Genomic DNA, 55,748 nt, shown 5'->3' on the forward strand with positions numbered 1-55,748 from the left:
CCGGTGCGTCGATCTCGTAGTGGCGCCGCCCGCTCTCGCCGGGCAGAATTTCGCGCACCACGAAACGGCCTTCCTCGCGTTCGAGCCCGAAGAAGCTGCCGTCGGTGGTGCCGTAGTACAGATAGGGCACGTTGGGCGACTGCTGGGTCAGCGCGTAGGCCATCAGCTCGAAAGCGGCCGGGTCGCGCAGCCAGTTGCGCGTGCGCTCGGCTTCGGCCCCGCTGGTGGGCACCGGCGGCACCAGCGCGTTGACCACGGTGTGCGACTCCCCCAGATGGGCCAGCGCGCCCACGTCCACCCGGTGCGCGGCCTGGCTGATCGCATTCTCGGCCAGCGTGTCGATGGACTGCGAACTGTTGGACGAGAGCAGCCAGGACACCAGCACCGCAGGGATCAGCGCCGACAGCACCAGTGCGGCAATCAGCGCCGGGCCGATCGAGAGGCGGCGGCGGCCGGCCGGCGTGGGGGTGTCGCGCTCGGCCATGGGTCAGGTCGCGGGCAGGGGGTCGACGGCGCACACCTCCAGCGGCTCGGGACACTGGGGCAGGGTGACGAAGTGGCGCGAGACGGGCTGCACCGCCCCGGTCACCGCGCGCAGCACCGGGATCGACAGCGTCACCGGGTGCGGGCCGACGGCGGCGCGCTGCATGGCCAGGGCGTTGACCACGGTTTCGCCCACCGGCAGCACCTGGGCCGCGCCGCCCAGCAGGCCGTCCAGCCGCATCATCGCCACCGGGCCGCTGTGGATGGCGATGCCGGCCTCGAAGCGCGGAAGCGCCAGGTCGGGGAACTGCTGCTGCACCCAGCCCTGCATCGCCGCGGCCGACTTGCGCAGGCCAAAGGCGGCCTTGACCGCGCGCAGGCCCTGGTGGGCGGTGGTGTTGGACGCCCGGTCGGTGAACACCGCCAGCAGACCGTCGCCGACGAAGTGGGCCGAGGTGGCGCCGAACAGGTGGACCGTGTCGCCGCCACCTTCGTAGTAGCGCTTGAGCGTCATGGCCAGCTGCTGCGGGTCCAGGGCGCGAGCCCACTCCCGGTCGTTGCGGATGTCGGCGAACAGCACGGTGGCCTGTGGGTGGAAGTCCTCGCGGTCGCCCTGGGCCTCGCCGGGCCACTGTTCGCTCAGCTCGTGGGCCAGCCGCAGTTCGTACTGCTCCTGCAGGGTCCAGGCCTGTTCGTCCAGGGCCTCGTTCACGGCCTCCTTCACCTGCAACTCCAGCGCCGCGGTGCGCATGGCCTTGCGGTTGAGCTGGGCAGCCACCGCGTCGACCAGTTCGCGCGGGTGCACGGGTTTGGTCAGGTAGTCGTCGGCGCCCAGTGTCATGCCCTGGCGCATGTTGCGCCGCTCCTGCAGCGAGGTCAGCAGGATGAACGGGGTCTGCTGCAGGGCCGCGTGTTCGCGCACCGCCTTGAGCAGGTCGAAGCCGTTGACACCCGGCATGTTGATGTCGCTGACGACCAGGTCCGGCCGGTACTGCCGGATGGTCATCCACGCCGACTGCCCGTTGTTGGATGTCAGCACCTCATGCCCCTGCAGGTGCAGGGCCGCCTCGATGAGACGCATTGTTCCTGCGTCGTCTTCCGCCACCACGATCAGAGCCATTGTTTTTCTTCGTTTTTCAGGCCGCCGAAGGCCCCTTGAAGGGCGATGGTATCGGTTGAACGGGCGGCGATGTGGCGCGAAGCACACGTCGCCGTGCCGCTTTCAACGGATGTCGGCGGAGAATTTCCAGTTTGTTTTCTGCCAGGCCAGCAACTCCTCGCCGAGCAGCCAGGCCGACTGCGGGAAACGCCGGGCCCATCCCTCGGGTGTCACCAGCCGGAACGCACCGGGCTTGTAGCCCAGCTTCAGGGTCTCGTGTTCGGGCATCCGGCGCGCGTGGCACAGGATGACCGCCAGCCGCAGGCACAGCAGCTGTTTGGCGAACAGTTCGTCCTGCAGGGGTTCCTCCAGCTTGCGCAGCTTGCCCCGCTGACCCAGCACCAGCTGGCTCATGCGGTGCAGTTCGGGGAACGAGAAGCCCGAGGCGTCCACGTTGTCCAGGATGTAGGCGCCGTGGTGATAGGAGCGGTCGTGCGAAATGTGGGTGCCGATCTCGTGCAGCCGCGCCGCCCAGGCCAGCTTCTGCGAGAAGCGCTCGTTGGCCTCGCCGGCGGCGACCTGGGCGAAGAGGGCGGTGGCCACCTCGCTCACCCGCTGCGCCTGCGCGGCGTCCACCGAAAAGCGCTCGCTGAGCCAGCGCACCGTGCGCTCGCGCACGTCGCCGCCCCCGGTGTCGCGGTCGATCAGGTCGTAGAGGGCGCCGTGGCGCAGCGCACCCTGGGCGGGAATCATCTCCTGGATACCGAACAGGTCGAACACGGCGCGCAGCACACTCACGCCGCCGCCGATCACCGGCCGGCGGTCGTCCTTCATGCCTTCCATGCGCAGCTGGTCGGCGCTCCCGGCCTTGATCAGGCGCTCGACCAGCCAGTCCAGGCCGTCGCGCGTGACCACGCCGGCCGGCCGGCCGTTGGCGGCCAGTACGTCGGCCACTGCGCCCACCGTGCCCGAGGAGCCGTAGGCGACCGACCACAGCGACGGCGGAAAGCTGTCCAGCGCCTGGTCGAGCACCGCCTTGGCCGCGATCTCGGCCGTGCGGAAGGCGTCGGCGGTGAACTGGCCCTTGGGAAAGTAGCGCGTGGACCAGGCCACGCTGCCCAGCCGGTACGACTCCATCTGGCTGGCGGTGTAACCCTGGCCGAGGATCAGCTCGGTGGAGCGGCCACCGATGTCCACCACCAGCCGCCGCTCGTCCGACTGCGGCAGCAGGTGGGAGACGCCCTGGTAGATCAGCCGCGCCTCCTCCTGGCCCGAGATCACTTCGATGCCGAAACCGAGGATGGCCTGCGCCTTTTGCAGGAAGTCGTCCCGGTTGCGCGCCTCGCGCAGGGTCTGGGTGGCCACCGCGCGCACCTGCTGTTTGCGAAAGCCGTGCAGGCGTTCGGCAAAGCGCGCCAGGCAGTCCCAGCCGCGCTGCATGGCCGCCGGGCTGAGCATCTTGTTGTCGTCCAGACCGCTGCCCTGGCGCACGGTTTCCTTGATGTACTCGATGCGCTCGATGTGGCCCGCCTGGAGGCGCCCGATCTCCAGGCGGAAGCTGTTGGAGCCAAGGTCGATGGCGGCGAGCAGGGTACCGTTTTGCATGGGGCGGGCGCTGACGAAAGTGGGCCGATTGTGACGCATGGGCCGCGCCGTCCGGCTTGAAGCCGTGGCCCGGGCTGCGTATGCTGCGCTCTTCGCACCCCCGTCTCATTTCCTTTCCGGACCCGCCCGCATGAACCCGCGCACCCGCTTCAAGACCTCTTCCGGCCGTCGCCAGTGGCTGGGCGCGGCGATGACCCTGGTCGCCGGTGGGCTGGTGAGACCCGTCCTGGGGCAGCCGGTGTCGGCCGCCGCCGAAGAAGCCAAGGCGCCGCCGCTGCCGGCGCTGGGCAGCATCCTCGCGGTGCCGCCGGTTGACCTCATTGGTGGCGGGCGTTTCGACCCCGGGCAGGCGCGCGGCAAGCCGCTGCTGGTGTACTGGTGGTCCAGCATCTGTCCCTTCTGCGCCTTGCAGAGCCCGGAGATGGACGCCTTCTGGAAGGCGCAGCAGGGGCGCGGCCTGCAGATGCTGGCCCTGTCGATCGACCGGAAGCCGGCCGATGCGGCGGAGTATCTTAAGAAGAAAGGCTACGGATTCCCGGCCGCCTGGGCCTCCCCGGCCTGGCGCCAGGCATTCCCCAAGCCCAAGGGCCTGCCGGTGACGCTGCTGGCGGGGGCGGACGGCCGCCTGCTGCTGGCCGAAAGAGGCCAGATGTTTGCGGAAGACGTGCAGGACATGGCCCGCCTTTTCTGACGGCTGTCATATGACATCGTCGTTTTGTCACAGAGCTGTCACGGTGGGTGCCTAGAGTCCCGGGTTGTGAACCTTTTCACCAACCCGTGAGGACCCGAATGATCTCCAAACGCTCCCTTCTGAAGACCGTCGCCGCAGCCGCTCTGGCCACCATGGCGATTGCCCCGGCCTTTGCTGCCGACATCACCGGCGCGGGCGCCACCTTCCCGTTCCCGGTCTATGCCAAGTGGGCCGAGGCCTACAAGAAGGAAACCGGCACCGGCCTGAACTACCAGTCCATCGGTTCCTCCGGCGGCATCAAGCAGATCCGCGCCAAGACCGTGACCTTCGGCGCCACCGACGCCCCGGTCAAGGGTGAAGAGCTGGACAAGGACGGCATGATCCAGTTCCCGGCCATCATTGGCGGCACCGTGCCCGTGATCAACCTGGAAGGCTTCCAGCCTGGCGAACTGCGCGTGACCGGCCCCGTGCTGGCCGAAATGTTCATGGGCAAGATCGTCAAGTGGAACGACCCCAAGCTGGTCGCCCTGAACCCCGGCAAGAAGCTGCCGGAAGAGAACATCACCGTGGTGCACCGCGCCGACGGTTCGGGCACCACCTTCAACTGGACCGACTACCTCAGCGCCGTGAGCAAGGAGTGGGCCGATTCCGTGGGCAAGGGTGCCGCCGTCAAGTGGCCGGCCGCTTCGTCCGTCGGTGGCAAGGGCAACGAAGGCGTGGCCGCCAACGTCAACCGCATCAAGGGCGCGCTGGGCTACGTGGAATACGCCTACGTGAAGAAGAACAAGATGAACTTCATGCAGCTGCAGAACGCCAACGGCAAGTACGTCAACCCCGACGACACCACCTTCGCCGCCGCCGCCGCCAGCGCCGACTGGTTCAGCGTGCCGGGCATGGGCATCTCCATGGTCAACGCCAAGGGCGACAACGCCTGGCCCGTGTCCACCGCCTCGTTCATCCTGATGTACAAGAACCCGGCCGACAAGGTCGCGTCGGCCGAAGCCCTGAAGTTCTTCGACTGGGCCTTCAGCAAGGGCAAGACCCTGGCCACCGAACTGGACTATGTGCCGCTGCCCGATGCCCTGACCGCCCAGATCCGCAGCAAGGTCTGGAACCAGGTCGCCAAGTAAGACCGGCACCCGTGGCCCGGGCTCTGGTGCACACTTTGCACCGGTTCCCGGGCCTTTCAACGGTATGAAAGCACCTGAAGGGGACCCCATCATGAGCGTGGGCATCACCATGACGTCGCCATCCGAGGCTGCAGCGCCAGCCAACTCCCGCATGCTGTCGATCGCGCGCAAGCAGCGGTTGCAGGATGCCCTTTTTCACCGCATCACCCAGCTGTTCTCGCTGCTGGTGCTGTTCGCCCTGCTGGGCATCATCGTCTCGCTGTTCATCAATGCGCTGCCCGTCCTGCAGAAGTTCGGCGCCCGGTTCATCTGGTACGTCGAGTGGGACATCATCAACGAAGAATTCGGTGCCGCGATCGCCATCGTCGGCACCCTGGCCAGCGCCGGCATTGCGCTGCTGATCGCGGTGCCCCTGGCCTTCGGCATTGCGCTGTTCCTGACCGAAACCTGCCCGCCCTGGCTGCGCCGCCCGCTGGGCACGTCCATCGAGCTGCTGGCCGCCGTGCCGTCCATCATCTACGGCATGTTCGGCCTGTTCGTGTTCGCACCGCTGTTCGCCGACTACTTCCAGGTGCCGGTGCAGAAGCTCATGAGCGGCATGCCCCTGATCGGTTTCCTGTTCGGCGGCTCCACCAACGGCATGGGCATCCTGGCCGCCGGCATCGTGCTGGCCTTCATGGTGCTGCCCTTCGTGGCCGCCGTGATGCGCGACGTGTTCGAGATCGTGCCGCCCATCCTGCGCGAGTCGGCCTACGGCCTGGGTTGCACGACCTGGGAAGTGGTGCGGCGCGTGGTGCTGCCGTACACCCAGAAGGGCGTGATCGGTGGCGTGATGCTGGGTCTGGGTCGTGCGCTGGGCGAGACCATGGCCGTCACCTTCGTGATCGGCAACGCCAACCGCATGCCCACCTCGCTGTTCTCGCCGGGCACCTCGATCGCCTCGACCCTGGCCAACGAATTCGGCGAAGCCGCCGACTTCCACATCTCGGCCCTGTTCGCGCTGGGCTTCCTGCTGTTTGTCATCACCTTCATCGTGCTGGCGCTGGCCAAGTGGATGATCGTGCGCGCCGAGAAGGCCAAGGGGCTGTGACATGAACGACTTCAACCAATCCCTCTATCAGCGCCGCAAGCTCTCCAACGCCGTCGGGTTGACCCTGTCCATGGGCTCCATGGTGCTGGGCCTGGCGGTGCTGCTGTGGATCCTGTACGTGCTGCTGTCCAACGGCCTGGCCGCGCTGGACCTGAACATGTTCACCCAGGACACGCCGGCGCCGGGTTCGGAAGGCGGCGGTCTGCGCAATGCCATCGTCGGCAGCCTGCTGATGGTGGGCGCCACCGTGCTGTTCGCCACGCCCATCGGCATCTTTGCCGGCGTCTACCTGGCCGAGTACGGCGACACCAGCAAGACGGCCGAGCTGACCCGCTTCGTCACCGACATCATGCTGTCGGCCCCCTCGATCGTGCTGGGCCTGTTCGTCTACGCCATCGCGGTGGCCACGGTCGGCGGTTTCTCCGGCTGGGCCGGCACGCTGGCGCTGTCGCTGATCGCGGTGCCGGTGATCGTGCGCACCACCGAGAACATGCTGCGACTGGTGCCGGGCAGCCTGCGCGAGGCGGCGTTCGCCCTGGGCGCACCGCGCTGGAAGGTGGCCTCCATGGTGACGCTGCGCGCCGCCAAGAGCGGCGTCATGACCGGCCTGCTGCTGGCCGTGGCCCGCATCAGCGGCGAGACCGCGCCGCTGCTGTTCACCGCGCTGAACAACCAGTTCTTCAACGCCGACATGAGCAAGCCCATGGCCAACCTGCCGGTCGTGATCTTCCAGTTCGCCATGAGCCCTTACGACAACTGGATCCGTCTGGCCTGGGGCGGCGCGCTGCTGATCACCCTGGCCGTGCTCATCCTGAACATCGTTGCCCGCGTCTTCTTCCGGAACAAGACTCCTGCCTGAGCCAGGCGCCACCCACACGGAAACCACCCACATGACCGCCACCGCCATCGCTCCCGCCGCCGTCGAACAGCGCAACGCGCTCGAGGTGCGCAATCTCAACTTCTTCTACGGCAAGTTCCAGGGTCTGAAGAACGTGACCATGAACATCGCCGAGAAGAAGGTCACTGCCTTCATCGGCCCGTCGGGCTGCGGCAAGTCCACGCTGCTGCGCACGCTCAACCGCATGTACAGCCTCTACCCCGGCCAGCGCGCCGAAGGCCAGATCAACTTCTACGGCGACAACATCCTCGACCCGAAGCAGGATCTGAACCTGCTGCGTGCGCGCATCGGCATGGTGTTCCAGAAGCCGACGCCGTTCCCGATGTCGATCTACGACAACATCGCCTTCGGTGTGCGCCTCTACGAAAGCCTCTCGAACAGCGAGATGGACGACCGCGTGGAGTGGGCCCTGAGCAAGGCCGCGCTGTGGAACGAGGTGAAGGACAAGCTGCACCAGAGCGGCCTGTCGCTCTCCGGCGGTCAGCAGCAGCGCCTGTGCATCGCCCGCAGCGTGGCGGTCAAGCCCTCGGTGCTGCTGCTGGACGAGCCGACCTCGGCGCTGGACCCGATCTCCACCGGCAAGGTGGAAGAGCTGGTGCACGAGCTCAAGAAGGACTACACGATTGCCATCGTCACGCACAACATGCAGCAGGCCGCACGCTGCAGCGACTTCACGGCCTACATGTACCTGGGCGAGCTGATCGAGTTCGGCTCCACCGAGCAGATCTTCTTCAAGCCCACGCGCACCGAGACCGAGGACTACATCACCGGCCGCTTCGGCTGATCAGGGAGACCACCATGGGTGACAAACACATTTCCAGCCAGTTCGACGCCGAGCTCAATTCCATTTCCACCCACGTGCTGGAGATGGGCGGGCTGGTCGAATCGCAGCTGCACCAGGCGGTCTACGCCCTGGTCCATCTGAGCCAGGAGACGGCCGAGCAGGTGATCGAGACCGAGAACCGGATCAACCAGATGGAGATGAACATCGACCACGAGATCATCTCCACCATCGGCCGCCGCCAGCCCACCGCGCGCGACCTGCGCTTCCTGATGGCCATCTCGCGCACCACCCAGAACCTGGAGCGCGCCGGCGACGAGATCGCCCGTGTGGCCCGCATGGTGAAGTCGATCATCGAAAGCGGCTCGCCGCGCTCGCTGCCGATTTCCGAGCTGCGCCTGGCCGCCGACCTGGCCGCCGGCATGCTGCGCAAGACGCTGGACTCGTTCGCGCGGCTGGACACCAACATGGCGCTGGCCATCATCAAGGAAGACGACGCCATCGACGGCGAGTACAACGGTTTCCTGCGCAAGCTCATCACTTACATGATGGAAGACCCGCGCACCATCTCGCCGAGCCTGGACCTGCTGTTCCTGGCCAAGTCACTGGAACGCGTGGGCGACCACGCCAAGAACATCGCCGAGCAGATCATCTTCGTGGTCAAGGGCGAGGATGTGCGCCACAGCTCGATGGACAAAGTGCAGTCGGTGGTCGGATGAAAAAACTTCCCCGCGTGCTGGTGGTCGAGGATGAGCCGGCGATTGCCGAGCTGATCGCGGTCAACCTGCGCCACAACGGTTTTGCACCCACGGTGGTGTTCGACGGTGAGTCGGCGCGCCGCGAGATCGACGCGGTTCTGCCGGACGTGATCCTGCTGGACTGGATGCTTCCCGGCGAGAGCGGCGCTGCCCTGGCCCGCACCTGGCGCCGCCAGGAGCGCACCAAGACCGTGCCCATCCTGATGCTGACCGCCCGCAGCGACGAGTCGGACAAGGTGCAAGGGCTGGACGCAGGCGCCGACGACTACATCACCAAGCCGTTTTCCACCCAGGAGCTGCTGGCGCGCATCCGCGCCGTGCTGCGCCGCCGTGCGCCCGAGATCGTCAACGACTCGGTGCAGGTGGGCGAGCTGGCGCTGGACGCGGCCACCTACCGCGTGAGCTTCCGCGAGGCCGAACTCAAGCTCGGACCGACCGAATTCAAGCTGCTGCACTACCTGATGAAGCACCCGGAGCGCGTGCACACGCGTGGTACCCTGCTCGACAAGATATGGGGTGACCATGTCTTCATCGAGGAGCGCACCGTGGACGTACACGTCAAGCGGTTGAGGGAATCCCTGGGCGACGCCGCCGGCATGGTGGAAACGGTGCGCGGCGCGGGCTACCGCCTCACGTCCCGCGTGGCTGTCGGGCAGGGAAGCGGCGACAGCGCAGCATGATCGGGCGGGCGTTTGGGCTGATGCTGCTGGTGGCAGCGGCTGGCGCGTGGGGCTGGACCAGAGGCTCGGTGACCTGGACGCTGGCGGGGGCGGGCCTGGGGGCCATGCTCTGGCTGGCCTGGGACAGCGTGCGCGCTGCGCAGCTGCTGCGCTGGCTGAGCCGGGCCGACGACATTCACATCCCCAGACTCTCCGGGCTCTGGGGTGAACTGCTGGAGCGCACGCGCAAGCGGTTCCGCGCCCTCGAACAGAAGGCCCATGGCAGCGACGAGCGGCTGGAGGATTTTCTGGCCGCGATCCAGGCCTCACCCAACGGCGTCGTGCTGCTCGACAGCATGGCGCGCATCGAGTGGTGCAACCTGACGGCGGCGCAGCACCTGGGCATCGATCCGCAGCGAGACATCGGGCAGTACGTGCGCAACCTCGTGCGGCATCCGAGCTTCAACGCCTACATGGACGCAGGTGACTTCGGTGCCGAGATCGAGGTCGACGGTCCCGGCCAGCGTCCGACACAACCCAGAAAAATCTCGCTGCAGATCCACGCCTATGGTGACCAGCGACAGTTGATGCTCACGCGCGATGTCACGGCGGTGCAGCTGGCCGATTCGATGCGCCGGGATTTTGTGGCCAACGTCTCGCATGAAATCCGCACGCCCCTGACGGTGCTCAGCGGCTTTGTGGAGACCATGCAGAGCCTGCCGCTGGAGGAGGCCGACCGCCAGCGCTTCCTCGGTCTCATGAGCCAGCAGGCCCAGCGCATGCAGACGCTGGTCAACGATCTGCTGACACTGTCCCGCCTGGAAGGCAGTCCCGTGCCGGGCACCGGGGAGTGGGTCGATGTCTCCGAGTTGCTGCGCCAGGCGGTGCTGGAGGCGCAGGGCTTGTCCGCCGTGATCGCCGATCCGGTGCATCGGATCGAGGTGGTGCCCGGGCCGGCGCTGGAGGTGGCAGGCAACCGCAGCGAACTGCTCAGCGCCATGTCCAATCTCCTGAGCAATGCGGTCCGCTACACGCCGCCGGGAGGGCGCATCCGGGCCGGCTGGCGCCTTGTCGATGACGGGGCGGGGGAGTTCTTCGTGGAAGACACGGGACCGGGGATCGAGGCGGAGCACCTGCCGCGCCTCACCGAACGCTTCTACCGCGTGGACCGCAGCCGCTCGCGCGAGACGGGGGGCACGGGTCTGGGGCTGGCCATCGTCAAACATGTGGCGCAGCGCCACGGTGGGCAGGTGGTGGTGCACAGCACGGTCGGGCGCGGCTCCACTTTCATCATCGCGCTGCCGGTCACGCGCGTGCGCGCCACCGGCAGCTAGCGAACCGGACCGCCCACCCGCTGGTAGATCAGCACCCGTTCGCGGTCATTGAGGCGCCGCACCGTGGCCTTGTAGGCCCATTCCGTCAGTGCCACCCGTTCGTCCAGCGTCGGCTGGGTGTCCGGGTTCACCACCATGATGCGGCACTCGCCTGCGGTCTCGTCACCGGTGCGGCGCAAGCTGAGGCCACCCTGAAACTGCAGCGACGCGATCTGCGTCTGACCAAGCCCGTCCACCAGCACGCAAGGGGAGCCTGGCGGCACCAGCGTGGCGATGCGGCGCGCCACCGGCCCATAGCTGCGGCCATAGTCCAGCAGCGGCAGCCACAGCGTCATGAGCAGCAACCAGCACAGGGTGGCGCCCGCGGCCGGCAGCACCAGGCTCTTCCAGATCGCCTGCCGATGCCGCCCCACGCGCCAGGCCACCAGCCAGCCCCAGGCAATGGTGGCCAGCAGCGCAGGCAGCAGGAGCAGCCACGAGAACTCGGGGTTGAACCCGGGGGCCAGCTTGGCCACGTTGGCGGCGGGTTTGGCTGGGACGCCGGTCTGCATGGCGAACCAGATGACCCAGATCACCAGAGCGCATCCGCTGAAAAACACCAGCGTGAACCAGTCGATCAGGGCGGACACGCTGCGCCGGAGCGTGGGCAGCGCGAAAGCGGCCAGGACAGCCATGGCCGGCAGGGCCAGCAGCAGCGAACGGTCGAAATCCGGGTTGATCGCGCTGTTGACAACACTCACCAGTGCGGCCCACAACGGAAGCGCCACATGTGGGCTGCGCAGCTGGTGGCGCCAGCGCCAGAGCGTCCAGAGCGCCAGAGGCCAGGCGGGCCAGGTGAACCACACCAGCAGCTTGCCCCAGCGCTTCCAGTCTGCCATGGAAGCGGGCAGCGACAGCGCCTGGGGCCAGTGGATCTGCTCAGTGATCGAAGCAAGCAATGCGGCCAGTGCCAGCAGTCCCATCACCCAGCTCAGCTCCTGCGGCGCTGCCGCACCCTGAGCCGACCGGCTGGTCCACACCAGCAACAGCAGACCGGTGCCCAGGGCCAGCGCAATCCAGGGCGCGCCGCTAAGCACCAGGCCCAGCGTGGCCGCACCCCACAGGGCCACGGCTTTCCATGGGTGGCGGGTGAGCGGCAGCGCCATGCGCGTGGCCGCCATGAGCACCGCACTGACCATGGCCAGCCGCGCCAGGTCCGGCGTGGTTTCATGCGACATCTGGGCCAGGCCCAGGCAGGCCACCAGCGCCAGCAGCGCCGCATCCGCCATCGCGCGCGCATAGTCGATCGGGTCCGCCTCGCCACCGAAGGCAAAGGCCACGGGTTGTGCGCTGGCCTGGCGCGCGAGGTGGTAGGTCGCGTACCAGGTGCAGACCAGGGTGAGCGCGAGCATCATGCCGAACGGCACCCGGACGGCGAGGTCGGGCGGCAGAAACGGCAAAAACCGGATGGCCAGTGCTCCCAGCCAGTAAGGAAGAGGGCCCACCATCTCGGCGGGCTGTCCCAGCACCTGGGGTTGCCACCAGCCGCTGCTGCCCCGGGCCATTTCCATCATGGCGCCGAAGGCGGCCACGTCCAGGTTTTTCCAGGGCTCCCGCCCCAGAAATCCGGGCAGCACATAGGCCAGACCCAGCAGCAGCAGGGCAAGCCTTGGCAGACGGCGCACAGCCGACTGGGTCACGATGGCGGGGGTGGCAAGACTCACGGCGGGGAATATACAGGGGTACGCGGGGCACGCAGGGCGAAAAAAAAAGCAGCCGGGAGATCGGCTGCTTTCTTTCCCGGGCGCAGGCCCGCAGGGTCGATCGGTCCGATTACTTCTTGCCGAAGCGATTGCGGAACTTCTCGACGCGGCCACCCATGTTGTCCACCGACTTCTGGGTACCGGTGTAGAAGGGGTGCGACTCGCTGGAGGTATCAAGTTTGTAGAGCGGCAGCTCGCGGCCGTCTTCCATCTTGATGGTTTCCTTGGTGTTCGCGCAGGAACGCGTCACGAACTTGAAGTTGTTCGACAGGTCCACGAAGCAGACTTCGCGGTAGTTGGGGTGAATGCCTTCTTTCATGGCGATTCCTTGGGTCAGGTGCGGCAGCCGCGGGAGAACCGTTCTCTCGTACTTGTCGCAAGTTGCAAAGCCTTGAATTATATGATGTTTGCTGCGGTATTAACCGCCGCGGCGCATCATGTCGAAGAACTCGGAGTTGTTCTTCGTCGCCTTCATGCTCTTGAGCACCATCTCCATGGCCTCAATCTCGTCCATGTTGTACATGAACTGGCGCAGGATGCGGGTCTTCTGCAGGATCTCGGGTGCCAGCAGCAGTTCTTCGCGGCGGGTGCCGCTGCGGTTGAGCTGGATCGAGGGGAAGACGCGCTTTTCGTACAGGCGGCGGTCGAGGTGGATTTCGCTGTTGCCGGTGCCCTTGAATTCTTCAAAGATCACCTCGTCCATGCGGCTGCCGGTGTCGACCAGTGCGGTGGCGATGATGGTCAGGGAACCGCCTTCTTCCACGTTGCGCGCGGCACCGAAGAAGCGCTTGGGTCGCTGCAGGGCGTTGGCGTCCACGCCGCCGGTCAGCACCTTGCCAGAGCTGGGCAGCACGTTGTTGTAGGCGCGGGCCAGGCGGGTGATGGAGTCCAGCAGGATCACCACGTCCTTCTTGAGTTCGACCAGGCGCTTGGCGCGCTCAATGACCATCTCGGCCACATGCACGTGGCGGGCGGCCGGCTCGTCGAAGGTGGAAGCGATCACGTCGCCGCGCACCGTGCGCTGCATTTCGGTCACTTCTTCCGGGCGCTCGTCCACCAGCAGCACCATCAGTTCCACCTCGGGGTGGTTGGCAGTGATGGCGTGGCAGATGTGCTGCATCATCACCGTCTTGCCGCTCTTGGGCGGTGCGACGATGAGTGCGCGCTGACCCTTGCCGATGGGCGAGATGATGTCGATGACGCGGCCGGTGATGTTTTCGTCGGTCTTGATGTCACGTTCCAGGCGCATCTGCTGCTTGGGGAACAGCGGCGTCAGGTTCTCGAACATCACCTTGTGCTTGTTCGCCTCGGGTGGCAGGCCGTTGATGGCATCCAGCTTGTTCAGCGCGAAGTAGCGCTCGCCGTCCTTGGGAATGCGGACCTCGCCCTCGATCATGTCGCCTGTGTGCAGGTTGAAGCGGCGGATCTGGCTGGGGGAGATGTAGATGTCGTCGGTGGACGCCGTGAAGCTGGTGTCCATGTTGCGCAGGAAGCCGAAGCCGTCGGGCAGCACTTCCAGCACGCCGTCCGCGTTCACCTGTTCGCCGGCCTTGGCGCGCTTCTTGATGATGGCGAACATCAGCTCCTGCTTGCGCATGCGGCCGGTGTTTTCGATCTCAAGCGCTTCGGCCTGCTTGAGGACTTCAGACACGTGCAGTGCCTTGAGTTCGTTAAGGTGCATGGAAATCGCTCCGGAAGGGAGTCTTGTCAGAACCGGGGAGGGGGCGCTGATGTCCGGATGGCGGACTGGCGCTGTCAGGAGGGGCTGGGCGTTGGTGGGCCAGCTGACGCGAGAATTATGACAGGAAAAAACCGGCCACCGGAGCCGACCCCAGGCCTTGCACCCGGAGCAGCGGTGGCCGGCGCCGGGCCGGTCAGGCCAGTTGCTGGTCGATGAATGCCGTCAGCTGGGCCTTGCTCATGGCGCCCACCTTGGTGGCAGCCAGCTGGCCGTCCTTGAACAGCATCAGCGTGGGGATGCCGCGGATGCCGAACTTGGCGGGGATGTCCCGGTTTTCGTCGACATTGACCTTGGCGATCTTGAGCTTGCCGTTGTAGGAGCCGGCCACTTCGTCCAGGATCGGCGCGATCATCTTGCAGGGGCCGCACCATTCGGCCCAGAAGTCGACCAGCACAGGGGCTTTGGCGTCGAGCACATCGGCCTGAAAGGTTGCATCGGAAACGTGGGTGATCAGCTCACTGGCCATGGTTCATCCTGAAGAACGTGGATCGGGGAAGTTAAAGTCGGAAACAGGGCAGCTGCAAGAGCGGGAGCCTGTGAACCGAGACATTGTGACAGAAACCCCCCACCGATGACGCCTGCGCCAGACCACCCCACAGCGCCTGGGCCCATGCCGGTCGCCCCTGACGGATGGCAGGCGGTGGTGCGCCGCATTGAGGCCGCGCTGGCTTCAGGCGGCGGCTCGCCGGATCGGTGGCTGGTGCTGCTGCCGTATGCCCAGCTGATCGATCCGGCCCGTCGGGCCTGGGCCGCGTCTCATCCCACCGGCTTTGCGCCCCGTTTCGAGACCACCCGCAACTGGGCGGCCGGGCTGGCGCCCTGGTGGCCCGCGCCCACCGATCTCAGCGGCGACATGGCGCGAGACAGTCTGGTGGCCGAGGCCCTGGTCGACCGCATGGCCAGGGGCCAGCGGGACCCGGCGCTGCGCGCCGAGCTGGTGTCGCGTCTGGTCGATGCGGCCCGCCAGCTGGTGCCGCTCGCAGCAGCTGTGCCGCCGGGGCAGCGGGCGGCCTGGGCCGAACGGCAACGCGCCGCCCTGACGCCCGGCCCGCAGTGGGAGGCGCTGGTGGCCTCCCTGGCCCTGGCCTGGGTGGGCAGTGCAGGGTTTGCCACCGACGTGCTCTGGTCGGACCGCGCGGCGCCCGGCCACGCGGCCGACCGGCTCTGGCTGCTGCAGGGTTTTCAGGACGACCCGCTGGGACAGGCGCTGGCCGCGCACTGGGTCGGGCGTTCCGAGGTGTTCTCGCTGGCAAAGCTGCTGGGCGTGTCTGAAAGCACCCACGACGGTGCGCTGTGCCTTCAGGCCTGCGCCGACCCGGAAGACGAGGCGCGCCGCGCCGCTGCAACGGTGATCGCCCGCGTCAACGAGAGGCGGGTGCCGCTGGCCCTGGTGGCCAACGACCGCCTGCTGGTCCGCCGCATCAGCGCCATGCTGCACGCGGTCGGTGTGCCGCTGCGCGACGACACCGGCTGGAAGCTCTCCACCACCCAGGCGGCCGCAAGGCTCATGAGCCTGCTGCGAGCCGCGGATCCCCGGGCCCGCACCGACGACGTGCTCGACCTGCTCAAGCAGGGCGGCATCTGGCCGGCCGGCGGCGTGGAAGCGCTGGAACAACTGGCGCGCGAGCATGGTCTCTCATCCTGGCGGGCGGTGCTTCGGCACGCGGCGCTGGCGCCCCTGGTGCCCGAGGGGCTCACGGCGATGCTCGAGTCTCTGCAGGCGGCGCGCCCGCTGGAGCGCTGGCTCGACGATCTGCGCTCCGCGCTGGAGGCGTGCGGGCTGTGGTCCATGCTCTGCAACGATCCGGCCGGGCAGCAGGTGCTGCAGGTGCTGCGTTTGAACGAAGGGGCCTCGTCCGAGCTGCGGCAGATCGGGCAGGCGCTGGCCGATGGCGCCCGGCCGGCGCCGCGCATGGGTCTCGCGGCGTTCTCTGCCTGGGTCCGGAACGTGCTGGAGAGCGTCAGCTTCCTCCCGCGCAGCGACGTCGAAGCGCCTGTGACAATCCTGCCGATGGCCCAGTTGCTGGGGCGCGGCTTCGCGGCGGTGGTGATGCCGGGCTGTGACGAGGTCACGCTCGATCCCAGCCCCGAGCTGCCCGGCCCCTGGACGGCCGCACAGCGGGTGGCGCTGGGGCTGCCGACGCGGGAGCAGCTGTCGGCCGCGACACAAGGCGCCTGGACCGCTGCGCTCTGTGCGCCCTCGGTCGACGTTCTTTGGCGTTGCCAGAAAGACGGCGAGCCGCTGTCGCCCAGCCCCTGGGTGCTGGCGCTGCCGGATGGTGAATCGGTCGCTGCCTCCGCAGGCAGCCACGACCTGCGCCGCCGCCTGGACCCCGCGCCGGTGCCGCCACCCCAGCCGTCGGCGTCGGCGCTGGTGCCGGCCCGGCTGTCGGCCAGCGCTTACCAGGACCTGCGCGACTGTCCCTACCGCTTCTTCGCGCTGCGGCAGCTGCGGGTGAGCGATGCGCCCGAGCTGGAGGCCGAGCCCGACCAGCGCGACTTGGGCAACTGGCTGCACGCGGTGCTCAAGGTTTTTCACGAGGAGCGCGGCGACCAGCGCCCGGGCCGCGAGGCCGATGCGCAGCGGCTGGACCAGATCGGGGACGAAGTGGCGGCCGCCATGGGCCTGCAGGGCGACGCCACCGAGGCGGGTTTTCTTCCGTACCAGGCGGTCTGGCCGGCGCTGCGCGAGGGCTATCTCGACTGGCTGGCCGGCCACGAGGCCCAGCCCGGCCGTCCCGGCCCCGTGTTCGAACGCGCCGAGGCCGAGCTGGCGGCAGAACTGCCGCCCTGGCGCCTCTGGGGCAAGCTCGACCGGATCGACCGCCAGGACAGCCCGGAGGGCCGGTTGCCGCTGGTCATCGACTACAAGACCGAAAGCCGGCAGAAGACCGAAGACCGGGTCAGGCATCCGTTCGAGGACACACAACTAGCGTTCTATGCCGCACTGCTGCCCGACGAGAACCTGCGTGCGGCCTACCTGAGCATCACCGACGGCCGATCGGCCAGCGGGAAAAAAGGCGCCACCCACCTGATCGAGCAGCCGCTGGTGCTGCAGGCGCGCGAACGCCTGCGCGAGGGCCTGGTGGCCGACCTCTCGCGCGTGGCGGCCGGGCACCCGATGCCCGCGCTCGGCGAAGGGCGCGTCTGCGAGCACTGCGACGCCCGGGGCCTGTGCCGCAAGGACTTCTGGAGTGGTGCATGAGCACGCAGGCCGCCTACCAGATCAATGGCCAGCCGGTGTCGGCCGAGGCCTTCTACGCCACCGCCTGCGACCCTGCGCGGTCGATCGCGGTCGAGGCCTGCGCGGGTGCGGGCAAGACCTGGATGCTGGTGGCGCGCATCGTGCGGGCACTGCTCGACGGCACGCCCGCGCAGGACATCCTGGCCATCACCTTCACCAAGAAGGCCGCTGGCGAGATGCGCGCACGGCTGGGCAGCGAGTTGCGCAGATGCGCGAGCCTCGATGAGGCCGGGCTGGTCCAGACCCTGCGCAGCTGGGGTTGTGGCGATGCCGAGGCCCGGCGCCGCGCGCCCGAACTCAAGACCTTGCACCAGCGGGTCACCGCCTCGGGTCGCCAGGTGCAGCTGCGCACCTTCCACAGCTGGTTCTCGGCGCTGTTGCGGGGCGCACCGCTGACGGTGCTGCAGGAGCTGGGGCTGCCGCTGTCCTACGAGCTGCTGGAAAACGACAAGAAGGCCATGCCCCTGCTGTGGCCGCGCTTCTACGCGGCGCTGGCGGCCGGCAACGAAGACCGGCAGGCGTTCTTCGACAGCGTGGCGCGCCACGGCCGCCACCAGACGATCAAGGCGCTGGAGGCGGCGCTGGCCAAGCGCGTCGAGCTGGGTCTGGCGGACGCCACCGGCCTGCTGGAGCGCTCGGTGGCGCATTTCAGCGAGGTGGTGCCGCGGCTGGCGGGCTTCGAACGGCCGGAGCAGGCCCTGGCGGGCGAGGCAGTCAGCGCGCGCTGGCTGGGCTGGGCCCGGGAACTGGGCGCGGAGAAGAACAAGACCCCCCAGAAGGCGGCCGATGCGGTGGTGGATGCACTCGCCGCCGGTGATGAGCCGGGTCGCGTGGGTGGGCGGCTGGCGGCGCTGCGCAAGGCCTTCTTCGTGGCGACCGAAGACCGCCTCAACACCAACCTGACCAAGTTCCCCGCGGCCCAGGCCGCCGAAGCCGAACTGCAGGAGCTGCTCAAGGCCCAGGCCCAGCACGAGGCCTGGCTGCACCAGCAGCGCATGACCCGCCTGGCGCGGGTGCTGCTGGCCTGTTACGCCGATCTCAAGCGCGAGCGCGGCTGGGTGGACATGAACGACCTCGAGTCCGCCGCCTGCCGCCTGCTCGGCGACGCCGAACTCTCGGGCTGGATGCAGCAGCGGCTGGACGCCCGCGTGCGCCACCTGCTCATCGACGAGTTCCAGGACACCAACCCGCTGCAGTGGAAGTCGCTGTACGGCTGGCTCAGCGCCTACGCCGGGGCCGGTTCGGGCGAGGCGCCCAGGGTGTTCCTGGTGGGCGACCCCAAGCAGTCGATCTACCGCTTCCGCCGCGCCGAGCCCCAGGTGTTCAAGGCCGCCCAGGCCTTCGTGGTGCAGGGGCTGGGTGGCGCGCTGCTCAGCTGCGACCACACGCGCCGCTGTTCGCAGGCGGTGGTGCAGACGCTCAACACGGCCATGGCCGCGGCGACGGCGGCGGGCGAATACGCCGGCTTCCGGCCCCACACCACGCACAGCCAGGAGGCCGGTTCGGTGGGCGCGCTGCCGGCCATCGAACGCCCCGCGAAAGAAGACGCGAGCAGCGACGAGGAGCCGGTCTGGCGCGACAGCCTGAACCAGCCGCGCGTGCTGCCCGACGAAGAGGGCAGTGCCGAGCGCGAGGCCGCCCAGGTGGCCGACTGGATCGCGCAGCAGGTGGCCTCAGGCCACGCGCCCGACGGTTTCATGGTGCTCGCGCGCAAGCGCAACCGGCTGCATCTCGTGCATGAGGCGCTGCGCGAACGCGGCATTGCGAGTGAGGCGCCCGGCGAGGCCGAACTGATCGAATCGCCCGCGGTGCAGGACATGGTCGCGCTGCTGGACGCGCTGGTGTCGCCGCGCCACCACCTGAGCCTGGCGCGGGCGCTCAAGTCGCCTCTGTTCGGCTGGGACGACGACCGGCTGGTGGCGCTGGCCACCGCGGTGCGCGCCGCAGGCGAGGGGCTTGAAGACAAACCCGGCTGGTGGGAGGTGCTGCCCAGCGTCGACCCCGCCACCGCCGGCACGCTCGCGCTCTACCAGGACTGGCTGCGCCGCCTGCCGCCGCACGATGCGCTCTCGGCCATCGTCGACCACGGCGACGTGCTGGCGCGCTTTGCCTGCGCGGTGCCCGCGAGCGAACGCGGCGCCACCCTGGCCGCGCTGCGGGATCTGCTGGCTCAGTCGCTGGCCCAGGACGGCGGACGCTTTCTCACGCCCTACCGCTTCGTGCGGGCGCTCAAGGCGGGCGGCATCGCCGCGGGCGGCGCCCACCAGCCGGGCGCCGTGCGGCTGCTCACCATCCACGGCGCCAAGGGCCTGGAGGCCGACACCGTGGTCCTGCTGGACACCGACAACCCGCCGCAAAAGCCCGAGAGCATGGGCGTGCTGGTGGATTGGCCGGCTGGCGAGGATGCACCGCGTCGCTTCGTGTTCCTGGCGAGCGAGAAGAAGCCGCCCAGCTGCGCGGTGGACCTGCTCGCCACCGAACAGCAGGCGCGTGCGCTGGAGGAACTCAATGCGCTGTACGTCGCGCTCACACGGGCCGAGACGAACCTGGTGATCTCCAGCTTCGTGCCGCACCAGCCGCCCGACCAGAGCTGGTGGCGGCGGCTGCAGCCGCTGGCGCAGCCGCTGCCGGCGCCGGTGGTGGCCACCCAGGCGGTCGCGGTGCATACGCCCATTGAACTGCCGGCGCTGCCGGCGCTGGACCCCAAGTGGCTCCGCATGGACATGCCCGACACGGACGTGGCAGAAGACGACGAACGTTCCCGCCTGGGCCAGGCCATGCACCGCCTGCTGCAGTGGCGGCCGACGCCGTTGGGGGACTTCACCTGGACCGACGAGCACCTGCGGGCGGTGGTGCGCGAATTCCAGCTGAGCCCCCAGGCCGGCGATGAGGCATTGGCGATGGCGCAGCGTGTGGTGGCGGGCGAGGCCGCCTGGGCCTGGTCGGCGCAAGACCTGCTGCACTGGGGCAATGAGGTCGAGCTCTGGCACGAGGGCGAACTGCTGCGGCTGGACCGGCTGGTGCGGCGGCGCGACAGCGGCGAATGGTGGGTGCTTGACTTCAAGAGCGCCGAGCGGCCGGAACTGCAGGCCGCGCTGCGCGAGCAGATGGCGCGCTACCGCCGGGCGCTGCAGGCGGCCCGTCCTGGCGAACCGGTGCGGCTGGCCTTCGTCAGCGCCACCGGACAACTGATTGAACTGGAAACCCCATGAATTCTGACGTCGCGATCATTGGCGGCGGACCGGCCGGTCTGATGGCCGCCGAGGTGCTGTCGGCGGCCGGCGTGCCGGTGAGCCTGTACGACGCCATGCCCTCGGTCGGCCGCAAGTTCCTGCTGGCCGGCAAGGGGGGCATGAACCTGACCCACTCCGAACCGGCCGACCGGTTCGCGGGCCGCTACGGCGAGCGGCGCCAGCAGATCGAGGCCCTGCTGGCCGACTTCGGCGCTGGCGATGTGCGCGCCTGGGCGTTGGGCCTGGGCATCGACACCTTCGTCGGCAGCTCGGGCCGCGTCTTCCCGACCGACATGAAGGCTGCGCCATTGCTGCGGGCCTGGCTGCAGCGCCTGCGCCACCCAGCCGGTGGCGGCCCCGGCGTGCGCTTTCACATGCGCCACCGCTGGCTGGGCTGGGCCGTCGATGGCCGGACGCTCAGGTTCGAAACCCCGTCGGGCGAACAGCAGGTGCAGGCCCGCGCCGTGGTGCTGGCGCTGGGCGGCGGCAGCTGGGCACGCCTGGGTTCCAACGGCGCCTGGGTGCCGCTGCTGGCGGCGCGCGGTGTGGCGGTGGCACCTCTGTTGCCCGCCAACTGCGGCTTTGACGTCGCTGGGGGTTGGACCGAACACTTCCGCAGCCGCTTTGCCGGGCAACCGTTCAAGAACGTCGCGATCCGCTTCGAAAGCGAGGCGGTGCCGGTGTTCGAGCGCCAGGGCGAATTCGTCGCCACACAGACCGGCGTCGAGGGCAGCCTGGTCTACGCGGCGTCCGCGCTGCTGCGCAACCAGATCGTCCGGGCGGGCGAGGCCACCCTGGAGCTGGATCTGCTGCCGGCTTGGACCGCGGAGCGGGTGCAGCGCGAGGTGGCCCATCCGCGCGGTTCGCGCTCCCTCTCCAGCCACCTCAAGAGCCGGCTGGGCCTGGACGGTATCAAGACCGCGGTGCTGTACGAACGGCTGGGCAAGGACGCGATGAACGACCCGGCGCAGCTGTCCCGGGCGATCAAGGCCTTGCCGCTGCCGCTGGTCGCGGCGCGGCCCATCGACGAGGCCATCAGCAGCGCCGGTGGCGTGCTGTTCGAGGCGCTGGACAGCGGCCTGATGTGCGAGCAGCTGCCTGGGGTGTTCTGCGCCGGCGAAATGCTGGACTGGGAGGCGCCCACCGGCGGCTACCTGCTGACCGCCTGCCTGGCCAGCGGCCACCGGGCCGGGCAGGGCGTGCTCGACTGGCTGCAACGGGCCAACTGAAACCCTTCTGTCATCACGGCGTCAAGGCGCCGACCTAAAGTGTCCGGCTTGTCATTCAGAACCTGAGTTCCCAACGACCATGAGCACACCCCACCCGAACCGCCGCCGCTTCTGCCAGCAGATCGCCGCTGGCCTGGCCTTGGCACCCGCACTGTCATCCGCCGCCACGTTTCCCGAACGCCCGATGCGCATCGTCGTGCCGTTCGCGCCGGGCGCCGGCACCGACGCCATGGGCCGTCTGGTGGCTGCGAAGCTGAGCGAGCTGTTCAAGGTGAACGTGGTGGTCGAGAACCGCACCGGCGCCTCGGGGGCCATCGGTGCGCAGGAGGTGGCCAAGTCCGCGCCCGATGGTCACACGCTGCTGCTGGCCGCCGCGCCGTTCACCACGGTGGCCGCCGCGCTGCCCACGGCGGGCTACGACCCGGTGGGCGGTTTCGTGCCAGTCGGCATGATCGCGCACGGCCCGCTGGTCTGGGTGGCCAACAAGGATCTGCCTGCGAGCTCCATGCCCGAACTGATCGCGCTGGCGAAACAGCAGCCGGGCGTGCTCAACTATGGCTCGGCCGGCGTGGGCGGCATCAACCACCTGGTGCTCGAATCGCTGGAGGCGCGCGCCGGCATCTACATCACCCACATCCCTTACCGTGGCATCGCGCCGGCCACGCTGGACACGATTTCCGGCCAGCTGCAGCTGCTGACCGGCACCATCCCCGCGCTCGCGCCCCACATCCGCGACGGCAAGCTCAAGGCACTGGCGGTCACCAGCCCGGAGCGCAGCCCCGCGCTGCCGAACGTACCGGGCATGAAGGAAGCCGGCATGGCCGACTTCAACGTGCTGAACTACTTCGCACTGGTCGCGCCGCGGGGCACGCCGGATGCGGTGGTGCAGCAGATCAACGCCGCGCTGGCCCAGGTGGTGCAGATGCCGGATGTGAAGGAGCGCCTCGCCAAGGACGCGCTGGAACCCGCGGTGGGAAGCCCCGCCCAGCTGGGCCAGTTCCTGCAGCGCGATCTGGACGGCTGGAAGGCCGTGGTGAAGAAGCAGGGGCTGAAGATCGACGCGTTCTGATCAGCCGCCGCCGGACATGAGCAAGGGCCGCCAATGCGGCCCTTTGTCTTGAAGGCCTCCGGTCAGGAGCATGCCCTATCATCCAGCCGGATGACAGGCCCCAAGACCCGAAGAGGACCTCTGTGAAGATTCTGCTGGCCGTCTGCAGCATGGCCCACCGCTCTGGCGCCGAGCTCTTTGTGCACGACGTGGCCACCGTTTTGCACCGGCGTGGTCACTCGGTGGTGGTCTATGCACCCATCATGGGCGACATGGTGGACGGGCTGCGCCAGCGCTGCATTGCCTGCGTGGTTGAGCTGAGCCAGGTGGCCGAGGCGCCCGACATCATCATCGGCAACACACGCGACGACACGGTGGCCTGCCTGGCGCACTTCCTGGACGTGCCGGCCATCTCCATCTGCCACGACCGCACGGCTTCCCACGGCCAACCGCCGTTGTTCTCCCGGGTGCGGCAGCATGTGGCGGTGGACGCCAATTGCGCCGAGCGCCTGTCGCTGGAGAGCGGCATTCCGGCCGCGGGGATTGCCATCGTGTCCAACGGGGTGGATCTGCAGCGGTTTCGACCGCGGCCTGCCTTGCCCGGGCGGCCCCGCAGGGCGGCCATCTTCAGCAACTACGCCACCGAGAGTCCGGACACGCGCGCCATCCGTTCGGCGTGCGAGTCGCTGGGACTGACGCTGGAGGTGATCGGGCAGGGCGTCGGCCGCCAGGCGACGGCGCCTGAGGACTTGCTGGGAGCGTTCGATCTGGTGTTTGCCAAAGCGCGCTGTGCCATGGAGGCCATGGCGGTCGGTTGCGCAGTCGTCCTGCTGAACGAAGGCATGGGTTTGGCGGGACTGGTCACGGCCGACAAGGTGCAGGAATGGCATCGCTGGAATTTCGGTCGCCGCCTGATGCAGGCGCCCATTGACAGCGATGCGATCCGGCGCGAAGTGCTCCGCTACGACGCAGCCGATGCGGCGCTTGTTAGTGACTACGTGCGAACCCATGTGTCGCTGGAGGCCAGCGCCGACGCGCTGGAAGCGCTGGCGCGCCAGGTGATCGAGGCCGAGCCCGGGCGCGCGGTGATCGACCCACGGGATGAACTGCGCGAGTTCGCCCGGCATGTGGCCGACAACCTGGTGCCCTTCGGCACGCCGCAGGTCGCGGTGCAGGTCGGCCTGTTGCTCGCGCGCATCCAGGACCTTGAGTCGCGTCTGATCGGCACCGCAACCAGCCTGGCGAACACCCAGGAAGACCTTCTGGCGTCCGGGGCCAGGGCAATGGAGCTCGAACAACAGGCACAGGCTCTGAGCGGGTTGAGCGATCGCGCAGCTTGGCTGGAACGGCAGGTGCAGGAGTTGCAGGACGCCAGGACGCAGGCCGATGCATTCGAACGCGAGGTGCAGGCCTTGAGGAGCAGCCATTCCTGGCGCCTGACCGCGCCCATGCGCTGGCTGGTTTCGCGCTTCAAGCACTGATCTTGGGCACGCCGCACTCTCCACACGACCACCCGATGCAATGACCGCCATGAAGCCCCTTCTCCTGGTTGCCCACCCCGGACATGAGCTGCGTGTTTTCCAATGGGTCCAGCAGGCCCGCCCTCAGGTCGTGGTGCTGACCAGCGGGGACGGCTCCATTGGTCAGCCCCGGCTGGAGGACAGCCGGCGCATGCTGAACCAATGGGGGCTGGACGTGCGCAGCGAGTGGCTGGCGCCTGTGTCCGATTCGGTGGTGTACCAGGCGCTGCTGGGGACGGGGAGTTCTCCATTCGGAGAATGGCTCGACGGGCTCACCCGGGCGGCACTGGAGGCCGGCATCGACACGGTGGTGGCGGACGAGGCAGAGGGCTACAACCCGTCGCACGACCTTTGCCGGGTGCTGGCCAACCGCCTGGTGTCGCGCTTGCGCGCGGCGGGCCGCGAGGTGCGCAACCTGGAAATCCCCCTGGTGGGTCATCCCTGTGACCCTGCGCGTGAAGACCAGATCGAGATCGAGGTGCGACTGACGGAGGCCGAGCTCCGCCAGAAGCTGGAGCAGGTGCTGGACTACGCCCGGCGCTGCAGCCCGGTGCTGCTGGCCGAGGTGCAGACCATGTTCGACACTTTCGGCACGCAGGCCTTCGCCCGCGAATGCCTCTACCCCGCGGCGCGCACGCCTTATGAAGAAGGGTTGTTGCCAGGTGAGATGCCCCACTTCGAGCGTGTGGGCGAAGAGCGGCAGGCTGCGGGCATCTACAAGGATGTGATCCGCGCACGGCATCTGCTGCGCATGGTGACTGCTGCGGGCCTCCCGGGCTAATCAAGACGACGATGGGAACTCGCACCTGCATCGCCGTTCTGGGGTTTGGTCGCTTTGGCCGGGTGCACGCCCTGCGCTTGCAGGCCCACCCGGCCTACGAAGTGGTGTGTGTGGTCGACCCCGACCCGCAGGCGCGGGCCGCTGCGCAGGCGCAGGGCTTCAATGCCATGGCCTCCCTTGACGCCTTGCCGAAGGCGGTGCAGGCCGCTGCGGTGGTCACACCCGCGGAAACCCACGCGGATCTGGCGGTGGCGCTGATGCACCGGGGCATCGACGTGCTGGTCGAGAAGCCGATGGCCGAAAGCGAGCAGGCCATTGACGCCATGCTGGACGCTGTCCGCGTGACGGGGCGCAAGCTCTTCATCGGCCACATCGAGCGCTTCAACCCGGCGCTGATCGACCTGCCGTGGGGTCAGGTTCCTGGTCACCTGGTGTTCCGGCGCCAGTCCCGCCTGCCCGGCACCGCCCGTTCGGTGGTGCTGGACCTGATGGTGCACGACCTCGATCTGGCGCCCCACCTCCTGCGCTGCGGACCCGATGAATTCCTTCACATTCTCGATGTGCAGTCTCTGGAGGACAGCATGCAGGTCGTGGCGCGGATGGGCGACACGCGTGTGGACTTTCATGTCCGCCACGGCGCGGACATCTCTCTTGCCAGCGTGTGTTGGGGCGACCAAGGAGCCTGGAATGAGCTGCTTCTGTCCAGCCGGTCCGATCTGGGGCAGTCCGATGCCCTGACCAGACAGTACACCGCCTTTCATCACGAGTTGCGCGGCCTGCCTTCGCTGCTGGCAGATGCACAGGACGGCGCCATCGCTGCCCGTCGGGCTCTCGCCATCGTGGCGAAGCTATGAAGGTGCCTTTTTTTCGCAGCCCCTGGCAGGAGCCAGAAGCCGCAGATCGCGCGATGGCGGTCTGGTCCCAGGTGCTGCGCAGCGGCTGCTACATCCAGGGGCCTGCTGTGTCGCGCTTTGAAGGAGCGCTGGCCCTGCGACTGGGCGCTCGGCAGGTGGTGGGGCTGAACTCCGGCACCGATGCCCTGGTGCTTGCGCTGCGCTTGCTCGACCTCGACCCTGGCGACGAGGTCGTGTTGCCCAGCTACACCTTTTTCGCCTGTTTCGAGGCTGTGGTGCGGGCTGGCGCCGTTCCGGTCTTGTGCGACTGCGCTCCCGACGATTTCCTTGCCGGTGCCGAGGAAGTGGCCGAGCGGCTGACGCCGCGCACACGGGCCGTTCTCGCTGTGCCGCTGTTCGGCGATGCCAGCGCACTGCCCGGGGTTTCGCAGCTGTGCCGGGACCGGGGGCTGCCGCTGGTCGAAGACGCTGCACAGGCGCTGGGCGCACGCGCCTGGACTCCGGACCGTGGCTGGGTCGCTGCCGCAGCCTGGGGAGACCTGAGCACCCTGAGCTTCTATCCCACCAAGACCTTGGGGGCAAGCGGTGACGCTGGCGCCCTGAGCAGTCCGCATGCGTGGCTGGTGGAGCGCGCGCAGGCGCTGCGCAATCACGGCTTGAGCAGCGCAGTTCATATCGATGTGGGCTACAACAGCCGTATGGACGCGCTGCAGGCGGAGCTGCTCCTGATGGGGCTGGATCAGCTGGATGGTTGGCTGGCCAGACGCCAAGAGATTGCGCGGTGCTACCTGAGCGGCTTGTCCGGGCTGCCGGGCATCACCCTGCCACACGACCGCGAGGGCCACGCCTGGAATTACTTTGTCCTGCGGTGTGAGCGCCGTGACCGTCTGCGGGAGAGCCTCGCCGCGGCGGGCGTCGAAACCAAGATCTATTACGAACGCCCCATCCATGCGCAGCCGGCCTGGCTGGCCCGGTATGGAGAGCGGACGCTGCCTCATGCCAGCGCGCTTGCCAGCCGGGCCCTGGCGTTGCCCATTTTTCCGGGCATGCAGGATGAGGAGATCACAAGGGTGGTAGCCGCTGTGCGGCGGGCTGTTGCCGCACAGCAGAAAGAAGAAGGTGACGAGCCTTGACCCCGGCACTGGCTCCACAGTTAGGGCTGCTTGGTTCCCCACCTGACCCGGTTGGCCGCTTCACCATGCGGGAAGGCCCGTCAGTTGCGATTGTAGGCGATGCCTGTGTCCTTTGCGGCGTGGGGTGACCTTTAGAATCTGTCGCCTATGTCCTATGTCGTCCTGGCCCGCAAATACCGTCCGCGCCGCTTCACCGAAATGGTGGGGCAGCAGCATGTGGTCCAAGCCCTCTCCAACGCCCTGACGACCCAGCGCCTGCACCACGCCTACCTGTTCACCGGTACGCGCGGCGTGGGCAAGACCACGGTCTCGCGCATTCTGGCCAAGTCGCTCAACTGCCTGGGCGCCGACGGGCAGGGCGGCATCACCGCCGAGCCCTGCGGTGTCTGTCAGGCCTGCACCGACATCGATGCCGGCCGTTTCGTCGACTACACCGAGCTGGACGCGGCCTCCAACCGCGGCGTGGATGAGGTGCAGTCGCTGCTGGAGCAGGCGGTCTACAAGCCGGTGCAGGGGCGCTTCAAGGTCTTCATGATCGACGAGGTGCACATGCTCACCGGGCACGCGTTCAACGCGATGCTCAAGACACTGGAAGAGCCGCCCGAATACCTCAAGTTCGTGCTGGCCACGACCGACCCGCAGAAGGTGCCGGTCACGGTGCTCTCGCGCTGCCTGCAGTTCAACCTGCGGCCGATGGCGCCCGAGACGGTGCTGGAACACCTGGGCCAGGTGCTGGCGGCCGAGAACGTGCCGGCCGAGCCGCAGGCCTTGCGCCTGCTCTCGCGCGCGGCGCGCGGTTCGATGCGCGATGCGCTGTCGCTCACCGACCAGGCCATCGCCTTCGGTGGCGGCCAGTTGCAGGAGGCCACGGTGCGCCAGATGCTGGGCGCGGTGGACCGTTCGCACGTGCTGCGGCTGATCGATGGCCTGGCGCGCGGTGATGGCGCGGCGGTGGTGGACACCGTCGATGCGCTGCGCGTCAACGGGCTGAACGCCGCTTCCACGCTGGAAGAAATGACCAGCCTGCTGCAGCGCATGGCCGTGCTGCAGGCCGTGCCCGAGCGGGCGGCGCTGGAGGCCTCGGACGACCCCGACCAGCCCGAGATCGTGCGGCTGGCGCAGGCCCTGCCGGCCGACGAGACGCAGCTGCTCTACAGCCTGTGCCTGCACGGCCGTGCCGAGCTGGGACTGGCGCCCGATGAGTACGCGGCGCTGACCATGGTGCTGCTGCGGCTGCTGGCCTTCAAGCCGGCCGGCGCCGCCAGCGCCTCGCCGGAAAAAAAAACACTGAAATCCGGGCCTGAGCCTGTCGCTGCACCCGCACCGATGCACAAGCCGCAGGCGGCGGTGGCCCCTGCGCCAGGTCCGGCGCCTCAGGTGCGGCCTCCACCGGCCTCCGCACCGGCTGTTGCAATGCCTGCGCCCCAGCCCGCGGCAGCGCCCATGGCGCGCGCGGCTCCCGAAGAACCCACGGACGTCGACGGACCGCCCTGGGTCGACGAACCCGGTGAAGAGTCGATGCCGGAGCCGCCGGAAGAGGGCGTGCAGACCAGCCGGCGCGTGGTGGAAATTCCGGTGCGCGAGGCCAGCCTGTCCCCGCGGGTGGAGCAGATGCGCGACCCCTCGGAGCCGGTGCGATTGCCGGAGCCGGTGATCACGCCCGAGGGCGACTTCTGGTTCGCCCTGGTGCAGCAGATGGTCAAGGCCGAGGTGGTCTCGGCACTGGTGCGTGAGCTGGCGCTGCAGTCGCAGCTGGTGGCGCGCGATGCCGACCAGTGGCTGCTGCGCGTGGAGCGTGAGTCGCTCAACCAGCCCAGCACGCGCGAACGTTTGTCGACGGCCCTGCAGTCGCAGGGTCATGCGGTGCGGCTGGCGGTGGAGATCGGCCCGGTGAGCGACTCGGCGTCCCTGCGCCTGGCGGCCGAGGCCAACCGGCGCCAGCGCGAGGCCGAGCGCATCATTCACGACGACCCTCTGGTGCAGGCCATGATGCGCGACTTTGGCGGCAGAATCGTGCCCGGATCGTTGCGGGCCACCGAGGCCTGAACGCACAGCTTTTATTCATTCCAAGAACCCCAACCCAAGGAACACCATGTTCAACAAAGGACAACTCGCCGGCCTGATGAAGCAGGCCCAGGCCATGCAGGAAAACCTCAAGAAGGCCCAGGACGAACTGGGCAACATCGAGGTCACGGGTGAGTCCGGTGCCGGTCTGGTCAAGGTGGTTATGACCTGCAAGCACGACGTGCGCCGCGTGACCATCGACCCTTCGCTGCTGGCCGACGACAAGGACATGCTCGAAGACCTGGTGGCCGCCGCCTTCAACGCCGCGGTGCGCAAGGCCGAAGAGACCTCGCAGGAGAAGATGGGCAAGCTCACCGCCGGCATGCCCGGGCTTCCGGGTGGCATGAAGTTCCCGTTCTGACCACGCACCCTCGCGTGGCCGATACCCACTCGCTGGAACTGCTGGTGCAGGCGCTGCGCTGCCTGCCTGGTGTGGGGGTGAAATCCGCCCAGCGCATGGCCTTCCATCTGCTGCAGCACGACCGCGAGGGCGCGCTGCGTCTGTCGCAGGCCTTGCAGCACGCCTGCAGTTCGGTGAAGCACTGCACGATGTGCCACACCTTCACCGAAAACGACATCTGCCCGACCTGCGACGACCCGCGACGCGACCGTGGCCTGCTCTGTGTGGTCGAGACGCCGGCCGACCAGGCGGCGATGGAGCGCACCGGCGCCTACAAGGGCCTGTACTTCGTGCTGATGGGCAAGCTCAGCCCGCTCGACGGTGTCGGTCCGCGCGAGATCGGTCTGCAGAAGCTGTTCGAGCGCATCGACGCGACCGAGCAGGGCGAGCGGGTGGTGCGCGAGGTGATCCTGGCGACCAACTTCACCGCAGAAGGTGAAACCACGGCCCATGTCATCGCGCAGGGTCTGAAGACCCGCGGTGTCAATGTCACGCGCCTGGCGCGCGGGGTGCCGGTGGGCAGCGAGCTCGAATACGTCGATCTGGGCACCATCGCCCACGCCCTGGTGGACCGGCGCTGAAGCGTCCGGCCTCCGTTTTTGTTTCAAGGTGTTTTCATGACCTATGCCGGACTGACCGTGGCCTACTGGACCGTGCTGGTCGTGGCCCTGCTGCCGCTCGGCTGCGCCTGGCTGGCCAAGTCGGGGGCGGTGTCCAAACCCCGCCGGGACGGCGGCTACGACAACCACCTGCCGCGCGAATGGCTGGCACGGCAGTCGGGTTGGCGCGCGCGGGCCAACGCGGCGCAGGCCAACTGCTTCGAGGCCATGCCGTTCTACATCGGCGCGGTGATCATTGCGCACCAGCATTCGGTCTTCCAGACGCGGCTGGATCTGCTGTGCTTTTTGTACGTGGTGCTCCGGCTGATGTACATCCTGTTCTACGTGGCCGACATGGCCACGCTGCGCAGCGCCGTGTGGGCGCTGGCGTTCGCAGCCAACATCGCGCTGCTCTTCATCTGATTGCGACGCCGGCGGCCGTTACATCGGCTTGCATTTGGCGTCGGTGGAAACCCGCTCGGGACTCGTCCCGATGCGCAGCGGGCGTCCGTGACCTACGCTCGGTTCCATCGAATCAGGGAACCGAAGGACGCGTGCATGTGGAATCGCCGTGAGTGGTTGCGGTCTTGGGCCTCGGCTTTGCCGATGGTGGCCGGGCTGCCTGCGGCGATGGCGCAGGGCAGCGCGAAGTTGCAGTCGCAGCCTTCGCGCGCGCCGTTCGGGCGTGTGGTGCTGGCGGTCGAGAACCGCGCGGCCTTCTGCTACCTGCCGCTGACGATTGCCGACCGCATGGGGTACTTCGCGGCCGAGGGGCTGGATGTCCAGGTGCGCGACCTCATGGAGCCTGGAACAGCCTTGCAGGCCCTGCTGTCCGGGTCGGCGCAGGTGCTCTCCGGTCCCTACAGCACCAGCGTCGCCTTGCGTGCGCGCGGCAAGTCCTATCCTTCGATCGTGCTGCAGGGGCGTGCGCCCCAACTGGTGCTCGGTGTGTCGCACAAGACACTCGCGGGCTTCCGAAACATCGAAGACCTGCGTGGGCGCAAGGTGCTGGTGCCGTCTCTGGGCAGTGGAGCGCACCGCATGGTGCTCATGTTGATGGCGGCCGGCCGTCTGGGCGCGGAAACCGTGGATTTCGTGCCCGTCGCCAGCCCGACGGCGGCGCTGGCGAATTTCCGGAACGGCCTGGTCGATGCGATCTGTTACACCGACCCGGTCATCACCCAGCTGGAGCAGGACAGTGCGCTGCGCCTGGTGGCGGACACACGCACTGTGCGCGGCAACGCCGATGTGTTCGGTGGACCGATGCCCGCAGGTTGTCTGAGCGTGGCAGCCGACTACCTGGGCACGCACCGCGACGAGTGCCAGGCGCTGGTCCATGGCCTGGTCCATGCGCTCAAGTGGCTGCAGACGGCGGGCCTGTCCGACATCAACAAGGTGGTGCCGGAGTCGTACTTCCAGGGTGACCGGGCGCTGTATCTGGCGGCGTTCAGCCGTGCTCGCGAAGCATGGTCGCCCGACGGGCTGATGCCCGATGCCGGGCCCGCGACCATGGCGCGGGTGATGTCCCGGTTCGACACCGCGTCACCGTTGCGCCAGGTGGACCTTTCGCAGACTTTCACGAACGACATGGCGCTCAAGGCCAAGGCTCGGTTCAAGGCCTGAGGCGCCGCGCCGGGGATGTTCAGCGTTTGGTGGTCTTGCGGCTGGAGCGCTCCTCCGACGCGACCCGGACGCTCTTCTGTTTGCCCTTGGTCACCTTGGCGGAACGAGCAGGCTTTTTCGCGCTGGCCTGCTTGCTGCGGGTGGCCTTGCCGGCCTTCGCCGAGCGGGCAGGGGCACGCTCGGCCACGCGGACGGATTTGGGCAGCATCAGCGTGAGGCGCTGGCCCGACTTGAGCTTCGCGTTCACGGACAGGCCGTTCCAGCCCGCCACGCTGACGGTGCTCACCCGGTAGCGCTGGGCCACACGGGCCAGCGTGTCGCCCTTGCGGGCGCGAACAACCGTGCGCCGGAGCACCACCTCGGGCGCCAGGCTGAGCTGGGCGTTGTCGGCCACGAACTCGCTCACGTCCCGATCCCGCGCGCCGTTGCGGTGGACCAGCAGGCTGGAACCGGCCCGGACCTTCATGCGCGGCGGGATGTTGTTCACGCTGCGCAACTCGGACTCGCGCATGCCCACGCGCTTGGCCACATCAGACACGCTCATGGTGGACGGCGCCACCCAGGCGGTCCAGCTGGCCAGCGGACCGTTGTAGGTCTTGAGCTTTTCCTCAAACACCTTGGCGTTGTCCCAGGGCAGCAGGATGTTCGGAGTGCCCGCGGCCATCACCAGCGGTTGCTTGATGGACGGGTTGAGCGTGCGGAAGTCGCGCTCGCTGATGCCCGCGAGACTCGTGATGAGCGAGACGTCCATGTCGCGCTCGATCGTGAGCGTGTCGAAGAAGGGGTGGTTGCCGATGGATGGCAGCACGGTGCCGAACACTTCGGGGCGCGCGACGATGTTCTCGACCGCCTGCAGCTTGGGCACGTACATGCGCGTTTCCAGCGGCATGTTCAGGTCGGTGTAGCCGGTGGGGCGGCCCTCGCGCTGGTTGCGGGTGATGGCCCGGTTGACGTTGCCCTGGCCCCAGTTGTAGGCGGCCAGCGCCAGGTGCCAGTCGCCGAACCGGGCATGCAGCTGTTCAAGGTAGTCGAGCGCCGCACGGGTCGAGGCCAGCACATCGCGGCGGTCGTCGCGGAACACGTTCTGCTTGAGGTCGAAGGACTGGCCGGTGGCGGGCATGAACTGCCACATGCCTGCGGCCCGGGCGCTGGACACCGCCTGGGGGTTGAACGCGCTCTCGATGAACGGCAGCAGCGCCAGCTCCATGGGCAGGTTGCGCCGCTCGATCTCCTCGACGATGTGGAACAGGTAGCGGCTCGAGCGCTCGGTCATGCGCTGGATGTAGTCGGGCCGCGAGGCGTACCACTGTTCGCGGTCGCGCACCAGCTCGCCGTCGAGGTCCTGCATCGCGAGACCGCGGCGGATGCGTTCCCAGATGTCCGCCGGTGCCGCCAGCATGGTGACGGGCGGTGGCGTGGCGGACGCGATGGAAATCTCGCTCAGCGGGGCATGGGGCGTCTGAACCCGCGGAAGCTGGGGAGCGGCGGCCTGGGACGGGGCGGTGGCGCCGGGAGACGGCGTCTGCGGCGGCTCGTGCGGTGGCAGTGGGGTGTTTGCACAGGCGGCCAGCAGCGCCGCGAATCCGAGGCTGCTCAGCACTTTCAAGGAACGTGCCGAACAACAGCGCGCGCGGACGGGCAACGAAGAGAGAAAGGTCATGGACTACTGAAACACGTTTTTCCAGGCACGCAGCGTGGTGAACACACCCAGCGCGTCGGAAGGGGTCTCTGGGGCATGGCGGCGGGCAGCTTCTGAGAGGGCCGGCGCACGCACGCGAAGGAAGGGGTTGATCTGCTTTTCCAGTCCGATGGAGCTGGGCAGCGTGGGAAGGTTCCGCTCGCGCAGCGACTGACAGTGTTGTTCGTGCGCCTGCAGATCGGCATTGTCCGGATCCACCGCCCGCGCAAACCGCAGATTGGACAGCGTGTACTCGTGGGTGCAGCACACCCGGGTGTCGTCCGGCAGGGCCGCCAGGCGGTCGAGCGAGGCCAGCATCTGCTGAGGTGTGCCTTCGAACAGGCGGCCACAGCCGGCAGAAAACAGCGTGTCACCGCAGAACAGCAGAGGCCGGCCGTCCACATCGGCGCAGTGGTAGGCGATGTGGCCTGCCGTGTGGCCCGGCACGTCCATCACCTCGAAGCGCAGGCCCAGCAGGTCGATGGTGTCGCCATCGCTCACACGCTCAAGGGGCTCGGGAACGACCTCGCGTGCGGGGCCGATCACCCGTGCGCCGGTGGCCTGCCTCAGTGCGTCCACACCCCCCGTGTGATCGCCGTGATGGTGGGTGACCAAGATGGCGTCGAGCGTGATGCCCTGCGAACCCAGCCATCTCAGCACACCCTCCGATTCCCCCGGGTCCACCACGAGCGCACGCCGGCCATAATGAAGTACCCAGATGTAGTTGTCATTGAAGGCGGGAAGCGGGATCAGGGTCATGGGGCTCGCACCTTGGGCAGGGCGTGTAGAGTACCGGGCGGGACCGGGTTGCGGCCCGAAGAGACCGTCGCTTGAACACCCAGAATGAATGACCGAATTATAAGTTTGACCGACTGGTTCCAGACCCCTCCGGGGCGCTACCTGCTCCAGTGGGAACAGGGTCAGTTCGACCGTTCGGTGGTGAACTTGTTCGGCTACAACGCGCTGCAGCTGGGGCTGCCGGAACTGCATGCTCTGGCGGCCAACCGGATGCCTCACCGATGGCTGGCCCTGCCAGAGGAAATGCTGAGCGCCGAGGACATTCCGACCGGACCGGCCAGCGACTCGGAACTCGCAGCCGAAGCCGCAGGGGAATCCTCCTCAGCGATCCCGCGCGTGGCGCTGGTGACCAACGCAGCGGCGCTTCCTTTTCCCGAAGCGAGTCTGGATCTGGTGGTGCTGCCCCACACCCTGGAGCTGAGCGCCGACCCGCACCATGTGCTGCGCGAGGTGGAGCGTGTGCTGGTGCCCGAAGGACGTGTGGTGGTGGCGGGTTTCAACCCCAACAGCTTCTGGGGGCTGCGCCAGAGCCGCGCGCGCCTGATGGGCCGCTTCGGCATCTCGGCGCTGGGTCTGTCGGAGCTGTACCTCCCCGAGGCCGGCGAGTTCATCGGGCCCGGGCGGTTGCGGGACTGGTTCCGCCTGCTGGGCCTCGAAGTCGAGTCGCACCACTTCGGGTGCTACCGGCCCGCAGTCCACAGCGACAAGTGGCTGCAGCGGTACGCCTGGATGGACCGCGCCGGTCCCCGCTGGTGGCCGATCTTCGGATCGGTCTATTTTTTTGTTGCGGTCAAGCGGGTGCGCGGCGTCCGCCTGCTGGGGCCCGCCTGGCGACCCCGGCGGGCCTCGGGCACCGCGCCCGTGACCATCGCAAACCGGCGCTGAGAGGCGCCTTTCTGGAGCATTGAATTTGAACCACGTGGTGATGTACACCGATGGGGCGTGCAAGGGCAACCCCGGTCCGGGCGGCTGGGGGGTCTACCTGAAATCGGGCGGGCACGAAAAGGAGTTGTGGGGTGGCGAGCGCGAGACCACCAACAACCGCATGGAGCTGACCGCGGTCATCGAAGGTCTGGCGGCTCTCAAGCGCCCCTGCACGGTGGCGCTCTATCTCGACAGCGAATACGTGCGCAAGGGCATTACCGAGTGGATACACGGCTGGAAGGCCAAGGGCTGGAAAACGGCCAGCCGGCAGCCGGTCAAGAACGCCGACCTCTGGCAGCGCCTGGACGCGCTGGTGCACCAGGGCACGCACAAGATCGAGTGGCACTGGGTCAAAGGACATGCCGGTGACCCGGGCAACGAGCGGGCCGATGCCCTGGCGAACCGGGGTGTGCCTGCCTGAGAGCCGCGTGATCCGATGAATCTCCGATGAACGGGCGACCGTTCGCCTGGGGCTTCGGGAACTTGCGCAGCGCAGCAGCGTCTGCGCTGATACATTGCGTTTCTTTCTCCGTCTCATTCGCAGCACGATTGCTGGTTGAGGGCTTCGCGGGCACGAAGAATACATGGCACAAAAACTCTACGTCTGGGTCGCGGTGGGCGGCATTGCGCTGGCGTCGGCCGGCGCCTGGTGGTTCCAAAACCGGCCCGTTTCAGGCGCACAGCAGGCCACGGCGGGCGGTGCCGCACCGGGCACACCCGCTCCCGCAGGTGCTGCCGGTGGGCGACCTGGCCAAGGCGGTGGGAGCATGCCGGGGGTCGAGGTCACCAAGGTCCAGACCCAACGGCTGCAGGACGATGCCCAGTCCGTCGGCACCCTGCGTTCGCGCCAGAGCGTGACCCTGCGGCCCGAGGTGGCCGGTCGCATCGTGCAGATCGCGGTGTCGGATGGTGCCCGGGTGCGCAAGGGCCAGTTGCTGGTGCAGATGGACGACACGTTGCAGAAGGCGGAACTGAGCCAGGCCCAGGCGCAGCTGTCGATTGCGCGCGCCAACCTCAAGCGCAACGAGGAGCTGGTGGCCCAGGCCTTCGTGGCCCAGCGGGTGCTCGATGAAAGCCGTGCCGCGCTGCAGGTGGCCGATGCCCAGGTGTCGCTGGCGCAGGCTCGGCTGGCGCGCATGCGCGTCGTGGCGCCCTTCGACGGCACGGTGGGCCTGATCAACATCAACCTCGGCGAATACGTCAAGGACGGTGCCGACCTGATCAACCTTGAAGACACCTCGCAGCTGACGGTGGACTTCCGCCTGCCCGAGCGCTACCAGAGCCTGGTGGCGGCGGGCCAGTCGGTGCAGGTTCAGCTGGATGCGCTGCCTGGCCAGAACTTTCAGGCCCGCATCCAGGCGGTCGACCCGCTGCTGGACGCCAACGGGCGCTCGGTGGCCGTGCGGGCGGTGCTGCCCTCGACCGCGGGCAAGGACCTGCGCCCGGGCATGTTCGCGCGGGTCAACACCGTGTTTTCGGTCAACGACGCGGCCCTGGTCGTGCCCGAGGAGGCCATCGTGCCGCAGGCGGGCAAGCAGTTCGTCATCAAGCTGCGCAAGGAAGGCGAGGGCGATGGCGCCAAGCTGGTCACCCAGCGCACCGAGGTCCGCATCGGCGTGCGCCGCGCCGGCCAGGTGGAAATCACCGACGGTGTGGCGGTGGGCGACACCGTGGTAGTCGCCGGGCAGCAGCGGCTGCAGCAGGACGGGACCGCCGTCCGTGTGGTGGACATGAGCCGGCCCGAAGCCGGCCAGCCAGGCGCTGGCAAGGGCGGGCCACCGGCCGGCGCTCCCGCCGCCAAGCCGGGTGATGCGCCTGCGGGCGGCAAACCGCCCGCCGCGGGCTGAGGCCGTTCCGCACCGCACAGGAACCAGACCATGCAACTGCCCGAGATTGCCATCCGCCGCCCGGTCTTCGCGAGCGTGCTGTCCCTGTTGATCCTGCTGGTGGGCCTGGTGGCCTTCCAGGGGCTCACGGTGCGCGAGTACCCCAAGATCGACGAACCGACGGTCACCGTCAGCACCACCTTCACCGGCGCTTCGAGCGAGGTGGTCGAGTCGCAGGTCAGCAAGCCGCTGGAAGATTCGATTGCCGGCATCGAAGGGGTGGACGTGATCACCTCCATCAGCCGCCAGGAGCGCAGCCAGATCACAGTGCGCTTCAAGCTCGAACGCGACCCCGACTCGGCTGCTGCCGATGTGCGCGACAAGGTCAGCCGGGTGAGGCAGCGCCTGCCGCAGGGCATCGACGAGCCGGTGATCGCGAAGGTGGAGGCCGATGCCTTTCCGGTGATCTGGCTGGCCCTGACCTCCGACACCCACAGCGCGCTGCAGCTGTCCGATCTGGCCAACCGCATCGCCAAGCCGGTGCTGCAGACCGCGCCGGGTGCTGCCGAGGTGCGGGTGTACGGCGAGCGCAAGTACTCCATGCGCATCTGGGCCGACCCCGACCGCCTCGCGGCCTATGGGCTCACGGTGCAGGACATCGAGGATGCGCTGCGGCGTTCCAACCTCGAAGTGCCGGCTGGTCGCATCGAGAGCAGTCAGCGCGAGTTCAACGTGACCGCCGCCACCGACCTGCAGACGCCGCAGCAGTTCCGCGACGTCACCATCCGCAACGTCAACGGCCTGCCGATCCGGCTGGGCGACGTGGCGCGGGTGGTGCAGGGCCCTCAGGACGAACGCAGCTCGGTGCGCCTGAACGGCCGCGACTCGGTGTCGCTGGGCGTGATCCGCCAGGCCACGGCCAACCCGCTGGAACTCTCGGCGGGAGTGCGCCAGTTGCTGGAGAAAGTCAAGGCCGACCTGCCGCCCGGCATCAACGTCGACATCGCCAACGACAATTCGGTCTTCATTGACCGCTCGATCAAGGCGGTCTACACCACCATCGCCGAAGCGGTGGTGCTGGTGGCACTGGTGATCTTCGTGTTCCTGCGAACGCTGCGCGCCTCCATCATTCCGCTGGTGACGATCCCTGTCAGCCTGGTCGGCTCCTTCGCGCTGATGGCGCTGTTCGGTTTTTCCATCAACACCCTGACGCTGCTGGCGCTGGTGCTGGCCATCGGTCTGGTGGTGGACGATGCCATCGTGGTGCTGGAGAACATCTACCGGCACATCGAGGAGGGAATGAAACCTTTCGACGCTGCCATCAGAGGGGCGCGCGAGATCGGCTTCGCGGTGGTGGCCATGACGCTGACGCTGGCGGCGGTGTACGCGCCGCTGGCCTTCACGCCCGGGCGCACCGGACGCCTGTTCGCCGAGTTTGCGCTTGCCCTGGCCGGCGCGGTGGTGGTTTCGGGCTTCGTGGCGCTGACGCTCTCGCCCATGATGAGCAGCAAGCTGCTGCGCCACAACCCCAACCCCGGCTGGTTCGACAGAGGCATGGAGCGCGTGCTGGTGGCCATCACCAACGGCTACAGCCGCATGCTGGCGGGTGCTCTGCGGGTGCGCTGGCTGGTGGTGGGCATCATGCTCGCCAGCGCGGTGGGCAGCTGGTGGCTGCTCAAGACCACCAAGCAGGAGCTGGCGCCGCTGGAGGACCGGGGCGTGATCCTGGTCAACATCAACGGCCCGGACGGCGCCACGCTGAACTACACGCGCCGTTACGCCGAAGCGGTCGAACGCATCGGACAGGACTACCCGGAGTTCGACCGCATCTTTGCCAACATCGGCAACCCGACCGTTGCCCAGGGTTCGGTGTTCCTGCGTGCCACACCCTGGGAAGAGCGGGAGCGCAGCACCCTGGAAATCGCGCGCGAGCTGCAGCCCAAGATCGGCGCGCTGCCGGGCATCAGCGCCTTCCCGATCACGCCGCCCTCGCTGGGCCAGGGCTTCCGCGAGCGGCCGATCAACTACGTCATCGTCACCAGCGACAGTTACGAAAACCTCTCGCGCACCGTGCGCCGCTTCCAGGACGAGATGGCGAAGTACCCCGGGTTCCAGCAGGTCGACACCGACCTGCGGCTGAACAAGCCGGAGATCCGCATGGACGTGGACCGCGAGCGCGCGGCCGACATGGGGGTGAGCGTGGACGCCATCGCCCGCACCGTGGAGACGCTGCTGGGCGGTCGCACCGTGACCCGCTACAAGCAGGGCGGCGAGCAATACGACGTGGTGGTGCAGACCGACCGCACGCAGCGCAGCGCGCCCGACGACATCGACCGCCTGTTCGTGCGTGGGCGGGGCGACGCCATGATTCCGCTGGCTTCACTGGTCAAGGTCAGCGAGGTGGTGGTGCCGCGCGAGCTCAACCACTTCGGTCAACGGCGCAGCGCCTCCATCACCGCCAACCTAGGTCCCGAGCTGGCGCTGGGCGATGCGCTGCAGATCATGAACACCATCGCGGCCGAGGTGCTGCCGCCGGGCTACACCACCGACCTCAACGGCCAGAGCCGGGAGTTCCGCAGCTCGTCGGGTTCGCTGGCCATCGTGTTCGCGCTGTCGCTGCTGTTCATCTTTCTGGTGCTGGCGGCCCAGTTCGAGAGCTTCGTCGACCCGTTCATCATCCTGCTGTCGGTGCCCTTGTCCATGCTCGGCGCGCTGCTGGCGTTGCGGCTTACGGGAGGCACACTCAACGTGTTCAGCCAGATTGGTCTGATCACCCTGGTGGGGCTGATCTCCAAGCACGGCATCCTGATCGTGGAGTTCGCCAACCAGCTGCGCGAGCAGGGCCAGTCCAAGCTGGAGGCCGTGACCGCAGCCGCCGCGCTGCGCCTGCGCCCCATCATGATGACCACTGGTGCCATGGTGCTCGGAGCCCTGCCGCTGGCGCTGGCCTCCGGCGCGGGCGCCGAGAGCCGCCAACAGATTGGCTGGGTCATCGTGGGCGGCATGTCGGTGGGCACGCTGCTGACCATCTTCGTGGTGCCGACCATGTACATGCTGCTGGCGCGCACCCGGCACGGCTCGCGCGTGCTGCCGCAGGAGACCGCCCAGGTTCCGTCGCATCCCGGTGACGTGCTGGTGGCCAAATGAGCTGGCTCGAACACCGGGTGCCGCCGCCCCTGGTGGGCCTGGTCACCGCGCTGCTGATGGTCTGGGCGGCCGGCGGTCCCGAGTGGCATGTGCCCACCGGGTCGAACGGACTGTCGTTGGCGCTGCTGGTGCTGGTCGGACTGTCGTTTGATCTCGCGGGGCTGCTGGCCTTCCGCGCGTCGCGCACCACGGTCAATCCGCTGCGCCCCGAGCGTGCCTCATCCTTGGTCACGCGCGGCGTCTACCGCATCACCCGCAACCCCATGTACGTCGGCATGGTGTTCCTGTTGCTGGCCTGGGGCGTCTACCTCGCGCACTGGCCGGCGCTGCTGTTGGGGCCGATGGCCTATGTCCTGTACCTCACCCGTTTCCAGATCGCGCCCGAAGAACGGGTGCTGCTGGGCCTGTTTGGCGAGGAGTACCGCACCTACATGGCGCGTGTGAGACGCTGGCTCTGAGTTGGCTCAGATCGCGCCATCGAACATCATCACGTCGACAGGATCGCCCACCGCCACGTTGCCCTGGTCGTGGTGCAGCACGATCAGGCCGTTGCCTTCGACCATCGAACGCAGCACGCCCGAGCCCTGGTTGCCGGTGGTGCGCACGCGCAGCGTGCCGTCCGCCTCGCGCGTGACGATGCCGCGCTGGTACTCGGTGCGGCCCGGCTTCTTGCGCAGCGCCTCGGCGCTGCGGGCCTGCAGCAGGACCGGCTCGCAGGCGGTGCAGCCCATCATGCGCTGCAGGGCCGGACGCACGAAGGCCAGGAAGGTGACCATCACGGCCACTGGGTTGCCAGGCAATCCGAAAAGCACCGACGACTTGCCCTCCTGGACGATCCGGCCCACGGCCATGGGCCGTCCGGGCCGCATCGCGATGCGCCAGAACGCCACGTCGCCCAGCTGCTTCATCATGGCCTTGGTGTGGTCGGCCTCGCCCATGCTCACGCCGCCGCTGGTGATGATGGCGTCGGCCTCGGTCGCAGCACGACGGAACGCTGCTTCGAGCGCGGCCGGCTCGTCCTTGACCACGCCCATGTCGAGGACCTCGATGCCCATGCGGGTGAGCAGGCCGAAGACGGTGTAGCGGTTGCTGTCGTAGACCGCGCCCTCGCGCGGCGCCTCGCCCAGGCTCAGGATCTCGTCGCCGGTTGAGAAGTACGCCACCTTCAGGCGCCGGAACACGGGGACGGTGGGCAGGCCCAGGCTGGCAATCAGGCCCAGCGCCGCCGGTCCCAGGGTCTGGCCGCGCGCCAGGGCGGGGCGGCCGGCCATCAGGTCTTCGCCAAGCAGGCGGCGGTTGTCGCCCTGGCGGACCACGTCGGCCGGCACGGTGACTGTCTCGCCCTCGACCTTCACGAACTCGATGGGCACCACGGTGTCGGTGCCGGCGGGCATGATGGCGCCGGTCATGATCTTCACGCAGTCGCCCGCACCCGCCTGGCCGCTCCAGGCCTGGCCTGCGTAGGCGGTGCCCAGGCAGCACAGCACCAGCGGCTGCCCCGGCTGCAACTGGCCGCCATCGAATGAGAAGCCGTCCATGGCCGAGTTGTCGTGCGGCGGCACACTGATCGGCGAAACCACATCCTCCGCCAGCACCCGCCCCAGGGCGCCGAACACGCCGCAAGCTTCTGTTTCGCTGACCGGTGTCACCAGTCGCGCCAGGAACTCGTTGACGTCTGCAGCCCTGAGGGCCTTCGGGTCGTAGCCCTGCAATTCGGCGGCAATCTGTTCAATCGTCTTCATCGGTCCATCACGGTTTTTCGAGTGCGTGCAGTTCATCCAGCGTGTTGGCATTGGCGAACGCCAGCGGGTCGTCGTCCGGGCGGTCGAACGGAACCACCACGGTGCGGTGCTGGCCGGTCCAGTGGTCGATCTTGCGGCCACCGCCGCGTGTGAAGTCGGCCAGGCTTTCGAGCAGGTCCACCTTCATCAGGCAGAACACCGGCTGGGACCGCCATTGCCCGTCGTCCTCGCGGGCGGCCGCCATGGCGATCTCTGTGTCGGGCGATTCAAAGGCTTGTGCCAGACGCCGTGCCAGGTCGAGCGGAAAGCGCGGCGAGTCGCAGGGCACGGTCAGCAGCCAGGGGGTTTCGCAGCGCTCCAGACCGGTGAGAAAGCCCGCCAGCGGTCCGGCGAAATTGTCGAGTGTGTCGGGCCACACCGGGGTGCCGAAGGCCTCGTAGGCCGAGAGGTTGCGGTTGGCGTTGACCATCAGGTCGCCGACCAGACCTCCTTCCTGCATCTGCAGCCGCATCAGCGCGTTCAGCGCCAGCGGCGTGCCGTGGAAGTTCTGCAGCCCCTTGTCAACGCCGCCCATGCGCGAGCCGCGCCCGCCGGCCAGGACCAGCCCGGTGATGTCTCCCGCTTGCATGGGTTCAGCCTCCGATGTAGCTCATTTCGATGCGGCGCCCGCCCGCGCCCTGGTCTGGCGGCATGGAGGCGCGCAGTTCCGAGTAGCGGTCGTCACGGCCCTGCCAGATGCCGGCGATGGCGCTGGCCAGTTCGGCGTCGCTGGCACCACCGCGCACCAGCGGCTTGAGATCATGTCCCTGGGTGGCGAACAGGCAGAGATAGAGCTTGCCTTCGGTGGAGAGTCGGGCGCGGTTGCAGTCGCGGCAGAAGGCCTGCGTCACGCTGCTGATCACGCCAATCTCGCCGCTGCCGTCGGCGTAGCCCCAGCGTTCGGCCGTTTCACCGGGCGCCGACGGGTCCAGCTGCACCAGCGGCAGTTCGCGGTGGATCAGCTGCACCACCTCGGCGCTGGGCATCACCTCGTCCATGCGCCAGCCGTTGGTGGCGCCCACGTCCATGTATTCGATGAAGCGCAGCACCGCACCGGTGCCCTTGAAGTGGCGCGCCATCGGCAGGATCTCGTGCTCGTTGGTGCCGCGTTTGACCACCATGTTGATCTTCACCGGGCCCAGTCCGGCCTCGCGCGCCGCCTCGATGCCGCGCAGCACATCGGCCACCGGGAAGTCGACATCGTTCATGGCGCGGAACACAGCGTCGTCCAGCCCGTCCAGGCTCACGGTGACGCGCCGCAGGCCAGCAGCTTTGAGGTCGCGCGCCTTGCGTTGCAGCAGCGAGCCGTTGGTGGTGAGCGTGATGTCCAGCGGCCGGCCTTCGGTGGTGCGCAGCGCGGCCAGCTGCTCGATCAGGATCTCGATGTTCTTGCGCAGCAGCGGCTCGCCACCGGTGAGGCGGACCTTCTGCACGCCATGGGCCACGAACTGGCGCGCAATGCGGGTGATTTCCTCGAAGCTGAGCAGGGCGCTGTGCGGCAGGTAGGGATAGTCCTTGTCGAAAATCGACTTGGGCATGCAGTAGCTGCAGCGGAAGTTGCAGCGGTCGGTGACGCTGATACGCAGGTCGCGCAGCGGCCGCCCGAGCGCATCGCCGAGCAGACCGGTGGCAGCAATCGGTGTGGTGGGAACGACCGCGGCGCGGGTCGTCATGCGTTGGTCGACCAGGGGAATCACGCGTTCGGACATGGCGAGATTATGGTCGACCCTGCATAGCCCAGCCTGGACACACGGGCTCTGGGCAGGGACAATGCCCGCGGGCACTCAGGCGCTGCTGCCTACCCGCACGAACACCTGGGCGTTGGCAGCCAGCCAGCGCTCGGACAGCTCGCTGTGTTGCTGGGTCGGGTGGAAGTCTCGGCGGAAATAGCGCTTCCATGGCGTGTAGCTGGTGCGCAGCAGCCCGTCGCGTCCGAGCAGGTGCCGGGCGGCGCTGCGCCAGGTGGACCAGCGCCACAGCGTGCCGTCGGCGCGCAGGTTGGAGACGGTCTGCCGAAGCGCGTCGCCGAGGAAGAACACGGTCACGCGGCGCATCCAGCGCAGCCGCCAGGCTTGACTGCCACCCAGGGCCTGGTAGATGTCGAAGGCTGTGGACTTGTGCTCGGCTTCCTCAGCGCTGTGCCACAACCACAGAGTTTTCAGCCGGGGTTCGCAGCCATCCAGCAACTCGGGGTGCGCGAGCATCCACTCGGCGAAGAGGGCTGTGAAATGTTCGTTGGCTGCCGTGATGGCCACACCGTGGCGCACATCGGCTCCGTCCATCCGTGCCAGCCGCCGACGCGCTCTGGGCTCCCAGTGGTTGGTCAGACCATGTTTCTCGATCTGGGCGTTGAACAAGGCGTGGATGCGTCGGTGCGTCGCCTCCTGGCCCACAAAGCCCTGGACCTCGTCGCGCAGCGGCGCCTGTTGTTCCGGTGGCAGGGCCTTGAAGCCGGCGCGCACCGAGTCGATGAAGAACTGCTCGCCGATCGGGAAGCTCATGGACAGGGCGTTGAACCAGGCGGTCAGGAATGCGTCACCGCCGCACCAGTGGCGTTCCACGGGCTGGTCCAGATCGATCAACAGGCGGCGTACGACAAGTTCGGTCATGACTTCAAGCCTTCAAGCGGTAGTTGGTACCGATTGGTACCAGATTCGTCATGGTCTTGCTTTCAGGCATGGGTGTCAAGCCGGCAAACCCTGTGGTCCCGCGGCCTAAGATGTCGGTCATGGCCTTGAACCAGACCGCACCAGAGACCTTCAACGGCAGCGAGCACCGGCGACGCCTTTTGCAGGCCATGGCCAGCATGGCCGCTACCAAGGGGCTGGCCGCGGTGACCATTGCCGACGTGGTGGGGGAGGCTGGCGTCTCCAAGCGTACGTTCTACGAGCACTTCGAGAGCAAGGACGCCTGTTTTCTGGAGCTGTACCAAGCGGTGAGCATGAACGCCCTGAAAACCCTGAGGGACTCGGTGTCGGCCGAGCGGCCCTGGCAGCAGCAACTGGAGCAAGCACTGCAGGCCTATCTCACGCACATGGCGGCCAGCCCCGAGCTGCTGCGCACGCTGTTCATCGAGATCCACCACCTGGGAGTGGCGGGCGAACGGGCTCGCAGGGACGTCATGGACGCGTTGGCCTCGTTCATGGTGGAGACCCTTGGCCGCGGGCCGGGGGAAAGCGCCATCGACGAAGGACTGGCTCTGGCCGCGGTGGGCGGCATCAACGAACTGATCCTGCAGGCCATCGAACAGGGGCGGGTGGCGGAACTGCCCGCCATGACGCCAGTGGCCAGCGAAGTGGTGCGTCGTCTGGCGCGTTCGCACTAGGCATGAACAGAAGCCTGCTCCGGGGCCGTGCGCTGTGGCGGTCGGAGCAGGCGTAGACGGCGTCAGACCATCGGCAGCAGCGGCACGATGAGCAGCGCCACGATGTTGATGATCTTGATCAGCGGGTTCACGGCCGGGCCGGCGGTGTCCTTGTAGGGGTCGCCCACGGTGTCACCGGTCACGGCCGCCTTGTGGGCTTCGCTGCCCTTGCCGCCGTGGTGGCCGTCCTCGATGTACTTCTTCGCGTTGTCCCAGGCACCACCGCCGGTGCACATGGAGATGGCGACGAAGAGACCGGTCACGATGGTGCCCATGAGCAGACCGCCGAGTGCCTTCGGACCCAGGAACACCCCCACCAGGATCGGCACCACCACCGGCAGCAGGCTGGGCACGATCATTTCCTTGATGGCCGCGCCCGTCAGCATGCCCACGGCCTTGCCGTATTCGGGCTTGGCCGTGCCTTCCATGATGCCCGGGATCTCCTTGAACTGGCGGCGCACCTCGACCACCACGGCACCGGCCGCGCGGCCCACGGCCTCCATTGCCATGGCGCCAAACAGGTAAGGGATCAGGCCACCGATGAACAGGCCGATGATCACCAGTGGATCGCTCAGGTCGAAGCTCACGCTCTGGCCATAGGTTTCGAGCTTGTGGGTGTAGTCGGCAAACAGCACCAGCGAGGCCAGGCCTGCCGAGCCGATGGCGTAGCCCTTGGTCACGGCCTTGGTGGTGTTGCCCACGGCATCCAGCGGATCGGTGATGTCGCGCACGCTGCTGGGCAGCTCGGCCATCTCGGCAATGCCGCCCGCGTTGTCGGTGATGGGGCCGTAGGCGTCCAGCGCAACCACGATACCGGCCATGCTGAGCATGGAGGTGGCGGCCACCGCAATGCCGTACAGGCCGGCCAGCGAGTAGGCGGCCATGATGGCCACGCAGACGAACAGCACCGGCCAGGCGGTGGAGCGCATCGACACACCCAAGCCCGCGATGATGTTGGTGCCGTGCCCGGTGGTGGACGCCTGGGCGATGTGGCGCACCGGCGAGTACTGGGTGCCGGTGTAGAACTCGGTGATCCACACCAGCGCAGCGGTCAGCACCAGGCCCACCACCGTGGCCCCGAACAGGCGCATCTGGCTGCCGGCGGCGGCAATGGCGTTGTCCGGAATGATGGCAGTGGTCACGAAATAGAAGGCGATCAGCGAGAGCACGCCAGCGATGGCCAGGCCTTTGTAGAGCGCGGGCATGACGTTCTTCATGCCTGGGCTGGCCTTGACGAAGAAGCAGCCGATGATGGACGCGATGATGGACACGCCGCCCAGCACCAGCGGGTACAGCACGGCCTGCATCGGTGCGGCCACGACCATCAGGGCGCCCAGCACCATGGTGGCGATCAGCGTGACCGCATAGGTCTCGAACAGGTCGGCCGCCATGCCGGCGCAGTCGCCGACGTTGTCGCCCACGTTGTCGGCGATCACGGCCGGGTTGCGGGGGTCGTCCTCGGGAATGCCGGCCTCCACCTTGCCCACCAGGTCGGCGCCGACGTCGGCACCCTTGGTGAAGATGCCGCCGCCCAGTCGCGCGAAGATCGAGATCAGCGACGAGCCGAAGGCAAAACCGATCAGCGGGTTGAGCAGCTTGGCCAGGTTCTTGTCGGGCGTGAGGTTGCCGTTGCCCACCAGGAACCAGAAGAAGCCCGCCACCCCCAGCAGGCCCAGACCCACCACCAGCATGCCGGTGATGGCCCCGCCGCGGAAGGCCACGTCCAGCGCCGGGCCGATGCCCTTGGTGGCGGCCTGTGCGGTGCGCACATTGGCCCGCACCGAGATGTTCATGCCGATGAAGCCGCAGGCGCCCGAGAGCACAGCGCCCAGCACGAAACCGATGGCCGTGGGGCCGTCAAGAAACACGCCGATCAGCACGGCCAGCACGACACCGACGATGCCGATGGTGGTGTATTGCTTGGCGAGGTAGGCGGCAGCGCCGGCCTGGATGGCACCGGCGATTTCCTGCATGCGGGCGTTGCCCGGGTCTTGGGAAAGAATCCAACTGCGGGACCAGAAACCATAGACCACGGCCACCAGCCCGCACACCAGCGCAAAGATCAGCGCAGTTTGTCCAACCATAGATTTCTCCTGCTCCGTAACGTTTGACTTGGAGGGGGCAACGCTGAGAGGACTACCCCCGCTGCGTTGCTTCCTCGCGTCCGTCACGCACCCGGGGCGGGTGGGGCAGGGCGATTGGCCAACGAAGTGAATGTAGCGGGAATTGCTTCAGACACGAACTGATATGGATCAGGAAGTCAGGTTGGAATCAGTAAAATCAGGGTTAATCACTAGCGTTTTCTTCAACTTTCCAAAGAACCCATGTCTCTCGACAACGTCACCCCTGGCGACAAGATCCCCGAAGCGTTCAACGTCATCATCGAGATCCCCATGAACGGCGATCCGATCAAGTACGAAGTGGACAAGGAATCGGGCGCGATCTTCGTGGACCGTTTCATGAACACCGCCATGCACTACCCGACCAACTATGGTTATGTGCCCAAGACCATCGCCGGCGACGGCGACCCGGTCGATGTGCTGGTGGTCACCCCCGTGCCGCTGATGCCTGGTGTCGTGGTGCCCTGCCGCGCCATCGGCATCCTGAAGATGACCGACGAAGCTGGTGAGGATGGCAAGGTGCTGGCCGTGCCGACGAACAAGATCCTGTCGCTCTACAGCCGCTGGACGAAGCCGGAAGACCTGAACCCGATGCGCCTGAAAGCCATCGAACACTTCTTCGAGCACTACAAGGATCTGGAGCAGGGCAAGTGGGTCAAGGTCGCGGGCTGGGAAGGTCCCGAGTCTGCGCACAAGGAAATCATGGACGGCATCGCTGCATACAACAAGGCGCAGGGCTGATCTTTCACCGCCACCTTCGAGGTGTCGGGCGCAAAAAAGCCTGCCAAGTGGCAGGCTTTTTTTGTGGGCGCAGCAGAGGGGGTCAGTTCTGCGCTGCGTCGATGTCGCCCCGGTACTCGATCTTGCCGCGCACCCGGGCGCGCGGATGAATGTCGATCAGCTCGTCGTAGCTGGCGTCGCCGATCAGCGTGGCCGAGCCGGTGATTTCCAGCGCCTTGCGGGCGATCACGGCGCCGATCACCTTGCCTTCGATGAACACATAGTCGGCCTCGAGCCGGGTGTTCTCGATCACGCCAGTGGCGCCCACATGCAGGGTGCCGCCGGTTTCGAAGGTGATGTTGCCTTTGAGCTGGCCGTCGACCTTGATGCCCTGGTCGCGCGTGGTGTGAAAGTTGCCGTCGAACACGGCGCCTTCGGCGATCAAGCTGGTGATGGCGGAAAGGCGCTCGGCCGGAACGAGGCGCGTGGACGCAGGGTTGTGGCTCATGAGATCAGGGCTCCTTGCTGTGCAACCAGTTTTCAGGGGTGAGGGTGAGTGTATCGGGAGATGTCAGCGCTTCAACGGCTGTTGTCGTTGCGTTGGCGGCGAATTCAAGCTGCGCGTTGGCGTGCAGATTCAGCGGCGTCCAGTCAGTTTCGGCAATGGACTCCGGAGGGTCCACAGCAGCCGGCAAGGGCGCGTACATCGCAGCCTCTGCTTCGATCATTCGTGGCTCGGCTGCTGCGGGCGTTGCCGGGAGCCAGCCTGCCAGGTAGCCCGCGGCGAACAGCAGTGCCAGTGCGGCCACCAGCCAGGGCAGGTACCGCAGGGCGAACCAGACGATCCAGCGCCAGACGATCCTGCGCCGTGCCACACGCCGGTCCCGGCGCCAGCTGGCCTGGAGCGCGGCCAGACGCACCGCCTCGGAGTCGGGGACCGACGACTGGCGGGGAGCTGGCGGTTGCTGGTGTTCGCTCCGCTGCCACTGCATGAGGCCGTCAGGTCACTTTCCGGGCGGGTGCCACGCGTTCGAGCGTGGCGTTCAGATCGGCGCCGTTGACCTGGATGCGCCCGTAGCGCACCAGTCCGTGAACGCTGGCGGAGTCGTGCAGGGACACTTCGCCCTGGCCCGAGTCGAGCACACCATCGGTGTGCCCCATGACGGAGATCTTGTGGGCGGTGATGTCCCCCTTGACGCGCCCGGTTTCGGTGACCACCACCGACACCTGGATGCCTTCGGCCTGCGTGAGGTTGCCATCAATCTGGCCCGCCACGCTGAACGGCCCCTTGAGCAGGGCGTTGCCCACAAAGTGCATGCCGTCGGCCAGCATGCTGCGGGCCGAGGCCACATCGGTCGCGTCGATCTCAGGCATGGTGCTGTCCTGAGCCTGCAGCATGGGAATCGGTTCTGCCATGGCCGGCGGCATGGCGCGGCCCACGTCCACCTCCAGCGCCTGCGGCAGGTCGGATGCAGGTTGCTGCTCCGGACTGGGCACGGCTGGGAAGCTGTTCTGGTCGTTCATCATGGTCTTGGATCCTGGGTGCTGTTCGAGGTGGCGTTCGGGAGGGATATAGCGGCGTGCTTTCATGATCGGCCTCCGGGTGCTCTCAAGGGCTGCTGGGACTGGACATCATGCAACACGGGCAGGGTGCTTCCCAACTTTAGCGTCTTGAACGGCCCGCGAAGATCCGCGCCCTCGTACAGCTGCAATCGTTTGGCCATCAGCGTGCCCGTGGACACACCGGTCTGGGCTACATAGGCCATGCCGTGGCATTCGAGCTGCGTGTCCTGCGCCGAACCTTCGGTCACGCCGAGCTGGCCAAACAGGTACAGGTCGCCCTGCACGCGCACCGTGCCCCGCACCACGCCACCCTTCCAGATGATGAGCCGACCGTTGACCCGAATCTGCCCGGAGATTTCTCCCTGGACCAGCAGACCGCCTTCGAACAGCAAGTCTCCCTCCAGCCGGCTCCCGGCAGCCACCCGGTTGACCACGTTCATGGCGATCGGGTCGATCGTCAGCGTGTCCTGTGGCAACTTTATTTCCACAGCAGCAGCCCCCAGGACACGGCCGACCCGGTCAGCGACAGCAAACCCAGAACCGCCACCCACAGCGCATGACGCTCCATCAGGCGGCGGACACGACCCGGCCGGGTCCTCGCGGTCCCGGGTGGTGTGGCATGGCTGAGCAGCGCCCATTCCTGCCAGAGCTGGCTCAGACGGCTTTCGCCGGTGGCCAGATTGATGTGCAGGCCTTCCGCTTGTGAACCACCGGGCTGGCGGCGCCGGCCGAGCAGGACAGTGAACGGCGCGCCCACAACGGTCTGGGTGAAGAAGGCGTCAGTCGGGTCCATGGTTCTCGATTGTAGGGAGAGCGTAACAAGTCGCTGAGAGAGTTTGCGCAGGTCGAGTGCCACGAAGCATTCGGTGAAACACGCCCGGGTACGGCGTGACTACGCCAGATTGTCGGGAGTGGTCGCTGGTGGCGCCCCCGCGGATGCACGAACCGGATTGCGCTCTGCCAGATGCGAGAGATAGCTGTCCACGCCGCTCTCCTCGCGCTCCAGGAAACGCGCCACCGCATCGGAAAATGCCGGGTGGGCCAGCCAGTGGGCGCTGCTGGTGCGCGTCGGCAGGAGCGCCCGGGCCATCTTGTGTTCGCCCTGGGCCCCGCCTTCGAATCGCTCGAATCCATGGTCAATGCACCAGTTCAGGGGCTGGTAGTAGCAGGCCTCGAAATGCAGGCAGTCCACCCGTTCCAGCGCGCCCCAGTAGCGGCCGTACGCCACCCGCTGTGATGCGTCGATGCCCACCAGGCTGCTCGCAATCGGACGTCCATCGCTTTCTGCGACGAACATCAGCCAGTTCTCGGGCATGTCCCGGGCCATGCGGGCAAAAAAATTAGGCTGCAGGTAGGGCGCATTGCCGTGCTCCAGGTAGGTGCGCTCGTAGCAGCTGTAGAAGAACCGCCAGTCTGCGGGGCTGATGTCCCGCCCCTGTGCATGGCGAAACTGCACGCCGGCGTCGGCGACCTTGCGCCGCTCCTGGCGGATCTTCTTGCGCTTGTCCTGCTGCAGGCTGGCCAGAAACTGATCGAAATCCAGATACTTCTGGTTGTGCCAGTGAAACTGGACCGTGTGGCGCAGCATCAGCCCGGCGTCGACGCAGGCCTGCTGATCGCGCGGCTGGGCAAACAACAGGTGCAGCGACGAGAGTTGCTGTTCCTGACAGTAACGGAGCAGCGCCTGCAGCAATGCGGCGCGCGATGCATCGTCGCGCGCCAGCAGCCGGGCGCCAGGCACAGGGGTGAAAGGCACCGCCACCAAAGCCTTGGGGTAGTAGGAGAGGCCATGCTGCTCGTAGGCGTTGGCCCATGCCCAGTCGAACACGTATTCGCCGTAGGAATGCTGCTTCAGGTACAGCGGGCAGGCCGCGACCATGTGGCCACCGTCCCACAAGGTCATGAAGGCCGGCCGCCACCCGGTGCGGCGGGTGGCACTGCCGCTGGCATCCAGCGCCGCCAGATACTCCAGCCGCATGAAGGGGCTGGGGTCGGCCTCCAGCGCCAGCAGGGCATTCCAACCGGCGAGCGGGATGTCCGCCGGCACGGTGAAAACCCGGGTGACATAATCTTCCACCCCCCCGCCGGGGCCAGGCGCTCCGGCGGTCGTTCCCTGTGTTGTTCCCCTTGGTTCCGATTCCATGACGCTCAAGATTTGTGTGGCCCAACTCAACTTCGTGGTGGGGGACATGACTGGCAACGCCAGGCGCATTGTGGAGGCGGCGCGCAGCGCCCATGCTGGCGGTGCGCAGTTGCTTGTGACACCTGAACTGGCGCTCTGTGGTTACGCGGCGGAAGACCTGTTCCTCCGGCCAGCCTTCATCGACGCCTGCGATGATGCGCTCAAAGTGATCGCCAGCGGCACGGCCGACCTCAAAGGCCTGCACATCGTGGTGGGACATCCGGCCCGCAAAGGCGACGAAGCAGGGATGCGCAACCGAAGCGTGTCGGTGGCCAGCCTGTACAACGCTGCGAGCGTGGTCTGCGAGGGGCGCATCACCCACACCTACGCCAAGCGCGAGCTGCCCAACTACCAGGTTTTTGACGAGCGTCGTTACTTTGTTCCAGGGAGTGACACCTGCGTATTCGATGTTCTGGACAGCACAGGGCAGTCTGCGAAAGTGGGCCTGCTGATCTGTGAGGACGCCTGGTTCGACGAGCCGGCAACCGATGCCCGAGCCGCCGGTGCCGAGGTGCTGGTGGTTATCAACGCCTCGCCGTTTCATGCCGGCAAGGGAGGCGAACGGGAGGCCACCATGCGCGATCGAGCCCGGGTGGTTGGTCTTCCTCTGGTGTATGCCCACCTGGTCGGCGGGCAGGACGAAATCGTGTTCGAGGGGCGCAGTTTTGTCCTGGGCTCCGACGGGACGCTGGTGGGCCGTGCCGTCAGCTTTGAAGAGACGCTGTTTGACATTGCCATGACCCGGGCCGGCGGTGGCTGGCAGATCGAGGCCGGCATGGACCGGCCGCACAGCCTGGAGGCCGATCTCTGGCACGCACTGGTGCTGGGGGTGCGCGACTACCTGGGCAAGAACGGCTTCCCCGGGGCGCTGCTGGGGTTGTCGGGCGGTATCGACTCAGCCCTGGTGCTGGCGATTGCGGTCGATGCGCTGGGCAAGGACCGGGTGCGGGCGGTGATGATGCCGTCCCACTACACCGCAGACATTTCCTGGATCGACGCGCGCGACATGGCGGCGCGCCTGGGGGTGCGCTACGACGAGATCGCCATCGCGCCAGAGTTCGAATCATTCCGGGCGTCGCTCAACCCCCTGTTCGAGGGGCGTCCCGAGGACACCACGGAGGAGAACCTGCAGGCGCGCATCCGCGGCACGTTGCTGATGGCGCTGTCCAACAAGTTCGGCTCCATCGTGCTGACCACCGGAAACAAGAGTGAGATGGCCACCGGGTATTGCACGCTCTACGGCGACATGGCCGGGGGTTTTGCGGTGATCAAAGACGTTGCCAAGACCATGGTGTTCCGCCTGGCGCGCTGGCGCAACGCGCACGATCCCTATGGCACCGGAACGAACCCGATTCCCGAGCGCATCATCACGCGGCCGCCCAGCGCCGAATTGCGGGCGGACCAGAAGGACCAGGACAGCCTGCCGGAGTACGAGGTCCTGGATGCCATCATCGAGCGCTACATGGAGAACGACCGCAGCCCGGACCAGATCGTGGCGGAAGGGTATCCGCAGGCCGATGTCGACAAGGTGGTTCGGCTGATCCGCATCAACGAGTACAAGCGGCGCCAGGCACCCATCGGCATTCGCGTCACGCACCGCAGTTTCGGCAAAGACTGGCGCTATCCGATCACCAGCCGGTACCGCGCCTGACACGCCCGAGTGCCCCATGGGGGCTGACACCCTTGGGCATAATTACCCGGCAACTTTGCCCGCCTGACTGGAGACCCCGACATGAAGCAGATCACCGCCGTCATCAAACCGTTCAAGCTGGAGGAGGTTCGGGAGGCGCTCGCCGAACAAGGCGTGACCGGTCTGACCGTGACGGAGGTCAAGGGTTTCGGTCGCCAGAAGGGTCACACCGAGCTCTACCGCGGCGCCGAATACGTGGTGGATTTCCTGCCCAAGGTCAAGCTGGAGGTGGTGGTGAAGTCGGACGACGTGGACCGTTGTGTCGATGCCATCGTGCGCGCCGCACGCACCGGCAAGATCGGTGACGGCAAGATCTTTGTGACGCCGGTTGAGCGCGTGGTGCGCATCCGTACTGGTGAAGAGGACGAAACTGCGGTCTAAACCCGGTCCAGCTGGTCGGCGGGCGTGACGCCCCCGGCCTGCACCAGCTCCGGCAGCAGCTGTTGCCAGTCGGATCCCACGCGGATCAACTCCATCTGCCAGGGCCCCATGAACTGCTGGTCGACACCGGTTTGCATGAAGCCCAGAAGACCGTCGTAGTAGCCATCGACATTGAGCAGGCCGACCGGCTTGTCGTGGTAGCCCAGCTGGCGCCAGGTCCATACCTCGAAGAACTCCTCGAACGTACCGATACCGCCAGGGAGGGCGAGGAAAGCATCGGCCCGCTCGGCCATCATGCGCTTGCGCTCGTGCATGGTATCGACCACATGCAGTTCGCTGCAGCCCTTGTGGGCCCATTCCCGCTCGACCAGTGCCTTGGGAATGATGCCGACCACCCGGCCGCCGGCCGCCAGTGTCGCGTCGGCCAGCAGCCCCATCAATCCGTTGTGTCCACCGCCATAGACCAGCTGGCCGCCGTGGCGGCCGATCCACTCGCCCACGGACCTCGCAACCTGCGCGTAGGCAGGATTGGCGCCCGGTCGAGAGCCACAGTAGACGCAGAGAGAGAACGCAGGTGATTTCATGAGATTCGATGGATGATGGCCGCAACCCAGGTGCCGGCACACAGCAACAGGCTGAGCAGCACCGCAGCACTGCCCATGTCTTTGGCACGCTTGGACAGTTCGTGCCATTCAGGTCCGATGCGGTCGATGGCCGACTCCACGCCGGTGTTGAGCAACTCGACGATCAGCACCAGCAGCACCGAGCCTGCCAGCAGAACGACCTCCACCCAACTGCGACCCAGCCAGAGGGACGACGGCAGCAGCAACGCTGCAGCAAGCATCTCCTGCCGCAGCGCCGTTTCCTGCCAGCCTGCGCGCAGCCCTGCCATGGAGTAGCCGAAGGCGTGCCACATCCGGCTGAGTCCGTGCCGGCGCTTTTGGGCGTCGGTGGGATCGGTAGGGGTATCGGACACGGTTTTCACAGGTGCCAGAATTTGCGCGGACGAGGGGGCAGGTCGGGCTTGAAATGCACCAGGCGTGTGCCAGCCAGCGCGTCATGGACAAACTGGCCCTGCGCGTGGAACCGGGAGAGCAGTGCCCAGACCAGCACCCATCCAACCACGATGACCGACAGTTCCCCCGCGGGCAGCCTGAAGACTCCTCCAGCGGCCAGCGGCGGCAGGAACCACAGCCAGCTCAGCAGATAGCGAACCAGAGCCCTCGTCTGGGTCAGGGCATGCCCCTTGGTGTCGACGACACGGATGTGCCAGGTCTTCATGGCCAGCGTCTGCCCCTTGGCCCAGAACCAGACGAAATAGATGCCGAACACGATGAACAGAAACGCCTGCTGCCAGTGGCGGTTGTCCAGGGCGTTTCGGGTCTGGGTGAGTGCGGAAAAAAAGTAGCCGGCGATGAACACCACGCCAAAGAGCAGTGTGCCCTCGTACAGCCAGCAGGCCATGCGGCGCATCAGCGGTGGTGCGATGAGAGAGGGCGGAGCGGCAGAGACAGGAGAGGCTTGCATTGTGGAGCGCGGGACAGCCGGCGATTGTCGCACCCCGCGACGGGTGCTTTGCGCAACGTTTCTGAACATCTTGGCGGGTCATACGCGAAGGTTCGTGTTGCAGTGCGATAATGCCAAGTTGCAATTCAAAAAAGCAAACGGGTCATGGTCCGGCGGGGTATGTGTCCGCTCATGTCCACTGGCCTCAAGTTCCGACACCGCTTCACGAGAGTAGGTGAAGGAGCACCCAAGGTATTTCGTCAGAGAAATTCTCGAAAGGTTGATCATGGAAATCTCCAAGGCCGAACTGGCCTCGGCCGCTGCTGCTG

The 55,748-nt window shown here is 67.3% G+C and carries 54 protein-coding genes and 1 other RNA gene (2 of these 55 cut by a window edge); 31 read left to right on the forward strand and 24 right to left on the reverse strand.

All coding sequences use genetic code 11. The features are described from left to right. The 3 genes from BC358_RS10140 to ppx form a co-directional block, all read right to left on the reverse strand. On the reverse strand, window positions 1-484 hold the start of the coding sequence (locus BC358_RS10140; RefSeq protein WP_079365725.1) for a hybrid sensor histidine kinase/response regulator. The gene continues 2,456 nt to the left of window position 1, outside the view; the window shows 484 of its 2,940 coding nt (coding positions 1-484); the start codon lies at window positions 482-484; its stop codon lies beyond the left edge, outside the window. A 3-nt stretch (window positions 485-487) separates the two neighbouring features. Then, window positions 488-1,603 carry a response regulator gene (locus BC358_RS10145; protein WP_079365726.1) on the reverse strand — a complete coding sequence of 372 codons (1,116 nt, stop codon included), beginning with the start codon at window positions 1,601-1,603 and terminating at the stop codon, window positions 488-490. Between the two features lie 102 nt (window positions 1,604-1,705). Beyond that, window positions 1,706-3,187: an exopolyphosphatase gene (gene ppx, locus BC358_RS10150; protein ID WP_079365727.1), complete on the reverse strand. Its 1,482-nt coding sequence runs from the start codon at window positions 3,185-3,187 to the stop codon at window positions 1,706-1,708. A gap of 130 nt (window positions 3,188-3,317) precedes the next feature. Here ppx and BC358_RS10155 point away from each other — a divergent pair, with 130 nt between their 5' ends. The 8 genes from BC358_RS10155 to phoR all read left to right on the forward strand — a co-directional run bounded on the left by BC358_RS10155 (window position 3,318) and on the right by phoR (window position 10,528). Then, entirely contained in the window at window positions 3,318-3,878 is a 561-nt protein-coding gene (locus BC358_RS10155) for a TlpA disulfide reductase family protein (RefSeq protein WP_256861463.1), read from the forward strand. 98 nt (window positions 3,879-3,976) lie between these two features. Then, a complete protein-coding gene (gene pstS, locus BC358_RS10160) occupies window positions 3,977-5,008 on the forward strand; it encodes a phosphate ABC transporter substrate-binding protein PstS (RefSeq protein WP_079365728.1) in 1,032 nt (343 codons plus the stop codon). Window positions 5,009-5,099: 91 nt separating this feature from the next. After that, entirely contained in the window at window positions 5,100-6,098 is a 999-nt protein-coding gene (gene pstC / locus BC358_RS10165; protein ID WP_079365729.1) for a phosphate ABC transporter permease subunit PstC, read from the forward strand. A gap of 1 nt (window position 6,099) precedes the next feature. After that, window positions 6,100-6,957, forward strand: a complete 858-nt coding sequence (gene pstA, locus BC358_RS10170) for a phosphate ABC transporter permease PstA (RefSeq protein ID WP_079365730.1) — start codon at window positions 6,100-6,102, stop codon at window positions 6,955-6,957. Between the two features lie 31 nt (window positions 6,958-6,988). Continuing rightward, window positions 6,989-7,780, forward strand: a complete 792-nt coding sequence (gene pstB, locus BC358_RS10175; protein WP_066151309.1) for a phosphate ABC transporter ATP-binding protein PstB — start codon at window positions 6,989-6,991, stop codon at window positions 7,778-7,780. A gap of 14 nt (window positions 7,781-7,794) precedes the next feature. Continuing rightward, entirely contained in the window at window positions 7,795-8,496 is a 702-nt protein-coding gene (phoU, locus tag BC358_RS10180; RefSeq protein WP_066151307.1) for a phosphate signaling complex protein PhoU, read from the forward strand. Further along, window positions 8,493-9,215: a phosphate regulon transcriptional regulator PhoB gene (gene phoB, locus BC358_RS10185; RefSeq protein WP_079365731.1), complete on the forward strand. Its 723-nt coding sequence runs from the start codon at window positions 8,493-8,495 to the stop codon at window positions 9,213-9,215. Before phoU ends, phoB begins: the two co-directional genes overlap by 4 nt. Next, window positions 9,212-10,528 carry a phosphate regulon sensor histidine kinase PhoR gene (gene phoR / locus BC358_RS10190; RefSeq protein WP_179130052.1) on the forward strand — a complete coding sequence of 439 codons (1,317 nt, stop codon included), beginning with the start codon at window positions 9,212-9,214 and terminating at the stop codon, window positions 10,526-10,528. The genes phoB and phoR overlap by 4 nt, the downstream gene beginning before the upstream one ends. Here phoR and BC358_RS10195 read toward each other — a convergent pair. The 4 genes from BC358_RS10195 to trxA all read right to left on the reverse strand — a co-directional run bounded on the left by BC358_RS10195 (window position 10,525) and on the right by trxA (window position 14,477). Beyond that, a complete protein-coding gene (locus tag BC358_RS10195; protein ID WP_079365732.1) occupies window positions 10,525-12,231 on the reverse strand; it encodes a hypothetical protein in 1,707 nt (568 codons plus the stop codon). The genes phoR and BC358_RS10195 overlap by 4 nt on opposite strands. Window positions 12,232-12,340: 109 nt before the next feature. After that, window positions 12,341-12,589 (reverse strand): type B 50S ribosomal protein L31, encoded by a 249-nt coding sequence (locus tag BC358_RS10200; RefSeq protein ID WP_066151302.1) that lies wholly within the window; start codon window positions 12,587-12,589, stop codon window positions 12,341-12,343. A 99-nt stretch (window positions 12,590-12,688) separates the two neighbouring features. Next, entirely contained in the window at window positions 12,689-13,951 is a 1,263-nt protein-coding gene (gene rho, locus BC358_RS10205) for a transcription termination factor Rho (RefSeq protein ID WP_066151301.1), read from the reverse strand. Window positions 13,952-14,144: 193 nt separating this feature from the next. Further along, window positions 14,145-14,477: a thioredoxin TrxA gene (gene trxA, locus BC358_RS10210; protein WP_066151299.1), complete on the reverse strand. Its 333-nt coding sequence runs from the start codon at window positions 14,475-14,477 to the stop codon at window positions 14,145-14,147. A gap of 144 nt (window positions 14,478-14,621) precedes the next feature. Between trxA and BC358_RS10215 the strand changes: the two genes are divergently transcribed. The 8 genes from BC358_RS10215 (at window position 14,622) to BC358_RS10250 (ending at window position 27,053) form a co-directional block, all read left to right on the forward strand. Then, window positions 14,622-17,216, forward strand: a complete 2,595-nt coding sequence (locus BC358_RS10215; protein WP_079365733.1) for a PD-(D/E)XK nuclease family protein — start codon at window positions 14,622-14,624, stop codon at window positions 17,214-17,216. Beyond that, window positions 17,213-20,467 carry an exodeoxyribonuclease V subunit beta gene (locus BC358_RS10220; RefSeq protein ID WP_079365734.1) on the forward strand — a complete coding sequence of 1,085 codons (3,255 nt, stop codon included), beginning with the start codon at window positions 17,213-17,215 and terminating at the stop codon, window positions 20,465-20,467. Before BC358_RS10215 ends, BC358_RS10220 begins: the two co-directional genes overlap by 4 nt. After that, complete coding sequence (locus tag BC358_RS10225; protein ID WP_066151293.1) at window positions 20,464-21,717, forward strand: TIGR03862 family flavoprotein; 1,254 nt, start codon at window positions 20,464-20,466, stop codon at window positions 21,715-21,717. Before BC358_RS10220 ends, BC358_RS10225 begins: the two co-directional genes overlap by 4 nt. A gap of 79 nt (window positions 21,718-21,796) precedes the next feature. Beyond that, the gene (locus BC358_RS10230) at window positions 21,797-22,786 is read left to right on the forward strand and encodes a tripartite tricarboxylate transporter substrate binding protein (RefSeq protein WP_066151292.1); all 990 of its coding nucleotides are present in this window, start codon (window positions 21,797-21,799) and stop codon (window positions 22,784-22,786) included. Between the two features lie 122 nt (window positions 22,787-22,908). After that, window positions 22,909-24,246 (forward strand): glycosyltransferase, encoded by a 1,338-nt coding sequence (locus tag BC358_RS10235; protein WP_066151290.1) that lies wholly within the window; start codon window positions 22,909-22,911, stop codon window positions 24,244-24,246. Between the two features lie 49 nt (window positions 24,247-24,295). Next, window positions 24,296-25,066, forward strand: a complete 771-nt coding sequence (locus tag BC358_RS10240; protein WP_079365735.1) for a hypothetical protein — start codon at window positions 24,296-24,298, stop codon at window positions 25,064-25,066. A gap of 11 nt (window positions 25,067-25,077) precedes the next feature. After that, window positions 25,078-25,920, forward strand: a complete 843-nt coding sequence (locus BC358_RS10245) for a Gfo/Idh/MocA family protein (protein WP_079365736.1) — start codon at window positions 25,078-25,080, stop codon at window positions 25,918-25,920. After that, window positions 25,917-27,053 carry a DegT/DnrJ/EryC1/StrS aminotransferase family protein gene (locus BC358_RS10250; RefSeq protein ID WP_079365737.1) on the forward strand — a complete coding sequence of 379 codons (1,137 nt, stop codon included), beginning with the start codon at window positions 25,917-25,919 and terminating at the stop codon, window positions 27,051-27,053. The genes BC358_RS10245 and BC358_RS10250 overlap by 4 nt, the downstream gene beginning before the upstream one ends. On the opposite strand, the gene ffs is transcribed toward BC358_RS10250, so the two are convergent. Then, window positions 27,039-27,135: signal recognition particle sRNA small type (gene ffs, locus BC358_RS10255), an RNA gene on the reverse strand. The two genes, BC358_RS10250 and ffs, sit on opposite strands and share 15 nt — an antisense overlap. A gap of 65 nt (window positions 27,136-27,200) precedes the next feature. Here ffs and dnaX point away from each other — a divergent pair. The 5 genes from dnaX (at window position 27,201) to BC358_RS10280 (ending at window position 31,739) form a co-directional block, all read left to right on the forward strand. Next, window positions 27,201-29,099: a DNA polymerase III subunit gamma/tau gene (gene dnaX, locus BC358_RS10260; protein WP_079365738.1), complete on the forward strand. Its 1,899-nt coding sequence runs from the start codon at window positions 27,201-27,203 to the stop codon at window positions 29,097-29,099. A gap of 46 nt (window positions 29,100-29,145) precedes the next feature. Beyond that, window positions 29,146-29,478, forward strand: a complete 333-nt coding sequence (locus BC358_RS10265; protein ID WP_079365739.1) for a YbaB/EbfC family nucleoid-associated protein — start codon at window positions 29,146-29,148, stop codon at window positions 29,476-29,478. Between the two features lie 14 nt (window positions 29,479-29,492). Then, window positions 29,493-30,098: a recombination mediator RecR gene (gene recR, locus BC358_RS10270; RefSeq protein WP_079365740.1), complete on the forward strand. Its 606-nt coding sequence runs from the start codon at window positions 29,493-29,495 to the stop codon at window positions 30,096-30,098. A gap of 36 nt (window positions 30,099-30,134) precedes the next feature. Continuing rightward, window positions 30,135-30,539, forward strand: coding sequence for an MAPEG family protein (locus BC358_RS10275; protein ID WP_079365741.1), 405 nt, complete (start codon window positions 30,135-30,137; stop codon window positions 30,537-30,539). 135 nt (window positions 30,540-30,674) lie between these two features. After that, window positions 30,675-31,739, forward strand: coding sequence for an ABC transporter substrate-binding protein (locus BC358_RS10280; RefSeq protein WP_079365742.1), 1,065 nt, complete (start codon window positions 30,675-30,677; stop codon window positions 31,737-31,739). A gap of 19 nt (window positions 31,740-31,758) precedes the next feature. On the opposite strand, the gene BC358_RS10285 is transcribed toward BC358_RS10280, so the two are convergent. Both BC358_RS10285 and gloB read right to left on the reverse strand, forming a co-directional pair. Further along, window positions 31,759-33,345: a transglycosylase SLT domain-containing protein gene (locus BC358_RS10285; protein WP_079365743.1), complete on the reverse strand. Its 1,587-nt coding sequence runs from the start codon at window positions 33,343-33,345 to the stop codon at window positions 31,759-31,761. Window positions 33,346-33,402: 57 nt separating this feature from the next. Next, entirely contained in the window at window positions 33,403-34,176 is a 774-nt protein-coding gene (gene gloB, locus BC358_RS10290) for a hydroxyacylglutathione hydrolase (RefSeq protein ID WP_079365744.1), read from the reverse strand. Window positions 34,177-34,260: 84 nt separating this feature from the next. On the opposite strand from gloB, the gene BC358_RS10295 reads away from it, so the two are divergent. From BC358_RS10295 to BC358_RS10315, 5 genes are all read left to right on the forward strand, one after another. Beyond that, the gene (locus BC358_RS10295) at window positions 34,261-35,100 is read left to right on the forward strand and encodes a class I SAM-dependent methyltransferase (RefSeq protein WP_079365745.1); all 840 of its coding nucleotides are present in this window, start codon (window positions 34,261-34,263) and stop codon (window positions 35,098-35,100) included. Window positions 35,101-35,125: 25 nt separating this feature from the next. Continuing rightward, window positions 35,126-35,560 (forward strand): ribonuclease HI, encoded by a 435-nt coding sequence (gene rnhA, locus BC358_RS10300; protein WP_079365746.1) that lies wholly within the window; start codon window positions 35,126-35,128, stop codon window positions 35,558-35,560. A 163-nt stretch (window positions 35,561-35,723) separates the two neighbouring features. Next, entirely contained in the window at window positions 35,724-36,986 is a 1,263-nt protein-coding gene (locus BC358_RS10305) for an efflux RND transporter periplasmic adaptor subunit (RefSeq protein WP_079365747.1), read from the forward strand. A gap of 30 nt (window positions 36,987-37,016) precedes the next feature. Beyond that, window positions 37,017-40,112, forward strand: a complete 3,096-nt coding sequence (locus BC358_RS10310) for an efflux RND transporter permease subunit (RefSeq protein ID WP_066151262.1) — start codon at window positions 37,017-37,019, stop codon at window positions 40,110-40,112. After that, window positions 40,109-40,570, forward strand: a complete 462-nt coding sequence (locus BC358_RS10315) for an isoprenylcysteine carboxylmethyltransferase family protein (RefSeq protein WP_079365748.1) — start codon at window positions 40,109-40,111, stop codon at window positions 40,568-40,570. Before BC358_RS10310 ends, BC358_RS10315 begins: the two co-directional genes overlap by 4 nt. Before the next feature lie 6 nt (window positions 40,571-40,576). Here the strand turns inward: BC358_RS10315 and glp are convergent, their stop codons facing one another. From glp to BC358_RS10335, 4 genes are all read right to left on the reverse strand, one after another. After that, a complete protein-coding gene (glp, locus tag BC358_RS10320; protein ID WP_079365749.1) occupies window positions 40,577-41,854 on the reverse strand; it encodes a gephyrin-like molybdotransferase Glp in 1,278 nt (425 codons plus the stop codon). Between the two features lie 7 nt (window positions 41,855-41,861). Further along, complete coding sequence (gene mobA, locus BC358_RS10325; protein WP_079365750.1) at window positions 41,862-42,482, reverse strand: molybdenum cofactor guanylyltransferase MobA; 621 nt, start codon at window positions 42,480-42,482, stop codon at window positions 41,862-41,864. A gap of 4 nt (window positions 42,483-42,486) precedes the next feature. Then, window positions 42,487-43,602 (reverse strand): GTP 3',8-cyclase MoaA, encoded by a 1,116-nt coding sequence (gene moaA, locus BC358_RS10330; protein ID WP_079365751.1) that lies wholly within the window; start codon window positions 43,600-43,602, stop codon window positions 42,487-42,489. A 75-nt stretch (window positions 43,603-43,677) separates the two neighbouring features. After that, window positions 43,678-44,502 carry a metal-dependent hydrolase gene (locus BC358_RS10335; RefSeq protein ID WP_066151249.1) on the reverse strand — a complete coding sequence of 275 codons (825 nt, stop codon included), beginning with the start codon at window positions 44,500-44,502 and terminating at the stop codon, window positions 43,678-43,680. Window positions 44,503-44,621: 119 nt separating this feature from the next. On the opposite strand from BC358_RS10335, the gene BC358_RS10340 reads away from it, so the two are divergent. Then, on the forward strand, window positions 44,622-45,218 hold the full coding sequence (locus tag BC358_RS10340; protein WP_127806108.1) for a TetR/AcrR family transcriptional regulator: 597 nt from the start codon (window positions 44,622-44,624) through the stop codon (window positions 45,216-45,218). A gap of 62 nt (window positions 45,219-45,280) precedes the next feature. Here BC358_RS10340 and BC358_RS10345 read toward each other — a convergent pair whose 3' ends face one another. After that, on the reverse strand, window positions 45,281-47,341 hold the full coding sequence (locus BC358_RS10345) for a sodium-translocating pyrophosphatase (RefSeq protein ID WP_079365753.1): 2,061 nt from the start codon (window positions 47,339-47,341) through the stop codon (window positions 45,281-45,283). Between the two features lie 240 nt (window positions 47,342-47,581). Between BC358_RS10345 and ppa the strand changes: the two genes are divergently transcribed. After that, entirely contained in the window at window positions 47,582-48,118 is a 537-nt protein-coding gene (ppa, locus tag BC358_RS10350) for an inorganic diphosphatase (RefSeq protein ID WP_066151241.1), read from the forward strand. A gap of 82 nt (window positions 48,119-48,200) precedes the next feature. Here the strand turns inward: ppa and BC358_RS10355 are convergent, their stop codons facing one another. The 6 genes from BC358_RS10355 to BC358_RS10380 form a co-directional block, all read right to left on the reverse strand. After that, window positions 48,201-48,605 (reverse strand): polymer-forming cytoskeletal protein, encoded by a 405-nt coding sequence (locus BC358_RS10355; protein ID WP_066151238.1) that lies wholly within the window; start codon window positions 48,603-48,605, stop codon window positions 48,201-48,203. Window positions 48,606-48,609: 4 nt separating this feature from the next. Further along, the gene (locus tag BC358_RS10360) at window positions 48,610-49,089 is read right to left on the reverse strand and encodes a hypothetical protein (RefSeq protein WP_079365754.1); all 480 of its coding nucleotides are present in this window, start codon (window positions 49,087-49,089) and stop codon (window positions 48,610-48,612) included. A gap of 7 nt (window positions 49,090-49,096) precedes the next feature. Further along, complete coding sequence (locus BC358_RS10365; protein ID WP_079365755.1) at window positions 49,097-49,687, reverse strand: polymer-forming cytoskeletal protein; 591 nt, start codon at window positions 49,685-49,687, stop codon at window positions 49,097-49,099. Next, the gene (locus BC358_RS10370) at window positions 49,684-50,136 is read right to left on the reverse strand and encodes a polymer-forming cytoskeletal protein (RefSeq protein ID WP_241559558.1); all 453 of its coding nucleotides are present in this window, start codon (window positions 50,134-50,136) and stop codon (window positions 49,684-49,686) included. The genes BC358_RS10365 and BC358_RS10370 overlap by 4 nt, the downstream gene beginning before the upstream one ends. 2 nt (window positions 50,137-50,138) lie before the next feature. After that, window positions 50,139-50,453: a hypothetical protein gene (locus BC358_RS10375; RefSeq protein WP_079365756.1), complete on the reverse strand. Its 315-nt coding sequence runs from the start codon at window positions 50,451-50,453 to the stop codon at window positions 50,139-50,141. A gap of 99 nt (window positions 50,454-50,552) precedes the next feature. Then, window positions 50,553-51,737 (reverse strand): GNAT family N-acetyltransferase, encoded by a 1,185-nt coding sequence (locus BC358_RS10380; RefSeq protein WP_256861465.1) that lies wholly within the window; start codon window positions 51,735-51,737, stop codon window positions 50,553-50,555. A 64-nt stretch (window positions 51,738-51,801) separates the two neighbouring features. Between BC358_RS10380 and BC358_RS10385 the strand changes: the two genes are divergently transcribed. Both BC358_RS10385 and BC358_RS10390 read left to right on the forward strand, forming a co-directional pair. Further along, a complete protein-coding gene (locus BC358_RS10385; RefSeq protein WP_079365758.1) occupies window positions 51,802-53,493 on the forward strand; it encodes an NAD+ synthase in 1,692 nt (563 codons plus the stop codon). Window positions 53,494-53,574: 81 nt separating this feature from the next. Next, window positions 53,575-53,913: a P-II family nitrogen regulator gene (locus BC358_RS10390; protein WP_066263643.1), complete on the forward strand. Its 339-nt coding sequence runs from the start codon at window positions 53,575-53,577 to the stop codon at window positions 53,911-53,913. Here BC358_RS10390 and BC358_RS10395 read toward each other — a convergent pair. The 3 genes from BC358_RS10395 to BC358_RS10405 form a co-directional block, all read right to left on the reverse strand. After that, on the reverse strand, window positions 53,910-54,497 hold the full coding sequence (locus tag BC358_RS10395; RefSeq protein WP_079365759.1) for a TIGR00730 family Rossman fold protein: 588 nt from the start codon (window positions 54,495-54,497) through the stop codon (window positions 53,910-53,912). The two genes, BC358_RS10390 and BC358_RS10395, sit on opposite strands and share 4 nt — an antisense overlap. Then, entirely contained in the window at window positions 54,494-54,829 is a 336-nt protein-coding gene (locus tag BC358_RS10400) for a diacylglycerol kinase (protein ID WP_079365760.1), read from the reverse strand. Before BC358_RS10400 ends, BC358_RS10395 begins: the two co-directional genes overlap by 4 nt. 65 nt (window positions 54,830-54,894) lie before the next feature. Further along, on the reverse strand, window positions 54,895-55,440 hold the full coding sequence (locus BC358_RS10405; RefSeq protein ID WP_256861466.1) for an RDD family protein: 546 nt from the start codon (window positions 55,438-55,440) through the stop codon (window positions 54,895-54,897). Window positions 55,441-55,705: 265 nt separating this feature from the next. On the opposite strand from BC358_RS10405, the gene BC358_RS10410 reads away from it, so the two are divergent. Continuing rightward, window positions 55,706-55,748, forward strand: the 5' end (the start) of a protein-coding gene (locus BC358_RS10410) for an acetolactate synthase 3 catalytic subunit (protein ID WP_079365762.1). The gene runs 1,739 nt beyond the window's last position; 43 of the gene's 1,782 nt are visible here — the first part of the coding sequence; the start codon lies at window positions 55,706-55,708; the stop codon falls past the right edge of the window.

The organism is Hydrogenophaga sp. H7 (genome assembly GCF_002025745.1).
Lineage (GTDB): Bacteria > Pseudomonadota > Gammaproteobacteria > Burkholderiales > Burkholderiaceae_C > Hydrogenophaga > Hydrogenophaga pseudoflava.

What these genes read in the sequence shown, in the direction of transcription:
- BC358_RS10310 (WP_066151262.1), top strand. Translation starts at nt 37,017, where the DNA reads ATGCAACTGCCCGAGATTGCCATCCGCCGCCCGGTCTTCGCGAGCGTG.
- pstB (WP_066151309.1), top strand. Translation starts at nt 6,989, where the DNA reads ATGACCGCCACCGCCATCGCTCCCGCCGCCGTCGAACAGCGCAACGCG.
- BC358_RS10375 (WP_079365756.1), bottom strand. Translation starts at nt 50,453, where the DNA reads ATGGACCCGACTGACGCCTTCTTCACCCAGACCGTTGTGGGCGCGCCG.
- dnaX (WP_079365738.1), top strand. Translation starts at nt 27,201, where the DNA reads ATGTCCTATGTCGTCCTGGCCCGCAAATACCGTCCGCGCCGCTTCACC.
- BC358_RS10315 (WP_079365748.1), top strand. Translation starts at nt 40,109, where the DNA reads ATGAGCTGGCTCGAACACCGGGTGCCGCCGCCCCTGGTGGGCCTGGTC.
- BC358_RS10155 (WP_256861463.1), top strand. Translation starts at nt 3,318, where the DNA reads ATGAACCCGCGCACCCGCTTCAAGACCTCTTCCGGCCGTCGCCAGTGG.
- BC358_RS10280 (WP_079365742.1), top strand. Translation starts at nt 30,675, where the DNA reads ATGTGGAATCGCCGTGAGTGGTTGCGGTCTTGGGCCTCGGCTTTGCCG.
- BC358_RS10335 (WP_066151249.1), bottom strand. Translation starts at nt 44,502, where the DNA reads ATGACCGAACTTGTCGTACGCCGCCTGTTGATCGATCTGGACCAGCCC.
- pstC (WP_079365729.1), top strand. Translation starts at nt 5,100, where the DNA reads ATGAGCGTGGGCATCACCATGACGTCGCCATCCGAGGCTGCAGCGCCA.
- BC358_RS10355 (WP_066151238.1), bottom strand. Translation starts at nt 48,605, where the DNA reads ATGAGCCACAACCCTGCGTCCACGCGCCTCGTTCCGGCCGAGCGCCTT.
- BC358_RS10405 (WP_256861466.1), bottom strand. Translation starts at nt 55,440, where the DNA reads ATGCAAGCCTCTCCTGTCTCTGCCGCTCCGCCCTCTCTCATCGCACCA.
- moaA (WP_079365751.1), bottom strand. Translation starts at nt 43,602, where the DNA reads ATGTCCGAACGCGTGATTCCCCTGGTCGACCAACGCATGACGACCCGC.
- phoB (WP_079365731.1), top strand. Translation starts at nt 8,493, where the DNA reads ATGAAAAAACTTCCCCGCGTGCTGGTGGTCGAGGATGAGCCGGCGATT.
- ppa (WP_066151241.1), top strand. Translation starts at nt 47,582, where the DNA reads ATGTCTCTCGACAACGTCACCCCTGGCGACAAGATCCCCGAAGCGTTC.
- glp (WP_079365749.1), bottom strand. Translation starts at nt 41,854, where the DNA reads ATGAAGACGATTGAACAGATTGCCGCCGAATTGCAGGGCTACGACCCG.
- BC358_RS10340 (WP_127806108.1), top strand. Translation starts at nt 44,622, where the DNA reads ATGGCCTTGAACCAGACCGCACCAGAGACCTTCAACGGCAGCGAGCAC.
- BC358_RS10145 (WP_079365726.1), bottom strand. Translation starts at nt 1,603, where the DNA reads ATGGCTCTGATCGTGGTGGCGGAAGACGACGCAGGAACAATGCGTCTC.
- BC358_RS10225 (WP_066151293.1), top strand. Translation starts at nt 20,464, where the DNA reads ATGAATTCTGACGTCGCGATCATTGGCGGCGGACCGGCCGGTCTGATG.
- BC358_RS10220 (WP_079365734.1), top strand. Translation starts at nt 17,213, where the DNA reads ATGAGCACGCAGGCCGCCTACCAGATCAATGGCCAGCCGGTGTCGGCC.
- BC358_RS10245 (WP_079365736.1), top strand. Translation starts at nt 25,078, where the DNA reads ATGGGAACTCGCACCTGCATCGCCGTTCTGGGGTTTGGTCGCTTTGGC.
- BC358_RS10295 (WP_079365745.1), top strand. Translation starts at nt 34,261, where the DNA reads ATGAATGACCGAATTATAAGTTTGACCGACTGGTTCCAGACCCCTCCG.
- BC358_RS10395 (WP_079365759.1), bottom strand. Translation starts at nt 54,497, where the DNA reads ATGAAATCACCTGCGTTCTCTCTCTGCGTCTACTGTGGCTCTCGACCG.
- BC358_RS10305 (WP_079365747.1), top strand. Translation starts at nt 35,724, where the DNA reads ATGGCACAAAAACTCTACGTCTGGGTCGCGGTGGGCGGCATTGCGCTG.
- BC358_RS10365 (WP_079365755.1), bottom strand. Translation starts at nt 49,687, where the DNA reads ATGAAAGCACGCCGCTATATCCCTCCCGAACGCCACCTCGAACAGCAC.
- pstS (WP_079365728.1), top strand. Translation starts at nt 3,977, where the DNA reads ATGATCTCCAAACGCTCCCTTCTGAAGACCGTCGCCGCAGCCGCTCTG.
- BC358_RS10400 (WP_079365760.1), bottom strand. Translation starts at nt 54,829, where the DNA reads ATGTGGCACGCCTTCGGCTACTCCATGGCAGGGCTGCGCGCAGGCTGG.
- BC358_RS10275 (WP_079365741.1), top strand. Translation starts at nt 30,135, where the DNA reads ATGACCTATGCCGGACTGACCGTGGCCTACTGGACCGTGCTGGTCGTG.
- rho (WP_066151301.1), bottom strand. Translation starts at nt 13,951, where the DNA reads ATGCACCTTAACGAACTCAAGGCACTGCACGTGTCTGAAGTCCTCAAG.
- BC358_RS10200 (WP_066151302.1), bottom strand. Translation starts at nt 12,589, where the DNA reads ATGAAAGAAGGCATTCACCCCAACTACCGCGAAGTCTGCTTCGTGGAC.
- BC358_RS10360 (WP_079365754.1), bottom strand. Translation starts at nt 49,089, where the DNA reads ATGCAGTGGCAGCGGAGCGAACACCAGCAACCGCCAGCTCCCCGCCAG.
- BC358_RS10250 (WP_079365737.1), top strand. Translation starts at nt 25,917, where the DNA reads ATGAAGGTGCCTTTTTTTCGCAGCCCCTGGCAGGAGCCAGAAGCCGCA.
- BC358_RS10385 (WP_079365758.1), top strand. Translation starts at nt 51,802, where the DNA reads ATGACGCTCAAGATTTGTGTGGCCCAACTCAACTTCGTGGTGGGGGAC.
- ppx (WP_079365727.1), bottom strand. Translation starts at nt 3,187, where the DNA reads ATGCAAAACGGTACCCTGCTCGCCGCCATCGACCTTGGCTCCAACAGC.
- BC358_RS10215 (WP_079365733.1), top strand. Translation starts at nt 14,622, where the DNA reads ATGCCGGTCGCCCCTGACGGATGGCAGGCGGTGGTGCGCCGCATTGAG.
- gloB (WP_079365744.1), bottom strand. Translation starts at nt 34,176, where the DNA reads ATGACCCTGATCCCGCTTCCCGCCTTCAATGACAACTACATCTGGGTA.
- BC358_RS10345 (WP_079365753.1), bottom strand. Translation starts at nt 47,341, where the DNA reads ATGGTTGGACAAACTGCGCTGATCTTTGCGCTGGTGTGCGGGCTGGTG.
- mobA (WP_079365750.1), bottom strand. Translation starts at nt 42,482, where the DNA reads ATGCAAGCGGGAGACATCACCGGGCTGGTCCTGGCCGGCGGGCGCGGC.
- BC358_RS10390 (WP_066263643.1), top strand. Translation starts at nt 53,575, where the DNA reads ATGAAGCAGATCACCGCCGTCATCAAACCGTTCAAGCTGGAGGAGGTT.
- BC358_RS10265 (WP_079365739.1), top strand. Translation starts at nt 29,146, where the DNA reads ATGTTCAACAAAGGACAACTCGCCGGCCTGATGAAGCAGGCCCAGGCC.
- trxA (WP_066151299.1), bottom strand. Translation starts at nt 14,477, where the DNA reads ATGGCCAGTGAGCTGATCACCCACGTTTCCGATGCAACCTTTCAGGCC.
- BC358_RS10240 (WP_079365735.1), top strand. Translation starts at nt 24,296, where the DNA reads ATGAAGCCCCTTCTCCTGGTTGCCCACCCCGGACATGAGCTGCGTGTT.
- BC358_RS10230 (WP_066151292.1), top strand. Translation starts at nt 21,797, where the DNA reads ATGAGCACACCCCACCCGAACCGCCGCCGCTTCTGCCAGCAGATCGCC.
- pstA (WP_079365730.1), top strand. Translation starts at nt 6,100, where the DNA reads ATGAACGACTTCAACCAATCCCTCTATCAGCGCCGCAAGCTCTCCAAC.
- phoR (WP_179130052.1), top strand. Translation starts at nt 9,212, where the DNA reads ATGATCGGGCGGGCGTTTGGGCTGATGCTGCTGGTGGCAGCGGCTGGC.
- phoU (WP_066151307.1), top strand. Translation starts at nt 7,795, where the DNA reads ATGGGTGACAAACACATTTCCAGCCAGTTCGACGCCGAGCTCAATTCC.